At 71.3% G+C, this 57,671-nt stretch carries 48 protein-coding genes and 2 pseudogenes (1 of these 50 cut by a window edge); 17 read left to right on the top strand and 33 right to left on the bottom strand.

The genetic code is table 11. From position 1 onward, the window contains the following. Positions 1-142: 142 nt before the first annotated feature. The 18 genes and pseudogenes from HPT28_RS02390 to HPT28_RS02305 form a co-directional block, all read right to left on the bottom strand. Positions 143-1,378, bottom strand: a complete 1,236-nt coding sequence (locus HPT28_RS02390; RefSeq protein WP_219088703.1) for an MAB_1171c family putative transporter — start codon at positions 1,376-1,378, stop codon at positions 143-145. Between the two features lie 94 nt (positions 1,379-1,472). Then, a complete protein-coding gene (locus HPT28_RS02385; protein WP_257577939.1) occupies positions 1,473-1,916 on the bottom strand; it encodes a hypothetical protein in 444 nt (147 codons plus the stop codon). Positions 1,917-2,362: 446 nt separating this feature from the next. Beyond that, positions 2,363-3,147: pseudogene (locus tag HPT28_RS02380) on the bottom strand (3-deoxy-manno-octulosonate cytidylyltransferase). A 32-nt stretch (positions 3,148-3,179) separates the two neighbouring features. Then, the gene (locus tag HPT28_RS02375; RefSeq protein WP_219088701.1) at positions 3,180-3,740 is read right to left on the bottom strand and encodes an NUDIX hydrolase; all 561 of its coding nucleotides are present in this window, start codon (positions 3,738-3,740) and stop codon (positions 3,180-3,182) included. Continuing rightward, entirely contained in the window at positions 3,737-4,858 is a 1,122-nt protein-coding gene (locus HPT28_RS02370) for an adenosylhomocysteinase (protein WP_219088699.1), read from the bottom strand. Before HPT28_RS02370 ends, HPT28_RS02375 begins: the two co-directional genes overlap by 4 nt. Before the next feature lie 31 nt (positions 4,859-4,889). After that, a pseudogene (locus HPT28_RS02365) lies at positions 4,890-5,837 on the bottom strand (NAD-dependent epimerase/dehydratase family protein). 86 nt (positions 5,838-5,923) lie between these two features. Beyond that, entirely contained in the window at positions 5,924-6,757 is an 834-nt protein-coding gene (locus HPT28_RS02360) for an aminoglycoside phosphotransferase family protein (protein WP_257577937.1), read from the bottom strand. Further along, the gene (locus HPT28_RS02355; protein WP_219088695.1) at positions 6,757-7,413 is read right to left on the bottom strand and encodes a histidine phosphatase family protein; all 657 of its coding nucleotides are present in this window, start codon (positions 7,411-7,413) and stop codon (positions 6,757-6,759) included. Before HPT28_RS02355 ends, HPT28_RS02360 begins: the two co-directional genes overlap by 1 nt. Continuing rightward, positions 7,410-8,171, bottom strand: a complete 762-nt coding sequence (locus HPT28_RS02350) for a phosphotransferase (protein WP_219088693.1) — start codon at positions 8,169-8,171, stop codon at positions 7,410-7,412. The genes HPT28_RS02355 and HPT28_RS02350 overlap by 4 nt, the downstream gene beginning before the upstream one ends. Continuing rightward, on the bottom strand, positions 8,168-9,019 hold the full coding sequence (locus tag HPT28_RS02345) for a class I SAM-dependent methyltransferase (protein ID WP_219088691.1): 852 nt from the start codon (positions 9,017-9,019) through the stop codon (positions 8,168-8,170). Before HPT28_RS02345 ends, HPT28_RS02350 begins: the two co-directional genes overlap by 4 nt. A gap of 31 nt (positions 9,020-9,050) precedes the next feature. Next, positions 9,051-9,560 carry a topology modulation protein gene (locus tag HPT28_RS02340; RefSeq protein ID WP_219088689.1) on the bottom strand — a complete coding sequence of 170 codons (510 nt, stop codon included), beginning with the start codon at positions 9,558-9,560 and terminating at the stop codon, positions 9,051-9,053. A 96-nt stretch (positions 9,561-9,656) separates the two neighbouring features. Next, positions 9,657-10,709, bottom strand: coding sequence for a hypothetical protein (locus HPT28_RS02335; protein ID WP_219088688.1), 1,053 nt, complete (start codon positions 10,707-10,709; stop codon positions 9,657-9,659). Continuing rightward, entirely contained in the window at positions 10,706-12,424 is a 1,719-nt protein-coding gene (locus HPT28_RS02330; RefSeq protein WP_219088686.1) for a carbamoyltransferase C-terminal domain-containing protein, read from the bottom strand. The genes HPT28_RS02335 and HPT28_RS02330 overlap by 4 nt, the downstream gene beginning before the upstream one ends. Positions 12,425-12,432: 8 nt before the next feature. After that, entirely contained in the window at positions 12,433-13,383 is a 951-nt protein-coding gene (locus HPT28_RS02325) for a thymidylate synthase (protein ID WP_219088684.1), read from the bottom strand. Beyond that, complete coding sequence (locus tag HPT28_RS02320) at positions 13,380-15,227, bottom strand: hypothetical protein (RefSeq protein WP_219088682.1); 1,848 nt, start codon at positions 15,225-15,227, stop codon at positions 13,380-13,382. The genes HPT28_RS02325 and HPT28_RS02320 overlap by 4 nt, the downstream gene beginning before the upstream one ends. Then, a complete protein-coding gene (locus HPT28_RS02315) occupies positions 15,224-15,919 on the bottom strand; it encodes an HAD family hydrolase (protein ID WP_219088680.1) in 696 nt (231 codons plus the stop codon). The genes HPT28_RS02320 and HPT28_RS02315 overlap by 4 nt, the downstream gene beginning before the upstream one ends. 466 nt (positions 15,920-16,385) lie before the next feature. Further along, positions 16,386-16,994 carry a hypothetical protein gene (locus tag HPT28_RS02310; protein WP_219088678.1) on the bottom strand — a complete coding sequence of 203 codons (609 nt, stop codon included), beginning with the start codon at positions 16,992-16,994 and terminating at the stop codon, positions 16,386-16,388. Continuing rightward, complete coding sequence (locus HPT28_RS02305) at positions 16,952-17,350, bottom strand: ATP-binding protein (RefSeq protein WP_257577958.1); 399 nt, start codon at positions 17,348-17,350, stop codon at positions 16,952-16,954. The genes HPT28_RS02310 and HPT28_RS02305 overlap by 43 nt, the downstream gene beginning before the upstream one ends. Positions 17,351-17,603: 253 nt before the next feature. Here HPT28_RS02305 and HPT28_RS02300 point away from each other — a divergent pair, with 253 nt between their 5' ends. Beyond that, entirely contained in the window at positions 17,604-18,851 is a 1,248-nt protein-coding gene (locus HPT28_RS02300) for a helix-turn-helix domain-containing protein (RefSeq protein ID WP_219088676.1), read from the top strand. A gap of 51 nt (positions 18,852-18,902) precedes the next feature. On the opposite strand, the gene cutA is transcribed toward HPT28_RS02300, so the two are convergent. Next, positions 18,903-19,229: a divalent-cation tolerance protein CutA gene (cutA, locus tag HPT28_RS02295; RefSeq protein WP_219088674.1), complete on the bottom strand. Its 327-nt coding sequence runs from the start codon at positions 19,227-19,229 to the stop codon at positions 18,903-18,905. Between the two features lie 152 nt (positions 19,230-19,381). Then, positions 19,382-19,912 carry a hypothetical protein gene (locus tag HPT28_RS02290; RefSeq protein ID WP_219088672.1) on the bottom strand — a complete coding sequence of 177 codons (531 nt, stop codon included), beginning with the start codon at positions 19,910-19,912 and terminating at the stop codon, positions 19,382-19,384. Between the two features lie 170 nt (positions 19,913-20,082). Here HPT28_RS02290 and HPT28_RS02285 point away from each other — a divergent pair, with 170 nt between their 5' ends. Next, on the top strand, positions 20,083-21,459 hold the full coding sequence (locus HPT28_RS02285) for an IS1380 family transposase (protein WP_219088670.1): 1,377 nt from the start codon (positions 20,083-20,085) through the stop codon (positions 21,457-21,459). A 99-nt stretch (positions 21,460-21,558) separates the two neighbouring features. Here HPT28_RS02285 and HPT28_RS02280 read toward each other — a convergent pair whose 3' ends face one another. Then, complete coding sequence (locus tag HPT28_RS02280) at positions 21,559-21,912, bottom strand: hypothetical protein (protein WP_219088668.1); 354 nt, start codon at positions 21,910-21,912, stop codon at positions 21,559-21,561. Positions 21,913-22,143: 231 nt separating this feature from the next. Between HPT28_RS02280 and HPT28_RS02275 the strand changes: the two genes are divergently transcribed. After that, a complete protein-coding gene (locus HPT28_RS02275; RefSeq protein WP_219088666.1) occupies positions 22,144-22,410 on the top strand; it encodes an AlpA family transcriptional regulator in 267 nt (88 codons plus the stop codon). Positions 22,411-22,577: 167 nt separating this feature from the next. Further along, positions 22,578-23,966 (top strand): tyrosine-type recombinase/integrase, encoded by a 1,389-nt coding sequence (locus tag HPT28_RS02270; RefSeq protein WP_308119042.1) that lies wholly within the window; start codon positions 22,578-22,580, stop codon positions 23,964-23,966. A 238-nt stretch (positions 23,967-24,204) separates the two neighbouring features. On the opposite strand, the gene HPT28_RS02265 is transcribed toward HPT28_RS02270, so the two are convergent. The 4 genes from HPT28_RS02265 to HPT28_RS02250 all read right to left on the bottom strand — a co-directional run bounded on the left by HPT28_RS02265 (position 24,205) and on the right by HPT28_RS02250 (position 27,608). Then, positions 24,205-24,600 (bottom strand): VOC family protein, encoded by a 396-nt coding sequence (locus HPT28_RS02265; protein ID WP_219088662.1) that lies wholly within the window; start codon positions 24,598-24,600, stop codon positions 24,205-24,207. 3 nt (positions 24,601-24,603) lie between these two features. Further along, on the bottom strand, positions 24,604-25,290 hold the full coding sequence (locus HPT28_RS02260) for an NADPH-dependent FMN reductase (RefSeq protein WP_219088660.1): 687 nt from the start codon (positions 25,288-25,290) through the stop codon (positions 24,604-24,606). Positions 25,291-25,434: 144 nt separating this feature from the next. Beyond that, a complete protein-coding gene (locus tag HPT28_RS02255) occupies positions 25,435-26,967 on the bottom strand; it encodes a glycerol-3-phosphate dehydrogenase/oxidase (protein WP_219088659.1) in 1,533 nt (510 codons plus the stop codon). After that, entirely contained in the window at positions 26,964-27,608 is a 645-nt protein-coding gene (locus HPT28_RS02250; protein ID WP_219088657.1) for a TetR/AcrR family transcriptional regulator, read from the bottom strand. Before HPT28_RS02250 ends, HPT28_RS02255 begins: the two co-directional genes overlap by 4 nt. 17 nt (positions 27,609-27,625) lie before the next feature. On the opposite strand from HPT28_RS02250, the gene HPT28_RS02245 reads away from it, so the two are divergent. The 3 genes from HPT28_RS02245 to HPT28_RS02235 are packed head-to-tail and all read left to right on the top strand — an operon-like array spanning position 27,626 to position 30,533. Beyond that, positions 27,626-29,242 carry an FAD-binding oxidoreductase gene (locus tag HPT28_RS02245; protein WP_257577935.1) on the top strand — a complete coding sequence of 539 codons (1,617 nt, stop codon included), beginning with the start codon at positions 27,626-27,628 and terminating at the stop codon, positions 29,240-29,242. Then, on the top strand, positions 29,239-30,207 hold the full coding sequence (locus HPT28_RS02240; protein ID WP_219088655.1) for a diacylglycerol kinase: 969 nt from the start codon (positions 29,239-29,241) through the stop codon (positions 30,205-30,207). The genes HPT28_RS02245 and HPT28_RS02240 overlap by 4 nt, the downstream gene beginning before the upstream one ends. 11 nt (positions 30,208-30,218) lie before the next feature. Next, positions 30,219-30,533, top strand: a complete 315-nt coding sequence (locus HPT28_RS02235; RefSeq protein WP_219088653.1) for a hypothetical protein — start codon at positions 30,219-30,221, stop codon at positions 30,531-30,533. A 27-nt stretch (positions 30,534-30,560) separates the two neighbouring features. Here HPT28_RS02235 and HPT28_RS02230 read toward each other — a convergent pair whose 3' ends face one another. The 4 genes from HPT28_RS02230 to HPT28_RS02215 all read right to left on the bottom strand — a co-directional run bounded on the left by HPT28_RS02230 (position 30,561) and on the right by HPT28_RS02215 (position 34,530). Beyond that, entirely contained in the window at positions 30,561-31,472 is a 912-nt protein-coding gene (locus HPT28_RS02230) for a glutaminase (protein WP_219088651.1), read from the bottom strand. Positions 31,473-31,518: 46 nt separating this feature from the next. Next, positions 31,519-31,947, bottom strand: coding sequence for an ATP-binding protein (locus tag HPT28_RS02225; RefSeq protein WP_308119041.1), 429 nt, complete (start codon positions 31,945-31,947; stop codon positions 31,519-31,521). Positions 31,948-32,464: 517 nt separating this feature from the next. Beyond that, positions 32,465-33,232 (bottom strand): enoyl-CoA hydratase/isomerase family protein, encoded by a 768-nt coding sequence (locus HPT28_RS02220; protein WP_219088648.1) that lies wholly within the window; start codon positions 33,230-33,232, stop codon positions 32,465-32,467. Between the two features lie 83 nt (positions 33,233-33,315). After that, positions 33,316-34,530, bottom strand: a complete 1,215-nt coding sequence (locus tag HPT28_RS02215; protein ID WP_308119040.1) for an Ig-like domain-containing protein — start codon at positions 34,528-34,530, stop codon at positions 33,316-33,318. 257 nt (positions 34,531-34,787) lie between these two features. Here HPT28_RS02215 and glgX point away from each other — a divergent pair, with 257 nt between their 5' ends. The 3 genes from glgX to HPT28_RS02200 all read left to right on the top strand — a co-directional run bounded on the left by glgX (position 34,788) and on the right by HPT28_RS02200 (position 40,981). After that, a complete protein-coding gene (gene glgX, locus HPT28_RS02210; RefSeq protein ID WP_219088646.1) occupies positions 34,788-37,070 on the top strand; it encodes a glycogen debranching protein GlgX in 2,283 nt (760 codons plus the stop codon). Positions 37,071-37,271: 201 nt separating this feature from the next. After that, positions 37,272-39,095 carry an ABC transporter ATP-binding protein gene (locus HPT28_RS02205; RefSeq protein ID WP_219088644.1) on the top strand — a complete coding sequence of 608 codons (1,824 nt, stop codon included), beginning with the start codon at positions 37,272-37,274 and terminating at the stop codon, positions 39,093-39,095. After that, the gene (locus tag HPT28_RS02200; protein WP_219088642.1) at positions 39,092-40,981 is read left to right on the top strand and encodes an ABC transporter ATP-binding protein; all 1,890 of its coding nucleotides are present in this window, start codon (positions 39,092-39,094) and stop codon (positions 40,979-40,981) included. The genes HPT28_RS02205 and HPT28_RS02200 overlap by 4 nt, the downstream gene beginning before the upstream one ends. Before the next feature lie 45 nt (positions 40,982-41,026). On the opposite strand, the gene glgP is transcribed toward HPT28_RS02200, so the two are convergent. Beyond that, positions 41,027-43,585, bottom strand: coding sequence for an alpha-glucan family phosphorylase (gene glgP, locus HPT28_RS02195; RefSeq protein ID WP_219088640.1), 2,559 nt, complete (start codon positions 43,583-43,585; stop codon positions 41,027-41,029). 364 nt (positions 43,586-43,949) lie between these two features. On the opposite strand from glgP, the gene HPT28_RS02190 reads away from it, so the two are divergent. The 5 genes from HPT28_RS02190 (at position 43,950) to HPT28_RS02170 (ending at position 52,185) form a co-directional block, all read left to right on the top strand. Continuing rightward, a complete protein-coding gene (locus HPT28_RS02190) occupies positions 43,950-45,995 on the top strand; it encodes an alpha-1,4-glucan--maltose-1-phosphate maltosyltransferase (RefSeq protein WP_219088638.1) in 2,046 nt (681 codons plus the stop codon). Further along, positions 45,982-47,805 (top strand): maltose alpha-D-glucosyltransferase, encoded by a 1,824-nt coding sequence (treS, locus tag HPT28_RS02185; protein ID WP_257577934.1) that lies wholly within the window; start codon positions 45,982-45,984, stop codon positions 47,803-47,805. The genes HPT28_RS02190 and treS overlap by 14 nt, the downstream gene beginning before the upstream one ends. A gap of 263 nt (positions 47,806-48,068) precedes the next feature. Continuing rightward, complete coding sequence (locus HPT28_RS02180; protein WP_374226905.1) at positions 48,069-49,514, top strand: phosphotransferase; 1,446 nt, start codon at positions 48,069-48,071, stop codon at positions 49,512-49,514. Continuing rightward, positions 49,511-51,904 carry a 1,4-alpha-glucan branching enzyme gene (glgB, locus tag HPT28_RS02175; protein ID WP_308119039.1) on the top strand — a complete coding sequence of 798 codons (2,394 nt, stop codon included), beginning with the start codon at positions 49,511-49,513 and terminating at the stop codon, positions 51,902-51,904. Before HPT28_RS02180 ends, glgB begins: the two co-directional genes overlap by 4 nt. Positions 51,905-51,972: 68 nt before the next feature. After that, positions 51,973-52,185 (top strand): dodecin, encoded by a 213-nt coding sequence (locus HPT28_RS02170; protein WP_219088636.1) that lies wholly within the window; start codon positions 51,973-51,975, stop codon positions 52,183-52,185. A 99-nt stretch (positions 52,186-52,284) separates the two neighbouring features. Here the strand turns inward: HPT28_RS02170 and HPT28_RS02165 are convergent, their stop codons facing one another. Then, the gene (locus HPT28_RS02165) at positions 52,285-55,473 is read right to left on the bottom strand and encodes an NACHT domain-containing NTPase (protein WP_219088635.1); all 3,189 of its coding nucleotides are present in this window, start codon (positions 55,471-55,473) and stop codon (positions 52,285-52,287) included. 231 nt (positions 55,474-55,704) lie between these two features. On the opposite strand from HPT28_RS02165, the gene HPT28_RS02160 reads away from it, so the two are divergent. Further along, positions 55,705-56,199: a protein phosphatase gene (locus HPT28_RS02160; RefSeq protein ID WP_374226904.1), complete on the top strand. Its 495-nt coding sequence runs from the start codon at positions 55,705-55,707 to the stop codon at positions 56,197-56,199. A gap of 77 nt (positions 56,200-56,276) precedes the next feature. Then, complete coding sequence (gene bla, locus HPT28_RS02155) at positions 56,277-57,143, top strand: class A beta-lactamase (protein WP_374226906.1); 867 nt, start codon at positions 56,277-56,279, stop codon at positions 57,141-57,143. 12 nt (positions 57,144-57,155) lie between these two features. On the opposite strand, the gene HPT28_RS26530 is transcribed toward bla, so the two are convergent. Next, a complete protein-coding gene (locus tag HPT28_RS26530) occupies positions 57,156-57,512 on the bottom strand; it encodes a Uma2 family endonuclease (RefSeq protein ID WP_306824565.1) in 357 nt (118 codons plus the stop codon). Between the two features lie 20 nt (positions 57,513-57,532). After that, on the bottom strand, positions 57,533-57,671 hold the 3' portion of the coding sequence (locus tag HPT28_RS02145) for a putative protein N(5)-glutamine methyltransferase (RefSeq protein ID WP_219088631.1). Its footprint extends 695 nt past the window's final position; 139 of the gene's 834 nt are visible here — the last part of the coding sequence; the start codon falls outside the window, past its right edge; it ends in the stop codon at positions 57,533-57,535.

Here is a 57,671-nt window from a genome sequence, read left to right as displayed (position 1 = left end):
GCCTTGCCCACGGTACCAGTCGCGACCACACGCTCGATGGTGCCGAATCTCACGCAAACCCTACAAGATCGCATCTCTAAGTGACAGGTCGCGTACGCCGCAAACACAGTTGTGGAAACCCGCCGTACGTCGCACTTGAGGGCTATTGCCGAGATTCCGATTCCAAATTCTCCGAGTCATCGAGAACTTTTCTCGCTTGATCACCGGTGATCTGCGTATAAGCCGTGCTGACTCGCACGTACCACGCAGCTTCACTTTCGGTGTCGACGAACGGCTTATCTCTCATGAGAGTGGCCGAGGACGGTTTGACGGATTCCGTGGTAGCGGCGAGAAGGCCAGCCTTTATCCAGTACGCCTCCGCAGCAGGCTCGGGATCGGACTGCAGGGAGGCCATGTCTTCCGCAGCGAACATCAAGTCGCATGGTACGTAGTAGCGCAGCTTCTCGCAGGCGTCGGAGATATCTTGCGTCCATCGGTCCAAGCGGACGTCGATGGGGACGCGAAATTGCAGGAATTCCGTGATGCGCCGACCGGGCGGGTATAGACTTGTTCCGGGAAAAGCCTCGACTAGATCGAACCAAAGCGGATAGATCAGGTTCAGGGTTCGGAATGCCTTCCATCGTGCAGCAGCCGCACGGGTTGTCGGGATGCTTGCCCCTACGGCGACGATAACGAAAAGAAGGTTCATCCAGATCGCAGTGGCCTCGACAAGGAATCGCACCGTCGATTGACTGAGAGGAATTACTACGGCGCTCCACAAGATGGTGACTCTGGCTATCGTGTGAATGAGCCCCATCCACATCGCGAAACCCATCAACCCCAGCCCGACGCGCATGCTCGTGCTCTCGGCTCGGCGCGCGGCCCTCGTCCACTGATAGCCGCATACGGCGGTGGTGACTAGCGGAAAGAAATAGAACACGGTCATGTAGACCGCGACGCCCAATTGTCCAGCATGGTCAATGAGAAAATCCTCGCTCGGCCGATCTCGTTGAACAACGGTAAAGAAAAGGATCGCGAGCAGAACCACGCCTACGGCTCCGGCTTTGTACGACGCTCGGGCGATCCACCGTGAGAACTCTACGTGCCTGGGCACGACCGCCTCAGCGGTCTTCCCGTAGCTGGTGGCGACGTAGGTGAGGGCTGCCATGATCGCCGCCGTGCTGGCAAAGTGCCGGAGCAGAGCACTGAGATCGATTACAGGAATTCGATCGACCGCGTCCATTGCTGCTGGGGTGTAGAGACACAGAGCCACTGCAAATCCGGTGTAGCCTCCCCAGAGCGCCCGGCGGTGCGCATCGCCATATCTGACGGCCGGGAAACGCCAGATGGAGATCAGGGTCATGACTGCCGCAGTGAAGTATTTGAAGAAGTCGAACACGGGATCAGTCGATCTATAGGTGCCACACCCGTCGCCGCTTACGGGCCGAGCAGAGTGCAGACTTGGTCATTGCGAGATTCAGGGCCGGGTAAAGCTACCGCCGACGCTGGGGCGGGGCAACCGGATGCGCCAACGAATACTCCAGCAGGCTGATTACGTCGTCTCCCGTAGCAGACTGGCGACGCGCCAGACGTTTGATCAATGACGCTGAAAGCTCAGCCTGCTTTTCCTCATGGCTGTCGAAATCGACGCGCGCTTGGACCAGGGCAGATGGGTAGCGGCGTAGCACTTCCTGCCGGATGCGCTCTGGCACGTAACGCTCGATTTCGACAGCCGTCAGAGAGGTGCCGTGGTCCATCCACTCATGCGCGATCTCATGGAGGATGATGTGTTCCGTCTGATTTCGACTTGAGCGGCGCCGATAGAGAATTATGGTCACCTCGGGAGTTTTCACCCGTAGTCCGCACGCTGTCCCTAGGCCCCCGTCGGGGTCATCCAGCGGAACCAACTGAATCTGACGCCCCAGCACGCTTTCCATACTGCTCACCAGCGTCTCGACGCTGAAGGGGGTTGGTATAGGGAGATCAGCGAGCTTCCTCTCGCATTCCCTCACAAGGGCGCGACGTGAAGGATCCCTACGCCAACGCATAGCCGCTCCATTCATACTCACTGCAAACCCCACACCTCAACGCACGCACGCGAGGCGCTGGCAGGCTGGAGCCTGTATTCGATGCACACGGCGCTCGACCGGCGCGCACTGTCCGCGCATAAGCGTACAAGGGGGATTAAGTGATCATGAGGAAGGGGCGTGTTGCAAAGGTCACCCGAGTGCGACGGATCGCTAGCACTAGCGAAGATCAAAAAGGCCAGCACGCCTCGTGTATTGATCTTGAAATGCTTCTACAGTGTGCCCTCGAAGTGGCGCTCTGTTTCTGACTAGCGCCTCTGTTCAGTAAGTCCGAGGACTGCCACTAACCCCTCGCGTTATGCACTCAGTTGACGGTCGGGAAATGGAACGAGCCGTCCAGCAGGAACGGTTGTTTTCGTAACGATGCCTCGGTTGCGCTGGTCGAGAAGGTGCTCGGCGCGCGCCAGATCCTCGGGGGTGTCTACTGCCACCCCGTTGTCCAGGACGGGGACCATCCGCACGGCGTGGCCGTGTTCGACGAAGCGCAGCATCTCTACTCCCTCGGCACGCTCCAGCGGCCCCTGCTGGAGCTGACGGAAGTGCCGGAGAGCCTCGCCTGTGAAGCCGTAGAGGCCCAGTTGGCGCAGGTACTTCGGCCGGTCGCCCCTTGGGTACGGGATGGGCTGGCGCGAGAACATGAGGGCCTCGCTGCGGGCTGCGACGACGACCTTGACGACGTTGTGGTCCAGGACGGCGCCGACGTCGACCAGCTCGGTGTAGGCGTTCACCGCGAAGGTGTCCGGCGGCGAGTACTGCAGGGCCTCGGAGACGTCGTTGATGGCGGTCGGGGAGATGAACGGCTCGCGACGCGGTCGGTGCCGGTGAGGTGTTCCCCGGTACGGATGCAGTCGATACCTAGTTCACGGCACGCCGCTTCGATGCGTTCGTCGTCCGTCGCGACGATGGCTCCGTCGAGGCGTTTGGCCTCCAGGCAGCGCTGGTGAACGTGCCAGAGCAGCGGCTTGCCGCCGAGGAGGGCCAGCGGTTTGCCGGGGAAGCGGGAGGCACCCCAGCGGCAGGGTATGACGGCGATGTGCCTGCGCCGTTCGGCGTCGGTCGGTCGGGCTGTGGTGGCGGCCACGGCGTCCTCCTGGTGGTCGGGTTCGGGGGGCTTCAGGTGAGCTGGGCGAGCTTGGCGCGGACGGTGGATGAGGCGGTGGTCGCGAACGGCCGCCACTGGTAGCCGTCGACCTCCTCCTCCTGCAGCGTCACCGCGTGATCGGCTCCGAGGTGGAAGGCCCAGCGGAAGTCCACGTGGTGGTGGAGCGGCTCGTTCTTCGACGGGTTCGCGTCGATCGCGTGCACGTCGATGTCGAGGGGGATGTCCTCGTGGCCGGCGAGGGGGACAACGGCGCTGGGCAGGATGCCGACCTCCTCGTGCAGTTCGCGCAGGGCGGCGTCGCGCAGGTGCTGGTCGGACGGTTCGTTGTGCCCGCCGGGCGCCAGCAGTTTCCCGGACGCCTTGTGCAGGATGTGGAGAACCTGCCGTTCACCGTTGATGAGGATGGCGCTGCACGTCACGTGGGCGGGGAAGGTCTTGCGGCTGGTGGGATCGTCCGCACCGACGAGGGCTGCGAACAGCATCGTCAGGGAGCCACGCTCGTCCGGGTGGCGGGCGAGGTACGCCTCGGTGACGGCGCGGATGTGTTCGGTGGAGGGGGGCAACGAGGTCACCTTTCGAAGTAGCGGAGCCAGGTTCTGGCGATGGTGTCGCGGTCGGCCGCCGGCATCTCGTGCAGTCCGGGTTGGAATCGCGCGTGGCTGAGTGCGGCGGTGGCGGCGAGTATCTCGGCCTGGACTAGGTGGATGTAGGTGCCGACGGCGGCGCCGTGCACGAAGTTGACGGCACCGCCGTCGGCGAGAACGTAGAAGTAGTGACCTGTGACCTCGTACCGGGTCAACTGGGTTTCGACGGGCTGGCGTTCGTAGAGGTCGTCGAGGCTGCCGAGTTCGAGTTCGTCCTCGGAGGAGGTCACCGATCCGAGGTACGCACCATTGCGCAGGGCGGCGAAATCCTCGTGCCGGAGGGCGAGATTGCCGGTGGCGCACAGGACGAGTTCCGCGTCGTGGACGGCCTCGGTGGTGGACGCGCTGGTGCGGAAGCCGAGGGCGTGCGCCTGTACTCGCTTGACTGCGTCGTTGTCGTACACGGTGACGCGCAGGTCCTGGGCGCGAAGGGTCTGCGCAATGGAGCGGCCGATCTTGCCGAAGCCGATGACGCAGGCGCTGCGGCTCGTGAGGATGTCCCCGCGGGCGCGGACGAGGGCGTCGGTGGAGAACACGATGGACCGGCCGACGAGGTGGTCCTCGCAGTCCTTGAGCGGTGAGCGGGCCACGGACACGACCGGGCACGGCAGCGAGCCGAGAGCCGCGTACCGCTGGTGTCCGTTTTCGGTGTCCTCGATGACGCCGAGGATGCGGCCGGAGAACTTGTCCACGAGGGTGTCAAGGCTGGCCGCGAAGTACCCGCCGATGTCGACGAGGACGACGTCTTTGCCGCCTGCCGTGTCCTCCAGGTAGTGCAGGGCCTGGGTCTCGTCGGTGAACCGCTCCCGGCTCAGGTCGTGGACCGGCAGTGTGCGGCGGACGGTGTCGTGGGTCGGTTGGTGGATCGACCGGGGCTTGGGGAGGACGGCGCCGATCGTGGACACCGCGGTCATGGCGCGCAAGAACGCGGGGCGTTCCGGGAGCAGGTGGGTGATGACCAGTGTCGTGATCGCTTGCCCGGCGGGGAACTGTGCGGTGATCCTCCGGAAGAAGGCGTCCAGCCGTGCTCGCTCGGGGGTTTCCATGGGCACTCCTCTCTGGTTCCGAGGCATAGGGCTACGCGGCCCGGCTGTAGTCCGGCAGCGGGGCGGCCAGAGCCTGCATGTGGGCGCGCAGTCCGCTGTGGAGGCCGACGCGCGGCTGCCAGCCGAGGACCTCTCCCGCACGGCTGGGGTCGGCACGCGTGAGGAGGACGTCTCCGTTGCGCACGTGGTCCTGGTGGAGCTGGATCTCGCGACCGATGAGGCTGTTGGCGATGTTGATCACGTCCAGCAGCGATGCGTTCGAGCCGCCGCCGACGTTGATGGGGCCGTGCGCGTTCGGGACGGTGCCGGCGGCGATCGTGGCGGCGACCACGTCGTCGATGTAGGTGAAGTCGCGGCGCTGGTGGCCGTCTCCGTACAGGCGCAGGGGCTGTCCGGTCAGCGCGGCGTACAGCGCGCGGTGGGTGAACATGTCGGCGCGCTGCCGGGGGCCGTAGACGGTGAAGTACCGCAGGGCGACGACGGTGGGGCCGACGGGGCGCTCGGCGTAGGCCAGGCAGAGCTGCTCCTCGGCCAGCTTGGTCACGGCGTACGGGGAGGCGGGGTTGGGGAGGTCGGTCTCGAGGCTCGCGTCCCCGTCGGTCGGGCCGTAGACGCTGGAGGAGGAGGCTACGACCAGTCGGGGGACGCCGATCCGGGTGGAGGCTTAGAGGACGCGGTGGGTGGCCAGCACGTTGGACGCGAGGTAGTCGCCGAACTGCGGTCCCCAGGAGGGCCGTACTCCGGGGATGCCGGCGAGGTGGAAGACGGCGTCGGCGTCGATCAGGAGCGGGTCGATCGCGCAGTGGAGGAGGTCGGCCGTGATGTGGTGGTATCCCGGGCGTCCTCGCAGCGCGGCGAGGTTGGCGGCGGCCGTCGGGTCGGTGGACGGGTCTCGGCGGTCCACGCCGATCACGGTGGTGCCGGCCTGGACGAGGGCGTGGGCGAGATGGGAGCCGATGAATCCGGCGGAGCCGGTCACCACGGCCCGTCGGGGGGCAGTGTTGGTCGGGGGCTGCTCGTGCTGTGGCACGGGGATCTCCAGAGAGGTGTCGTCAAAGGGGTTGGTCAGGTGAGCCGGGACAGGACGGTTCTGCCGTGCGCGCTGAGGGCGGCGTCGTTCTCCTGGTGGCCCTTGACCAGAGCTGTGGCTGCCTCGATGGCGCCGAAGGACTCCAGGAGGCGTCGTTCGGTGTCGTTGGGCGAGCGTCCGTAGCCGTCGAAGAAGGCGGTGCGGAGGTGGGGTGCGGCCTGCCAGCGTCGGAATTCGAGCCGGGCGAAGTCGCGGACCCGGGCGTCACGTCGCATGTGCTCGAAGTCGTAGATGCCGAAGGTGTCGCCGAGCAGCCAGTTGCGCGGCTGGTAGTCGAGGTGGCAGATCGCGCTGTCCATGTGGCTGACGCCCAGGATGACCGCGTGGTGCTTCAGCAGGTTCTCCTCGGCCGCGCCGAGCAGGTCTGCGCGGACGGCCCGGTCGATCCACCGCTGGAACCGCTCCGCGAGCGAGGCGCCGACGGCTCCGCCCTGGGGCATGGCGGTGGCTCGGTGCAGCTTGCCGAGCAAGTGCCCGGCCTCGTGGTGGGCCAGTTCCTCCTCGGGCGAGCCGGGAGCGACGGTGTCCGCGCGGTCGCCTGCAAGTGCGGTGAGCAGCAGGGTGCGGGTGGCGTCGTCCCGGCCGACCAACTCCGGCGTATGGCCGGTCAGATGGGTGACCCACGCCTCGTAGGCGTGGAGTTCTCCGGCGTACCGGTCTCGTTCCGCGTGCTGCTTTGCGATGAACTGACGCCCGTCGCCTGCGACCAGGCGTACGGCGCGGGGCGGGAGCGCGGGATCTACTGCGATGTCGACTGCGCCGAGGAGGTGGTGCGCCAGTTGTACCCGGGGGTCGCGCGAGGCCGCCATCACGGGGTCGGCTCCGGCGTGAGGAGACTGAGGTGCTCGGTGTCGTTGTGCCGGTCGAGCATCCAGCGGGTCTGGCCCAGGCGGTTGCGGTGGTGCTGCCAGCGGGTGATGGAGGCGTGGTTGTGGGTGAATCCGGCGGGCGAGCCGATCGGGATGCCGAGCAGCAGGGTGTGTGCGGTGATCACCGTCTCCCCGTGAGCGGCGAAGACGACGCGTTTGCCGTGGTTCTCCTCGATGAGCTGGCTCAGGTTCCTGCTGGCGCGCTCCAAGAACCCGTTCCAGGTGTCGGAGCCGTTGGCCCAGGGTGTGTCGGGGTGGGCGTGCGGCCCGCCGTCGGCGGCCGTCTTCACCGCGTCCCAGGGCCGGCCGTCGGCGTCGCCGTGGACCGGGCCATCGAGTCGGTCGTCGTGGTGCAAGGGGATCTGGAGCGTCTGGGCGATGATCTCGCCGGTCTGGACGAGGCGGATCCGCGGGCCGGTGTAAACCACGTCGAAGGGCCGCTTCAGGTGCTCGGTGGCCAGGCGGCGTGCGGCCTGTTCGGCTTGGGCGTACCCGAGGTTGGTCAGGCCGGTGCAGGTGCGCGGGCCCCCGACGAGGCCGTCGGCGTTGCACTGGGCCTGGCCGTGCCGGACGAAGACGAGTTCGGTGGTGATCATGAGGCTCCTCGGTGGCTGATACGGAGGGGCAGGCTGTAGTGGTAGCCGTTGCGGCCGACGTACGGGGCGGTGAGCACGGCGTGCAGGCCCAGGAAGCTGTCGAGCTGGCCCCGGTCCGTCGTGCCCAGCCGGGCGTCGTGGCGTCGGGCTGCCGCGTTGTACGCGAGCAGGGCGGTGGTGACGGCTTGGTCCGTGAGCGGCCCGTAGGTCAGGTGAAGCGTCGCGACGAGCTTGGCGAGGTCGTAGCCCAGCGGGGCGAGGGACAGGTCGTCGGTGTCGACGGCGACGATGTCCTGCGTGCTGGTGATGATGAAGTTCCGCGGGTTGCTGTCCTTGTAGAAGGCGCAAGGTCCCTCGGCGGTCGCTTCCAACAGGCCGAGCATCGCGTGCAGCGCCGTCTTGTTCGGCAGGTAGCCCTGCTCGTGGCGTCGCCGCAGAGCGACCTTCCGGGGGCCGAGGTAGTCCTCGAACTGCGTGCCGTCCCGGAAGTGGTGCGGGGTGTCCAGCGACGCGGAGTGCAGGTCGCTGGCCCAGGCGGCACCGTGGGCGTGTCCGAGCAGTTCCGCCACGCGCGGGAGGTCCTCGGGGCGTACGGGGCGGCCCTCGATCCGTTCGAACGTCAGGGACTGCGGTCCGGCGGTGTGGAGGGCCGGCTGCCGCAGCGGCTTGGCGTGCGCGGTGAGCCACCGGTAGTGGCGCACCGCCCCCGCCGCACGCTCCGGTTTCGCGTAGTGCTTGGTGAACGGGTCGGGGCTCATGCCGGCTCTCCTCCTTCCTTCGGCTGGGCGACGACGAAGGTGATCCGGGACCGGGTGGTCAACGGCTGGTCGGGAAGGAACTCGTGCAGGATCGCCGCCAGGGCCCCGGGGTTGCCGTACAGGCCGGGTGCCAGGTCGTACTTGGGGTTGGTGGCCAGGTACTGCGCCGTGTGGTCGTGGCCGTCGAAGGTGAAGACGTGGTCCTCGTCCAGGACGGCGATCACGTCGAGCGAGGAGACGGCCATGTCGGCGAGGTTGCCGCTGTGGGCTGCGGTGTAGAGGCTCTCGTGCTGGGCGGCGAGCGGGTCGAGGCCGGCGGAGGCGACCAGCTGGTCCATCTCTCGGTAGCTGTCGAGGCCCTTGGTGACGAGCACGGCCACACCCCCGGGGGCGAGGACCCTGGCGATCTGCCCGACGACGTCCTCGGGGCGCGGCGAGTGGTAGAGGCAGAACGCCGCGACGACGATGTCGGTCGACCCGTCGGGCAGAGGGAGGTCGTGGAAGTCGCCTTCGACGAAGTCCACCGTGTTGCCGGGCAGGTCCTTGGCACGCGCGCGGGCCTGGGCGAGCAGGGAGGGGGCGGCGTCCAGGCCCACGACGCGCTCGGGCCGAAGCTGCTCGGCGATGACGAGGCTGCTCGTGCCGCGTCCGCAGCCGATGTCGAGCACGACACCGAGCCGGTTGGGCCGGGCATGGTGGGTCTGTACCAGGCTGACGATCGTCTCGGGCACCGGGTGGCCGGCGGTCTTGGCCCGCATCAGGGCGCTGGTGCGCCCGGCCAGCCGCGAGGCGTGTCCGTACAGCTCCGGCTGTCGGGCGGGGTCCAGGAACGGGTTGGGCTCGTTCATGCCGCACCCCCTGACCGGGGGCGCAGACCGGTCAGGACTGCTCGGCGGCGACCTTCCGCAGCCAGCGGCGCGTCTGACGCCGGTTGGCCAGCAGCACCACATCGGCGCGGGAGCCGAACTCCTCGATCTTCGCCATCACGCGGGGTCGCATCTTGCGCCGGTACGTGGCGACGTACTTGATCACGCCCCAGTGGATGCGGTTGTGCACCCCGTTGCCCTTGTGCCCGGCCCCGTGCCGGATCTGCCGGGAGAAGATCCCGTACAGCGCCGCCACGGTCGACACGTCCATCAGGACCACCGTGTCGCAGGCTTCGAGCCGTACCTGCAGCGTCGAGTTGTAGTTGCCATCGATTACCCACCGCGGCTGCGCGACCAGCTCGCGCTGCACGTCGGTGAACTTGTCCATGGGCAACGTGTTCCACTCGTCGTCGTAGAACGCGGCGTCCAGGTGCGTCACCGGCGCGTCGAGGATCCTGCCCAGTTCGCGGGCCACGTGGGATTTGCCGCTGCCTCCGCAGCCGATGATGGCGACCTTCTTCATGATGCTCCAGCGTAGAGAGGTTCGGGTGTCCGGCGGACCCATCCTCCGGGACGCGCCCGGAGGATCCGCGCGCCGTGGTCGATCGAGCGATCTGCATCAGGCAGCTCCCCGCTCGGTCGCGGTGGACTGGAGGAGGCCGTTCAGGACGAACTCCAGGGTGTTGACCTGCTTGCACAGGCCGAACAGGCGCAGGCGGTCCACACACGCGGCGATCAGGGCGGCGTGCTGCTCGCTGCCGACGATCTCGCGCAGGTGGGAGAGGCGTTCGAGCACGTCGCTGCCGGAGCGCACGACCAGCTCCTCCGGGACGAACCGGTCGGCGAAGCGGATGTCCGCCGGGGCCAGCGGCAGGCAGCCGGCGAGCACGGCCTCGAAGATGCGCTGGGTCATCTGCCCGACGGCGGCGTACCGCTCGGGCAACATGAGCACCGTGGCCAGGGACCGGCCGTAGACGCCGGCGGTGGCCTCGAACGGGATCCGGCCCGCGAAGCGGACGTGCGGCCAGCGGCAGGTCTTCGTCCACTTCCCGGCGACCAGGTGCTCGACGCGGGCGGCGGCCGGGGCGAAGAAGCGGTCGAAGGACTCGTCGCGGTCGTACTGGTTGCCCACGTAGCCGAGCGCGAGATCCCGAGGCCGCGTCGCCAGGGTGAGGGGATCGGCCTGGGCGAGGAGGTCCTCGGCGACGGGGAAGAGCAGCGAGTGCGCGCCGGGGGTCGGCGCGAGCGCGGCCTCGCAGACGCGGGTGTGGGCCGTACGGCGCCACACGCTCTCGGCGCGCAGGGTGCGGTCCTTGTCCCAGATGACGGTGGGCGTCTGGGACCGGACCGTGTAGTGGTTGATGAGCTGGGCCTGCCGGTGGAGGTCGCAGGTGTGCCCCTCGCTCCCGCACACGGTGGTGTTGCGGCCGGGGATCGCCCAGCGCCACTCCAGAAACAGGGCGTCGATGCCCGGCAGGCCGTCGTCGAAGGTGTACGCGCCGCCGAGGTCGTCACCGGCTTCGAGGCGGTCGCGGTCGGGCTGGAGGAAGACGATCTCGTGACCGCGGGCAAGGAGGGCGTCGATGAAGGGGCGGCGGTGGCTGCGGCCTCCGTCGGGGGTGTCGGTGACGCCGTTGCCGAGGAAGCCCCAGAAGCTGTATCCGATCTTCATTTGGTGATCCACCGCCCTTCGAGGAGCAGGGCGTCGAGACCGGAGTTGGCCAGGCAGTCCAGGGCCATCTCGGGTGTCCCGCAGATCGGCTTGCCCTTGACGTTGAGGGAGGTGTTGATCAGCACGGGTACGCCGGTCCGGCGGCCGAAGGCGGTCAGCACCGCGTGCGTGAACGGGTTCTGCGACCGGTTGACGGTCTGCAGGCGGGAGGTGCCGTTGGCGTGCACGATGGCCGGCACCCGCTCGCGCGTCAGGTCTGTCACCCCGGAGGCCATCGACATGTAGGGCGTCGGCTGGCCGAGGGTGAAGAACTCGGCGGCGCGCTCGGCGGGGACCATGGGGGCGAAGGGTCGGAACGGTTCGCGGAACTTCACGGTGGCGTTGAGCCGCTCGACGACGCCGGGCTCCAGTGGGGAGGCGAGGATCGAGCGGTTGCCCAGGGCGCGCGGCCCGGCTTCGACCCCTCCCTGGAAGAGTCCGGCGATCACGCCGTGGGCGAGCTGGTCGGCGAGGAACTCGGCGGTCTCGATGCCAAGGGTCTTCTGGTGGAGGCCGGGCCAGGGAGTCAGGTCGAGGGGCTGGTCCTCGTAGGAGGGGCCGAGATAGCAGTGGCGGGCGATGCCGGCGACCGGACGAGGCGTACGCGCGTCGACGTGCACGGCGAGGGCTGCCCCGATCGCGGTTCCGGCGTCCCCCGGTGCCGGCGGGACGAACACCTCGTCGAAGATGCCGGCCTCGATGATCTGACCGATGCTCACGCAGTTCGTGGCGACGCCGCCACCCACGCACAGGCGCCGGGAGCCGGTGAGCACACGGGCGCGGCGGGCGAGGTGGACCATCACCTGCTCGGTCCGCTCCTGGAGGGCAGCCGCCAGGTCTCGGTGGACGTCGGTGAGCGATTCGCTCGGGTGCCGCTCGGGGCAGGTCTCGGCGACGAACCGCCTGGATGTCCTCGGGTATCCCGAGGTGAGGGTGCGCGCCGGGAAGTAGCCGGGGTGGATGCGGAAGCCGGTGGCCGTCGTGCGGACGGCCGTGGTGAACAGGTGGCGGAAGCGGGCGGGGTCACCGAGGGCGGCCAGCGCCATGACGGTGCCCTCCTCGTCGCCCCGGCGCCAGCCCAGGTGCTCGGTGACGGCGCCGTACACGTACCCGAGGGAGGCCGGGTCGTTGATCGCTTCCAGGGTCTGGACGCGGGGGCGCTGAACGCCGTGGCCGTGGGCGATGGTGGTGGTCTGCCGCTCGCCGAGGCTGTCGACCACGAGTACGGCGGCTTCCTCCCAGCCGGAGGCGGCGAAGGCCGTGAGCTGGTGGGCGCGGTGGTGCAGGACCGGTGTGACGCGGGCCGAGGGGAACTGGCTGCCGAGGACGCGCAGCCGCCGCCGGGTCCGCAGGGCGACCTTGGCGAACCCGTGGGCGCGGGCCAGGCTCCGGTCGCGCGTGGTCGGCGAGAGCGCCATGCGCAGGGCGGCGGGCGACTCGGCGAGGTAGCGGGCGGGCTGGAAGTTGTAGGCGACGGCGTCCACGTCGGTGGCGCTCAGCTTGGCCTGGTCGAGGAGCCATCCCACGGCGCGGGCCGGGTAGAGCTTGGTGTGTTTCTGCTCGGAGAGTCGTTCCTCCTCGACGAAGCCGACGAGTTCACCGTCCACGAGAAGGGCGGCCGAGGAGTCGTGGGTGTACGAGCACAGGCCGAGGATCACGGAGGCGGTGCGCTTCATGGCGGCGGTCACCTTGCCCCGGCCGTCGCGGCGCGCTTGGCCGAGCGCCGCTCCAGCTCTCCGTACCAGGCGATGAGGGCCTGGCCGAGGGGCCCGTCGATCGTGTCGGCCGCCCGCCACGCCTGCTCGCGCTTGCCGTCCTTCCACAGCCGGTAGCTGCGCAGCGTCTCGGCCATCGCGTCCCAGCCGGGATGGCCGGTCACGTCGCGGGCCTCGACCTGGTCGAGCAGGCCGGAGAATCCCGTCCAGGGCGTTCGCAGGTCGGGCATGAAGTCGCTCGCCGAGAGCGAGGTCAGCGCGTCGGCCTGCTCGATGTGTTCGTCGTAGATGTGCAGCGAGCCGATGTGCAGGTGGAACTCACCGAGTTCCGCGTCGAGCCATCCGGCGACCAGCTCGTGCAGCACGGTGTAGAAGAACACGTCGTACGGCATGCCGATCCACACATCCTGGCCGCGCATCATGGTCGCCATGTGCAGGCGGCCGGCGCGCAGGTGGAACCGGAACCCGAGGGTGCAGGGCACGTCCTTGTGCCCGGCGGCGTCCTGGGCCGGGTCGTAGAGCTGGATCAGGGCTCGCCGGGAGTCGGGGTCGGCCTGGAGGATCTCCACGACGCGGGCGAGCTGGTCGACCTTGCCGCCCCAGTTCCGCATCCTGGGGCCGTACGCCCCCAGGAGGACGCCGTCGTCGGCGAACTGCCGCAGCCGGTTGTTGTAGTCGAAGATCCACGGCGCGTCGGATCCGGACAGGTGCCAGACCGTCTCGGCGACGGCGAAGGCCGGATTCACGATGCGGGCAGGCGGAGCGTAGAGCAGGCGGGCGCGCGGCTGGGTGAGCAGCAGGTGCACGTCGCGGACTTCGTGGGTGGCCATGCCCCGGGGGCTGATCTTCTCGCCGGATTTGGCCAGCGTGACGGCGCCGGAGAACAGCTCGGCGATGCTGTCGGCCGTGAGGGATGTCATCGGACGGATGCTCCTTCGTCCTGGGGCGACGCAGCGCCGCCCGGGTGGTGGTGGGTGGAGTCCTCGGCCCTCGGGCCGGAGGTGGCGCGGTCGGTGATGAGCCGGGCGATCCGAGCGGCGCTGTCCCCGCGCCACCGGCAGACCGCGTCCAGGGCCGCCCGCGGGATCGGCGCAGGGCCCGTGCGCACGCCGGAGAGCGCTTCGGCGACGTCACCGGTGGCCTCGCACCGGGTCGCCAGTCCGTGACCGGTCAGGCCCAGAGTGCGTTCACCCGGCGGGCCGATTTCGAGGACCGGGATGCCGAGCAGCGCGGCCTCGATCCCGCACGTCGAGTACGCGCTCGCTATGGCGTCAGCGCCGGCGAGGCAGCCTCGTGCTCCGACCCGGGGATCGGCCACCGCGACGGGCGGCCCGCCGTCCCGCTTCACCAGAGCGGTGAAGGCGTCGGCTCCCTGCGCCGGGTGTGGAGCGATGACGAGCCCCCAGTCGCCGTCCGCCTCGGCGAGCCCGTCCAGGAGGAGGTCCGCGTGGGACTTGAGGTGACTGGGGTTGAAGGGCTGGCAGGCCCACACCGCGATCCGGGTCGGTGCGCGGCGGCCACCCGGAGCCAGCAGCTTCTCCAGGTACCGCCGCTGCGCCTGGCGGCTCAGGTCGGCGAGGACGTCGAAGCGGGGCTGCCCGAGTACGTGCACCTCGGCCTCGGGGTGGCGCGCCCAACCTCGGCCCAGGGCGAGGTCCCGCTCGCCCATGACGACGATGTCGCGGCTGTGCAGGGCCGGCCAGGCGACCGATTCCGCCGTCCACGCCCCGTGCTGGACGTGCACCGAGTTCGCCCCGTGCCGCTCGGCGGCATGCGCGGCCAGCACGCCCAGGGGGCTCGTGTCGTTGCTCAGCAGGACGGTGTGCGGCCGGGTGGTCGACAGCATGTCGTCGAGCCACCTCTCCGCCCGCACCACCGTCCGCCACGACGGCTGGGTGCAGCCCCCGCTGGTCTCCAAGAGCACGGACAAGAGCCGTACGAGCGGGGCGAGTTGGACGCCGTGGCCTCCCACCTGGACGACGTGCTCGTCGTCGGGCCGGTGGAGGCCCTCGACGGTGCCGGAGAGGGTGAAGAGGTCGCTCGGAGCCGAGCGCAGCTCGATACCCGTTACCGGTCCCGCGCTGCACCGCTCGGCGGCATCGGTGGCGAGATCGAGCAGGAGACTCTTCTGCCCGTTACGCGCCAGTTCGGCGAGAACCGGGGTCAGCGTGGCAGCGTGCCGGGAGGTCCACGACAGCGCCAGAACGTGCTGCTGTCCGAGGTCCGAGGGGAGCGGACTCGGCTCCGTGTTCGCCGTACGCGTCCTGGCGCGGTTGCGGAGATGGGCGGAGCGGGTCGGGTTGTGCGGTGCCGCAGCACCGAGCAAGTACGCGACGCCGGACCACGTCACGGTGTAGGCCAGGTACTCACGCGAACTGCTCGAACGCAGTCCCACGAGCCCTTCGTACGGGGCCAGGGTCAGGGGCCCTGGGGCTGAGGCGAACGGTGCCCAGGAGTTCAGGGCCAGGAGCTTGCGCACGATTTCGGCGACGAAGCGTCGCACGGGGACGTGCTGGACGTGGAGCCAGCCGGCTCCGCCCGGGGTGGAGGCCAGCGTGGCGCTGTAGCGGTCGAGGGCGGCCATGACATCTTCGATGCCGGAGCGCAGTAACTGCTTGTCCACGGTCGACGCTTCCAGGTCCGTGGTGTGGATGTGGGCGGTTCGCGCGTGCGCCAGGGCGCCGGTTCCGACGAGAGCCCACGTCGGCTTCCCGGCGTTGGAGGAGCGGACCAGGCCGAGGCCGCCAGTCGTGCGGGGACTCACACCGTGCTCCCCTCGACGAGCTGCTTGGCGGGGAGGAGCAGGCTCAGCAGTTCCTTGGGCGAAGCGGCCGTCTCGGGGGCGGGGGCCGTCGGCTGCCCGTAGCCCCATGCAGCGTGCACATAGGGGACGCCAGCGCGTTCGGCCGACTCCTGGTCGACCGCCATGTCTCCGATGTAGACCGCGGCGGCGGGGTCGACTCCCAGGTCGACCAGCGCCAGCAGGAGCGGATCCGGGGCCGGCTTCGTCCGGCCCGCTCCCGCGGGCGTGCGGATGGTCGCGAAGGGACACCCGAGGCGCGTGAGGAGCGGGGCCGCCCGGTCGACGTGCTTGGACGTCACGACGCCCAGCCGCCAGCCGGCGGCCACGAAGGCGTGGAGCGTCTCGACGATGTCGGCGAATTCCTGCGCGAGGTGTGCGGTGGCCATGGACTCCGCCTCGTACGTCCGGCGGACCGCGTCGGCGTCGGTCACGCCCAGTCGCTGCATGATGTCCCCGAACTCGCGGCCCAGGTGGCGCTCGTAGTCGCGGAAGGGGAGCACGACGCCATGGATCTCCTGAACCCTCTGCCACGCCTTCCGCATCACCGGACGCGTGTCGAGCAGAACACCGTCGAGGTCGAGGAGAAGAGCGCGCGACCTGTGGTCGCTCGGCGCGGCCGGAGCCGGTGGCGATTCGTGAACGGGATCGGTCATGATCGTCCTCTCGTCAGGGTGGCGTCGCACCTCAGAGGGCCGAGGCCGGTTCGAGTAACAACTCGGGGCACTGGACCGGGCCAGTCAGGCCGCGTCCGGCGGGCCATCAGCCGAAGGCGAGACCGATCCGTTCGGCGTGGCCGGCAGGCGCGAGAGCCGGTGAAAGCACGAGAGGTCGAAGCCACGCCCCTCAACCTCACCGGCGGGCACGGCGAAGAGGTCGATGCCCTTTGCTGGGCGCCGTCGGGCGGCCTCCCGGATGGCGAGGAGCGCTTCACCCTGCTCGCTGTGCGGCAGGAGGCGGGGCGCACGATCAATGTGTTGCTCAAAAGGCATGGTCAGCCCTCAGTCAGGTGTATTTGAAGAGCAAGGCGAGCGCGACGGTCACAGTGGCGATCAGAACGACTTGGGCGCTGATCTGCCGCCAACCCCAGCCCTTCCTGTCCATCCAGCGCAGTGGACGCCTTCAAGTCGGCGCGACGGGCTCCTCGGAGATCACGAGGTGGAGAAACGCCCTGCAGTGCTCGCCCAGGTGTTTGATCACGGCGTGGTACTCGTCGTCGTCAGAGCTGATGTTGTGCCGGTCGAGGACGATCACGCCGTCGGCCAAGCCCTCTCGGAGCTGCCGCTCGGCTTCCCGCCAACCAGGTCGATCCCATGGCGGCGTGTAGACGCCCTGGCTCGCACTGGATGCTGGGAAGTACGTCGTGGCCACCGGGACGGCCACATCGTGGAGCCGGGCGGCGATCGCGTAACCGAGCTGGTCGGCCTCAGCCTGGAGCGTCCCCCAGTCCTCGTCAGGCCGGGCCCTCGGACTCGGTACCAAGCTGTACGCCAGCACGCGCAGCGGCTGATCGGCCTGCGTGTCGATGACCTGACGGTAGAAGTGCTTACGGACGCCTCGGAGTTGGCCAGCTCGGGACTGGCACTTTACCCGGGGGGAGGTGCAGGGCCATCTCGGGTGTTCATTGCGAGCAATCGGCGCCCCGCCGCCCGTGTGCTTCTCATGCCCCAGGTCGAAGGAAGCGAGGCTCAACACATCGGGTCCGTGCTTGACTGCGTCGTGCGGCGACATAGAGGTGCCTCCGTGAGAGTCGGGATGACCGCGTACGTAGTTCGGCCGCCGTCCGCAACGCCCCACCGAAGCGACAGGCAGGCGACGAGGTGCAGCCCTCGACCACCGAGGCCAGCGGCACTTGCACGTCGTCGCCTCGCCGGTACGGTGCTGTCGTCGGTGACTCGGATTCGAAGCTCGTGATCGTCGTGTCGCAGTCGCAGTCGCAGCCGGACATCCCCGGAACCGTGGATGATCGCGTTGGACACCAACTCCGAGACGACGAGTCGGGCGTCCTCTGCCGGCGCGTTCGGCAACGACCACTGCTTCAGCACGGTGGCCGTGGTTCGTCGTGCTTGAGCAACGTGCACTTCCATCGGCTCCATGGCCATCTCGAAGACGTGGGAGGCCAGCGGACACCGAGCGGTCGCGGCGCCGACGACGTGGGCGCCACCGTCGTAGCCCCCAGGTCGGGGTGGCGTTGCTGTCCGGTGCGTGGTCATGTGCACATCGCACCGTGGCTGCGCGATCCGGAACAGGGGAAACCAGAGGGGGAAATCCTTGTCAAGGGGGGAAAACAGGGGGAGTTGAGGGAGTATTGGCTTTCTCCCACGGATAGGGGTCAGACTCATGGCAGTGGATCCATTTGCCGAGCTGCTCCGTCACCTGCGGCGTAACGCGAATCGGACGCAGGACGAGCAGGCCGGTGCGATCAACGCCGCTTCCGGCCGGGCAACGATGACCCGCCGAGAGGTCAACCGGTACGAGAACGGTGCCAACGTTCCGACGGACCACACCCTGGGGAACATCGCTTTGGCTTGTGGCGTCCCGCTGGAGCCGCTGCTGCGCGAGGCGAGAGCCGCCCGCGCCAGGCGGCGAGAGAAGAACAAGGCCGAGGCGGAGGACCTGGACGACGTGAAACGCCGAACGCTGTTGGGAGGCGCAGCCGTGGGTGCGGCTGCGGCTGCCGAGCCGTGGGGCCGGCTGGCCTACGCACTCAGCAAGGGTTCCAAGATCGACCCTGAGTCAGCGGGGGTGCTTATTGATCACGCGGCCCGCTTGCACGTGGACGAGCTGAACGAGAGCGCGCTCAGCCTGCAGTCTCGGGTCGAGGCGCACGTGGACGCGATCACCGCAGCCCTTCCCCGCGCCGGAACCCACGAGCGAGCGCTGACCATCGCGGCGGGAGAGACCGCAGCTCTTGCCGGATGGGTTGCCTGGGACCTCGGCGAGCACGACAAGGCCGCCTCCTATTACGGAGTGACCTCGGAGTGCGCGAAGAAGGCTGGACACCCCCCTCTGCGCGCCCTGGCTCTGGGCTACGCGAGCTACGGTGCCCCCAGCCCCGCGAAGGCGCTGGAGATGCTTTCGCAGGCAGCTCAGGACGTACGCGGACGTGGCAATGCGACAGCCGCAGCGTGGGCCCTGGGCCGGTATGCCGAGGAGGCCGCCCAGTCAGGCGATGACGCTGGCGCCCTTCGCGCGCTGGACCAAGCCAAGTTCGCCTATGACTTCGCCGACCATACGAGCGAGCAGGCGTGGGTCCGCTTCGTGACGCCGTACCGGATGGACTCCTTAACCCTCTCGGTCTACGGCGAACTCAAGCGTCAGGAGCTGACGGCCACGGCCGACTCCGCAGTCGAGCGCCTCGGCGGTGCACTACCCGAGTCCGGTGTGGTCGTCCTGGGGGACCTGGCGTCCGCCCTTCTGCGCGGCGGCGACGTAGACCGCGGGGCCTACGTCGCGCACCAGTTCGCAGCAGCGGCGGAGTCGAAGCCCAACACCATGGGCCGCCAGCGGGCGCAGGCCATCGCTACCGGGCTCCCCGACACCGAGCATGACCTGGCCAGCCACCTGCTGTCGTTCGCGACGCTGTGAAGCGTCCCAGCGCACAGGCTCGGTGAGGGCGACACGCTGTAGTGGAGACCTTTACCGCGGGCGCGTCTCGTCGACGACCCAGGACAAGTACGCCTCCGACCCTCCGGTCACCGGCAGCGTGATCCACTGGGGGACGTCGTACGGGTGCCTCTCGTGCAGCCATGCCTCCAGCGCGGGGAGGCGATCCGACGACGTCATGTAGGAGATCCGCCACTCCTGAGCCGCTTCGACCTCCCCCTGCCACCAGTAGAAGGCGGTGATGGGCGCATCGATGTGAACGCCCGCCGCCAGTTTGCTCTCAACGGCGCCTCTGGCGAGGGTCTTCGCCTGCTCCTCGTCGTCACTCGTCGTCTGCGCGATTACGATCTCGGGGTCCATGCGGCTACCTCTCCAGCTCGGGTACCGCGACCCTACCCATGTGTTCGATGCAGGCCAGCGAGAGGGGTAGAGGCCCGCGCGGCGCCCAGTCGGTGCCTGCCGAGGGTTGACCTTCACCACGCGAGTGGGCGAGCATCGCGCGCCCAACGCCCTCACTCTTCGTACGGGGCCGCCGAGCGAGAGTCCTCCGAGTCGGCGGCCTCTGCCTCAGCTATCTGTTCGGCGATCTCCCTGCGGATGGCCACCGTGTCCGCAGGAGACCACCCCGAGTCGCTCCCGAAGGGCAGCACACGGTCGTGGGGCTGGTACAGCTCCTCGCTTTCCAGACTGCGGCGACAGGCGCGGCACTTCCACGGACGGCGCAGGGTGATCCACTGTCTGAGCCCGCACCAGGGGCACAACGCGAAGTACGCGCTGGGCCCGTGAGCGGCGGCCCAGCTGGCGTAGCCCGAGCGGCTGCGAGCCACGTTGATGTCGCCGTGGGTGCGTTCCGCGACCCAGCCAAGGAGGACCATCTCGCCACCGGGCCACGCGCAGGTGCAGCGGCCGTCGCAACGGCAGGCACGCGCCGTGCCCAGCTCGACGGCTTTCTCCTTGCGGGGGGTGGCTGGCCCCTTGACCTCAAGCCATGTCCCGATCTCGGGCAGCCAGAAGTCCGGCAGGTAACGCGCCCCTGACGGCAAGGTGATTTGCTCGGGCTCGTACTGCCAGAGGATGCCTTGGGTGTCTAGCCTCGCGCTTTCACGGGGTGGGGTGTCCGAGGCTTGACCAAATAAGCGGAGAGTGCTCCTGACCTGCAACGATGGGACTTGTCTAGGGTCCAAGTCGGCGCAAGGGAAGAAGCACTCTCCAGGTGAAGAAGCGTATCGGGTCCTACCCGCGTGTTCGTATCGAGGGCGGCGGACGGGCGGTGGTCTCGCAGGCCGGGGGCGTGCTGCTGGTCGAGACCGTCCGCAAGGCCGGCCTGGACACCGCGATATCAGCGGCGCTGACGCCGTGGCGGAAGCCTCGGGCGGTGCACGATCCGGGCAAGATCCTGCTGGACGTGGCCCTGGCGGTCGCGCTGGGTGGGGACTGCCTCGCGGAGGTCGGCATGCTGCGGGCCGAGCCGGCCGTGTTCGGGCCGGTCGCCTCCGACCCCACGGTCTCGCGCCTCGTTGACGCCCTCGCCGCCTCCGGCGAGAAGGCTTTGGCAGCGATCCGTTCGGCCCGGGCCGAAGCCCGTCAGCGGGTCTGGGAGCTGGCCGACGGCCACGCGCCTGATGCGGACGGGACGGTGACCGTGGACCTCGACGGTGTGCTGGTGGTCGCCCACTCGGGCAAGGAGGACGCGGCGCCGACCTGGAAGCGGACTTACGGGCATCATCCGTTGATGGGATTCGTCGACCACGGGCCGGGCGGCACCGGGGAGCCGGTCGCGGCTTTGCTCAGGCCGGGCAACGCGGGCTCGAACACGGCCGCCGACCACATCACCGCCGCCCAACTCGCCCTGGCCCAACTGCCGGCCAGGTTCCGTCGGGGCAGGAAGACACTGGTCCGCACGGATTCCGCGGGCGGCACCCACGACTTCGTGGCCTGGCTGTCCCGGCGGGGGCGGTGGCTGTCCTACTCGGTCGGCATGGTGATCACCGAGGCTATCCACCAGCATGTCCTGAAGGTGCCCGCTTCGGCCTGGACGCCGGCCGTCGAAGCGGATGGCGAGGTCCGGGACGGGGCCTGGGTCGCCGAGCTCACCGGCGATGTCCTGGACGGCTGGCCGAAGGGCATGCGGTTGATCGTCCGCAAGGAACGACCACATCCCGGAGCCCAGTTGAGACTCACGGACGCGGACGGCATGAGGCTGACCTGCTTCGCCACCAACACCACCGGCCGGCCGATCGCCGAACTCGAGCTCCGTCACCGACTGCGGGCCAGAGCCGAGGACCGCATCCGGGCCGCCCGGGCCACCGGCCTGCGCAACCTGCCCCTTCACCGCACCACCCAGAACCGGATCTGGCTGGAGATCGTCCAGATCGCTCTCGACCTGCTGGCCTGGATGCCGATGCTCGCGCTGACCGGCAAGGCCCGTCTCTGGGAGCCCCGCCGCCTGCGGCTTCGCCTGTTCACCGCGGCCGGACAGCTCGTGACCACCAGCCGCCGGCGAATCCTCCGCCTGGCCCAGCACTGGCCCTGGACCAGCCACATCACCACCGCACTCGAACGGCTCGCACTCCTACCGAACCCCGGCTGACCAGCCAACTCCCCGACCCAACGACAGCACCTCACCACCCGGGCAAGTGGAACCCGGCGCCACCCCGAGACGACACTCGGGCACTCGCCCTGCCCGCCCTCAGCCCAGAACACGAAAACGGTCCACCGACTTCGTCGACGGCCCGTCACGAAAGATCGAGGCTAGGGTGCTGGCCCAGTCGGCTTCGAGCCGAGAACGGAAGGTGGTGCCGCTGTACACCGTCGATACGGCTTCGATGGGCTGGCCCTCATCGGGGAGGTCCGTCACGGCGTCTCCGTTCTGGGTCAGTTCTGCGCCGCCCCGCAGTTTGACCGCTAAGCTCGCGCTTTCGTGAAGCGAGCTGCCCGACGGGTGGTCACGCAGGCGAGACGTGCCTCTGAACAGCAAGAATAGGGCTTCTCTAGGTCCTTGGCCATCACCGAGCTCGCCTTCACCCACGGCGAAACGCTCCACCGCTCGTAGTCCTAACTCCCCGCGAGGCTCCTGCCGTTCAGCGTTCGGCCCCGCCCTCGTTTACACATCCCATGCCTCAGCCTTGGCGCAGCCGACAACCACCGTCAGCTGCTACGGCATCACAAGTTCCACCTCAGTGCCGCCCCCTCTATCTCAAGAATCCGGTTCGCCCAACTCGCCCTTTCTCTGGAATCTCGTCCTGTCATCGCCACACACGACAGGAGTCGACCCATGCCTGAGCCGAGCGGAGCACAAGAGACTGCCTTCCTGAACCTCCCGAGGGCCGCCGAGTACCTCGGCATCTCCCCCAACACGCTGTACGTCTGGCGACACCGCCGACAGGGTCCGCCCAGCTTCCGCATGGGGCGGCGCGTGATGTACCGGATCACGGCGCTCGACGAGTGGGTCTGCGACCAGGAGCGAGCGGATTCCCGTTCCAACCGTGCCCTCGACCCGCTGAACCGGAAGCCGCAACGGCGCTCGAGGACAGCAAGGTGACACGGCGGCTCCCGCGTCCGCGCTCCCCGAAAGAGATCCTCGAAACGTGGATTGGAACGTGCCGCAGGACGTGTTGGCACTGACCAGTTCATGATCACGTACCACTGGAGGGCCCCGTCATGGCGGGTTACATAGAGGACCGATGGCTGAAGAAGCGCCCCGACAAGGTGACCGGGAAGCGGGAGCGGACAGCGATCTACGGCACCGGCAAGCGCTACCGGGTCAAGGGCATTCCCGGCATCCAGGACCGGTCGTTCGAGACGAGCGAGGACGCCAAACGGTGGCTCGCGAGCGCCAAGACCGACTCCAGCCGTGGCGAATTCGTCGATCCCCGCAAGGGGGAGATCCTTCTCGCCGACTACATCGTCGACCACTGGTGGGCCGGCCGGTCCGACGAGCCCTCGACGGCGGACCCGATGCGCAGCCGCATCTGGAACCACATCATCCCGTTGATGGGCGACTACGCACTGCGCGAGATCGACGCCTCGGCTCTGCGGACCTTCAAGGCCGCGCTCCTCGCGAGGGTGGAGGAGTCGACAGCGGAGGTGATCTGGGGGCATCTGTCGTCGATACTCGGGAGTGCCGTCGACGACCAACGCCTGCTCCGCAACCCGATGAAGGCCAAGAACAGCGTCAAGCCGCCGCGTGCGACCGACAGCAAGGCGAAGGCGTGGTCGAGGGAGGTCGTCGATACCGTCCGCGCGGAGCTGCAGGACCGCTACCAGATCGCGGTGGACCTCGGCATCGGCCTCGGGCTGCGCCAAGGCGAAGCGTTCGGTCTCGCCGAGGAGGATTTCGACTTCGAGGCTGGCGTCGTTCACGTCCGCCGCCAGCTCAGGTGGGACATCAAGGGACGCCCTTACTTCTCGCTCCCCAAGGGGCGCAAGATCCGCGATGTCCCGCTGCCGGCCAACCTGGCGGTGAGGGCGCGCTCTCACTTCCGCCGGTTCCCGTCGACTCCCTGCACGCTCCCGTGGCGGAACCCCGAGGCTCCGTCCACCGCGCTCGAGGAGCGTCAACGGAAGCCGATCACCGTCGACCTGATCCTCACCTCTTCGCACGGCAACCGCATCTACTACCGCACCTGGAACGACCGCAGCTGGAAGCGTGCGCTCGCCGCCGCCGGGCTGATCAAGCCAGTGGGCGAGAAGGTGCGACACGACGGCAACCGGGTTCGTCGGGTACCGCGCTACGCCGCTCCGCGCGAGGACATGTTCCACGTCCTCCGCCACACGTACGCGAGCGTGCAGCTGGAGGCCGGCGAGTCGATCGTCAGCCTCTCCAAGTGGCTCGGGCACTCGACGCCGAAGGTCACGCTCGACCACTACGCTCACTTCATGCCCGGTGCGGGGCAGCGCGGCCTCGCCGCCATGGACGCCTGGCTGCAAGGTCCCTCGCGGCCGAAAGTCCCTGAGAAGTCCCTGCCGGTGCCGAGTACCCCTCGGATACCCTCGAACATGCAGGTCAAAGGCATAGCGCGACAGGGGGCGGACATGTCCGTCAAGTACAAGGAGACCGCCCGCGGCGGCCTCGCGGTGAACATCATCGAGTGTTAGCGGATGGGCCCTGACCAGCGCTTTCGTTCCTTTCAGCGCTGGTCAGGGCCACCTCTGCCCCTGCGAGCGGAAGGTCCCTGGAACCTTCCCCGGGACAGACGTGAAACGCATGGATCCCGCGCGGGAGGACAACAGCTGCTCAGGGTCACGTCCCCGGGGAGCGTGTCCTGCTCGACGTCGCCTGTCGCCGGAGTGGGAAGGGCAGGCCGTCGCGCACCACCGCAGAGGCGACCGTCCCTCAGCGGACCTCGCTCAGCTCCAGCAGGTGCCCGTCCGGATCCCGGAAGAAGCAGCGGACCTCCCCGCCCCTGTCGACGGGGGCGGTCAGGAACTCCGCCCCCCGGGAACGGAGGGTGGCATAGGCGCCCCGGCAGTCCTCGACACGGAAGGTCATCGCGTGGGAGACCCTCGCCGGATCGGACGGCGGGGCGAAGAACACACCCGGCTTGTCCGGCGTCGGCCCGCCGCCGGTGACCAGCAGCAGCCACGTCCCCGCCAGCCGCAGCACGGCACTGGTGCCGCCGTACTCCCGGACGGACTCGGCGCCGACGACGTCCCGGTAGAAGGCGTGGGAACGGTCCAGGTCCCCGACGACCAGGATGTGGGTCAGCTCCACACCGGAGGGGAACGCCATCCCTCAGCCCTCGGCGCGCAGTGTCACGGGGGCGTCGGAGCGGTCGCCGGGGAACTCGTACCAGCGGTGCCGGAGCGCGGGGTAGCGCACGTCGGCCTCGACGAGTTCGAGAAAGCAGTCCACCGTGGACGTGAGCCGCTCCTGCAGCCCCTGGTCGTGGAGGTCGCCGCTCTCCGCGAAGGCCTGATGCGCCTCGGCCAGGCTGAACATGTCCGGGTAGACACGCGCACCGAGATGCTCCAGTGGGACACGCAGCGCCCACAGGCCCCGGTTGCCCCCGACCAGCGAGGGAGAGGCGGAGACCAGCAGGGTCTGCTTGTCCTTGAACGGCTGTGGGCGGAACCGGGAGACCCAGTCCACGGCGTTCTTCACCACGCCGGGCACCGACGCGTTGTACTCGGGGGAGGCGATGACCATCGCGTCCGCCTGCCGGATCCGGTCGCGAAGGACCGCCGCCGGCTCCGGGGGCCCGTGGGCGGCCTCGTCGTCGCCGTCGTAGACCGGCAGGACGGTGTCACGGACGGTCGCGAACTCCGTTTCGACACCCCTCCGGGCGACGAGACGCGCCGTCAGACGGGCAAGGCGGGAGTTCACCGAAGCCTCGCGGGAGGACCCGGACAGCACGAAAACCCGCAGGGGCTCGTCGGACGAGCCGTCCGCGCCGTCGGGCGGAGCGGACGGTGATGTCATGCCGGCCCGCCCCTCCTGCGGGGCAACGGGGGTGTCTGGGCTCTCCACCTGCCGCAGCGTAGTGCTGGGCCGGGCGCCGCGGACACCCGCCACGCCGGACAGTGGCGCGGCTCCAGCAGGCCGTCAACCGCTCACACAAGACGTTCATCCGTCCTCCGTCAGGAGAGCGCGGGCGGCGGCCCGGGCTGCCTCGCGGTCTTCGGGGACCAGGGCCACGCGGGTGCGGCGTTCGAGGAGGTCGGCCTCGTCGAGGGCGCCCTCGTGGCGGACGGCGAAGCGCAGCTCGGCCCCGGTGATCCCGGCGGCGACGGGTTCGAGGAGGTCGGGGCGGCCCGCCGCCTCGGCGAGGACGGCCCGGGCCTCGGTGCCGTAGCGGGCCACCAGGCGGGCGGGCGCGGACGCCTCCGGCCCGGTGGGCGCGCCGGCGCCGACGAGCGGGAGGTTGCGGGTACGGCAGGGCCGCACCGGGAGGGCGGCGTTGGCGGCGGCGGTGTCGACGGCGTCCTCGGCCATGCGCCGGTACGTGGTGAGCTTGCCGCCGACGACGGTGATCACCCCGTCCGCCGAGGTGAGGACGGCATGCTTGCGGGAGAGGTCGGCGGTGTCGCCGCCGCGGGCCCGGAGCAGGGGGCGCAGCCCGGCGAAGGTCCCCAGGACGTCGGCGCGGGTCAGCGGGCGGGCCAGGACGGTGTTGACGGCGTCGAGGAGAAAGGTGACGTCGTCCTCGGGCGCGGTGGGCACGTCGGGCACCGGGCCGTCCTGGGGTTCGTCGGTCAGCCCGGCGTAGACGCGGCCGTCCGGCTGCGGGAGGACGAGGGCGAAGCGGCCCCGGCCGCGGGGGATGGGGATGGTCAGGGCGCTGCGGAGGCCGCCGAAGACCTCCCCGGGCAGGACGAGGTGGCTGCCCCGGCTGGGGCTCAGCCGCACGTCGGGCACGAGCTGCCCGGCCCAGACACCGGTGGCGTTGACGACGGCGCGGGCCCGGATCTCCAGCCGCTCTCCGGTCAGCTCGTCGCGCAGGACGGCGCTGTCGCCGCGCAGTTCCTCGGCGCCGCAGCGGGTGAGGACGCGGGCGCCGTGCCCGGCGGCGGTGCGGGCGAGGGCGACGACGAGCCGGGCGTCGTCGACGAGCTGGCCGTCGTGGGCGAGGTGGCCGCCGCGCAGCCCCTCGGGGCGCAGCCCGGGGGCGAGGTCCAGGGCGCGGCGGCGGGAGACGCGGCGGGCGGCGGGGAGGGTGCGCCCGGGGGTGCCCGCGCTCAGCCGCAGTGCGTCGCCGAGGAGGAAGCCCGCGCGCAGGACGGCCGAGTCGAGGCGGCCGACGGCGTCGTGGAGCGGCAGCAGCATCGGCAGCGCGCGGACGAGGTGGGGCGCGGTGCGGGTGATGAGGAGGTGCCGTTCACGGGCGCTCTCGTGGGCGATGCCGAGCTGGCCGGTGGCGAGGTAGCGCAGACCGCCGTGGACCAGCTTGGAGCTCCAGCGGCTGGTGCCGAAGGCCAGGTCGTGCTTCTCGGCGAGGACGACGCTCAGGCCGCGGGACGCGGCGTCGAGGGCGATGCCGGTGCCGGTGACGCCGCCGCCGACGACGAGGAGGTCGACGTGCGGGTGCTCGCCGAGTTCGCGGAGTTCGCGGGTGCGCCGGGCGGCGTTGAGGGAGGTGCGGGGGTCGGGGGTGCTCACGGGGTCCCCTCCTCGGGGCGGAGGTAGGCGTCGAGCATGTGGCGCAGTTCGGCGGCGAGCCGGTCCTCCGGCAGGACGTCGTCGACGAGCCGCCAGGACTGGACGGTGGTCTGGACGACGAGCATGACCATGCGGGCCAGGGCGGCCGGTTCCCCGGCGCGGATCGAGCCGTCCGCCTGCCCGGCGCGCACCTGCTCCCCGACGAACTCCAGGGCGTTGCGCTGGCTGGAGCCGAGGCGCTGGAAGGTGTAGGTGACCAGCAGCTCCGGCTCGGTGTCGAGGATGCGGGCGAGCAGGGCGTGGTGGCGCAGCGCGCGAACGATGCGGGCGGCTCCGGCGACGAGCCGGGTGCGGCCGTCGTGCCCCTCGGCGGTGGCGTGCGGAACGGCGGCGAGCAGGACGGTGCGCATCTCCCGGGTCAGCAGGTCGCCGACGAGGGTGTCGACGTCCCGCCAGCGGCGGTAGATGGTCGGACGGCTCACTCCGGCACGCCGGGCGATGTCGGTGAGGGTGAGGCGGCGCAGCCCGAACGTGGCGATGGACTCGCGCGCCGCGTCCAGCAGCGTGTCCGCCAGCGGGTCGGCCGCCGACTCGCCGTTCTGCTCGTCCGCCCCGTCAGCCGAGTTACTGATTGACATCATGTGCAACACTGTAACGCATGACGGAACCCACTCACCGCGTCGGCGCGAACACCGACATGTCATGGAACGCCTGGGGCGATCCCGCGCAGGCCACCTCCCTGCCCGAGTCCGTGCGCGGACTCGTCGGCGAGGTGCTCGGCGCCCCCCTGCGCCCGAGCCCGGGCGTCGAGGCGGAGGAGCTCGTCCTCCCGCCCTGCGCACTGCCCGACGCCGCCCGCACCGCGCTGGAGTCCGTGCTCGGCGCCGAGCACGTCCGCACCGACGACGGCGCCCGCGTGCTGCACACCGGCGGCAAGAGCACGCCCGACCTGCTGCGCCGCCGGGCCGGTGACGTCGAGGCCGCGCCCGACGCCGTCCTGCTCCCCGCCGACCACGCCGAGGTCGAGGCCGTACTGCGGGCCTGCGCCGAGCACGCCGTCGCCGTCGTGCCCTTCGGCGGCGGCACCAGCGTCGTCGGCGGCGTGGAGCCCCTGCGCGGGCGGTTCGGCGCACTCGTCGCGCTCGACCTGCGCCGCCTGGACCGGCTCGTGGACGTGGACGACGTCGCCCGCACCGCGACCCTCCAGGCGGGCCTGCGCACCCCGCGGGCCGAGGAGCTGCTCGCCGCGCACGGCCTGACCCTCGGCCACCAGCCGCAGAGCTACGAGTACGCCACCATCGGCGGCTACGCCGCCACGCGCTCCTCCGGCCAGTCCTCGGCCGGGTACGGCCGCTTCGAGGCCATGGTGCTCAGCCTGCGGGTGGCCACCCCCAGCGGCACCCTCGACCTGGGCCGCTCCCCCGGCAGCGCCGCGGGCCCCGACCTGCGCCAGCTCCTCCTCGGTTCGGAGGGCACCCTCGGCGTCATCACCGAGGTGACGCTCCGCGTGCGCCCCCGCCCCGCGGAACAGCTCGACGAGGCCTGGTCCTTCCCCGACTTCGCCACCGGCACCGCGGCCCTGCGGGCCGTGGCCCAGAGCGGCGTGCGGCCCACGCTCGTGCGGCTGTCCGACGAGACGGAGACGTTCGTCAACTCCGCGCTCTCCGGCGAGGAGGCCGTGCCCGGCTGTCTCGCCGTGATCGCCCACGAGGGGGAGGCCGGTCAGGTGGCCGCCCTGCGGGAGCTGACCGCCGCCACCCTGCGGGCCGCAGGCGGCACCGAGCTGGGCACCGAGCCCGTCGCGCACTGGCGGCACAGCCGCTACTCGGGCCCCTACCTGCGCGACGCCCTGCTGGGGGCGGGCGTCCTGGCCGAGACCCTGGAGACAGCCACCACCTGGTCCAACCTGCCGAAGCTGCGGCAGGCCGTCACCGAGGCCCTCACCGGCACGCTCACCACCGACGGCAAGCCGCCCGTCGTCAACTGCCACATCTCGCACGTCTACCCCGAGGGCGCCTCGCTGTACTTCACCGTCGTCGCGGCGGCCGGAGACGACCCGCTGGCCCGGTGGCTGCGGGCCAAGCGCTCGGCGGGGGACGCGATCGCCGCCTGCGGCGCTACCATCAGCCACCACCATGCCGTCGGCGCCGACCACCTGCCGTGGATGGAGGCCGAGATCGGCGGACTCGGACTGGAGGTGCTGCGAGCCGTGAAGGGCGTCCTGGACCCGACGGGCATCCTCAACCCCGGCAAGCTGATCCCGGAGCGGCCGTGAGCGCCCCCGGGCCCGGCGGGCGCGTCCCGCGACGGGTCACGGTCCTGGTCAACCCGGCCTCCGGCGGGCGCACGGGCGAGCAGATCGCCGCGGCGGCGGGCCGCCGGGTCCTGAGCGCCGGGGTCGAGGTCGACGTCGTCGCCGGACGGAACGCCAAGGAGGCCCGGGCCAAGGCCAGAGCGTGCGTCGAGGCCGGGGACGACGTGCTGGCCGTCGCCGGCGGGGACGGCATGGTCCACCTCGCCCTCCAGGAGGTGGCGGGCACGCGCACCGCCCTGGCCGTGCTGCCCGCCGGCACCGGCAACGACTTCGCCCGCGTCCTCGGCATACCCCGGGGGGACCCGCTCGCCGCGGCCGAGGCCCTGCTCGGCGGTGTCCGCCGCACGATCGACCTGGGCCGCGTCACCGGGCCCGGCGGCGCGGAGGGCCCGGGCCACTGGTTCGGCACCGTGATGACCAGCGGCTTCGACTCGCTGGTGCTGGAGCGCGCCAACCGCATGCGCTGGCCGCGCGGCCAGGCCCGCTACCGGCTGGCCATCCTCGCCGAACTGGGCGTCCTGCGGCCCCGCCCCTTCGTCCTGGAGCTGGACGGCCGGCGCGAGGAGGTGGAGGCCACGCTGATCGCCGTGGGCAACACGACGACGTACGGCGGGGGCATGCCGATCTGCCCGCACGCCGTACCGGACGACGGACGGCTGTCCGTCACGGTCGTCCCCGCCCTGAGCCGCGCCAAGCTCGTGCGCTACTTCCCGCTGATGCAGAGCGGCGGCCACGTCGAGCGGCCGGACGTGCGCACCTTCCACACCCGCGGTCTCACGCTGGAGACGGCCGACATGCTCGCCACGGCCGACGGCGAGCCGCTCGCGCGGCTGCCGGTGCGCGTGGAGGCGGTACCCGGCGCCGTCGACGTCATCGTGCCCGCGTCCGCCACGGGCGCGGGACGGGATGTCGGTGCGGGCCGCTAGCCTCCACTGATATGAGCCACTCAGAGGTACGGGAGCTGCAGAACGCGCTGAGCACCGCGGGCGACATCGTGTTCAACCTGGAAGCGCAGCCGCCCGCCGACCAGCTCGACGAGGTGGCGGACGCCCTGCAGCGCGCGCTCGGCGCCGTGCGCGCGCTGCAGGGCGCCCACGGCGGCACGACGGGCTGCCGGGAGCACCCGATGGGCGCGGTCGACCCGCTGTACGGGGACAAGGAGGATCCGCTTCCGCCGGGCTGGGGCAAGTGCCTGCTGTGCAACGACCGGCGCCGCCGCGCCATGACCGACCGCCGCCGCTACCACCGCTGAGCGGTGGGGCGCCCAGGAGAGGCCGTTTCAGAAGACCGACCAGTCGGAACGGGTGGTGAAGTCCTCCAGGGCGGCCATCGCCCCCACCGAGTTCCCCACCGCGTCCAGCCCCGGGCTCCACGCGCACACCGCTCCACGTCCGGGTACGACGGCGAGGATGCCGCCGCCCACGCCGCTCTTGCCCGGCAGCCCGACGCGGTAGGCGAAGTCCCCGGCGGCGTCATAGGTGCCACAGGTCAGCAGGACGGCGTTGATCCGCTTCGCGTCGCTCCGGCTGAGCAGCCGGGTGCCGTCGGCCCGCACCCCGTGGCGGGCCAGGAAGCCGCCCGCCAGGGCCAGGTCCCGGCAGTCCGCGGCGATCGAGCAGTGTGCGAAGTAGTGCGAGAGCACCTCGTCCACCGGGTTGTGCAGATTGCCGAACGAGGCCATGAAGTGCGCCAGGGCGGCGTTGCGGCTCCCGTGCGCGGCCTCGGAGGCGGCCACCGACGGGTCCACCGCGAGGTCCGGGTTGCCGGACTCGGCCCGCAGCAGGTCGACCACCGCCCCGCCGGCGTCCCCGGTCAGACTCAGCAGCGCGTCGGTGACGACGAGGGCGCCCGCGTTGATGAACGGGTTGCGCGGCACGCCGTGCTCGCTCTCCAGCTGGATGAGCGAGTTGAACGGGTTCCCCGACGGCTCGCGCCCCACCCGCCGCCACAGCGCGGTGCCGCCGTGGGCGAGGGCGAGGGCGAGGACGAACAGCTTGGACACGCTCTGCACCGAGAACGGCTTGCGCCACTCCCCCACGCCGTGGACCTCACCGTCCACCGTGGCCAGGGCCATGCCGAAGTCGCGCGGGTCGGCGCAGGCGAGTGCGGGAATGTAGTCGGCCGGGGCACCCTGCCCCAGCACCGGCAGCGCGGCGTCCCGGGCCCGGGCGAGCAACTCGTCGTAGATCACCGGCCCATTGTCACCGCCGAACGGCGCGGCGGGCGGCAGGGGTGCGTCAACGGTCGGCGGTGCGGATCTCGAACCAGGTGGTCTTGCCACGCGGCAGCAGGTCCACCCCCCAGCGCTGGGAGCGGCGCTGCACGTGGGTCAGCCCGCGCCCGCTGATGTCCAGGTCGCGCACCGGCAGCAGACAGGGCAGCCCGCGCGAGGGATCGCGGACCTCCACCCGGATCCAGCCGCGCCGACGGTACATCCGCAGGGTGAAGTGCTCCGCCCCGGTGTGCCGCACGGCGTTCCCGACCAGCTCGGACACGAGCAGCACCGCGTCGTCGGTCACGGACGCGGAGAGCCGCCACCGGCCCTGCAGCACGGAGGCCGCCAGTCGGCGGGCCAGCCAGGCCGACTCCGGCCGGTTACGGAAGGCCACCTCGTCCTCGGTCGGATCACCCAGCAGTTCCAGCGCGTTGGCCTGATCCGCACTCACGACGGCAGGCTCCACACACGGGGCCGCCCTCTCCTCCAGTCCCGCCATGGCCCCATCATGACGGCGATCGGCGCTCCGCGTGGCCGACTCGGTGGAATCCGCAACCACCCGAGGCGCAGGAGTCGCTGCCGGCGCACGTCGTCGACGACCGACGCGTCCAGCGCGGCGCGCACGAGAGCCGCCGCGAAGCGTGCGACGTCCTCGTCGGCCACCAGGCCCGCCAGCCTGCGCGGGTCCTGGGAGAGTCCGAGGCGTTCCGCGCCCCGGCGTACCTTGGTGCCCGGAGTCGCGCGGGAGTTCGACGCCGTCCCCGAGCTGGGTCACCGTGCGCTCGTCGTAGCGCCGGTAGCCTCGGCCGTCTCCCGCTGCCCGCCGCTCACCGCTCCGCCCTCCGGGGGCGGCGGGGGCCCGGCCCCCCGCGGCGTGCGGGGAGCCGGGCTCTGGCGGACGCACCGGCGTCCGGCGGACATGGGCGAGCGACGCCCGGCGCAGACGCGGACGGGCGACGCCCGGCGGCTCAGCGGAACTTGGCCTTGCCCGGGCCGTCCTCGACGAAGCTGCGCATCCCGGTCTCGCGGTCCTCCGTGGCGAACAGCCCGGCGAACCAGTTGCGTTCGATGGCCAGACCGGTGTCGATGTCGGCCTCCAGACCGAAGTCCACGGACTCCTTGGCGGCCCGGAGGGCGATCGCCGGGCCCTGGGCGAGCTTCGCGGCCCAGGCGTGCGCCTCCTGGTAGACCTCGGCGGCCGGGACCACCCGGTCGACGAGCCCCATGGCGAGCGCCTCGTCGGCCCTGACCTGACGGCCGGTGAAGATGAGGTCCTTGGCCTTGGACGGGCCGACCAGCCGGGACAGCCGCTGGGTGCCGCCCGCGCCGGGGATGAGGCCGAGCAGGATCTCCGGCTGGCCCAGCTTGGCGTTGTCGCCGGCGATCCGGATGTCGGCGCACAGCGCCAGCTCGCAGCCACCGCCCAGGGCGTAGCCGGTGACGGCGGCGACGACGGGCTTGGGGATGCGGGCGACGGCGGTGAAGGCGTCCTGGAGGCCACGGGATCGCGCGATCATGGCCGCGTGGTCCATGTCGCGCATCTCCTTGATGTCCGCGCCGGCCGCGAACACCTTCTCGCCGCCGTAGAGCACCACGGCGCGCACGTCGTCGCGCCGCGTGGCCTCCGCGGCCAGCTCACCCAGCCGGTCCTGGGTGGCGATGTCGAGGGCGTTCATCGGCGGCCGGTCGAGGCGGATGGTGCCGACGCCGTCGGCGACTTCGAGATTCACAGTCATGGCGGCAGGGTAACGCCCGTTAACCCGGGTGTCCCCCGCCGCCCGCTGTGAGCCCGCCTACGCCCGCCACCGGACGACGGGGACTACCGGCCCCACGTGCTCCAGTCCAGGTTCCAGCCGTTGAGGCCGTTGTCCGGGGCGATCGTCTTCTCCTTGCTGTTCTTCACGACCACGACGTCCCCGACGATGGAGTTCTTGTAGAACCAGGAGCCGGCCGTGGAGGTGTCGGCGCCGCCGCGGCGGTCGAAGAGGCCCACGCAGCCGTGGCTGGTGTTGACGGAGCCGAACGTGGGCTCGCCCGCCCAGTAGTTGCCGTGGATGAACGTGCCCGAGGTGGACAGCCGCATGGCGTGCGGCACGTCCTTGATGTCGTACTCACCCTCGAAGTCGACGGTGTCGCCGTTCATCCGGGTCACCTTGTGCTTCTCGCTGATGACCATCTGCCCGTTCCAGGTGGGCGTGGCCGGCTCGCCCGCGGTGATCGGGATCGTCCTGACGACCTTGCCGTCCCGCTTCACGGTCATCGTCTTCTTCTCCGCGTCCACCGTGGAGACCATGGAGCGGCCGATCGTGAACTTCACGTCCTTGTGCTGCACGCCGTAGACGCCGTCGGCGGCCTCGACGCCGTTCAGCCTGAGGCTCAACGTCACCTCCGTGCCGGGCTTCCAGTACTCCTTCGGCCGGAAGTCCAGCCGCTGGTTGCCGAACCAGTGGCCGCGGACCTCCACGCCCGGGTCCGCGGTGACCTCGACGCCTCCCTGGACGGCCTCCTTGTCCTCGATGGGACGGCTGAACCGCAGCGACACGGGCATGCCGACGCCGACGGTGGTGCCGTCCTCGGGGGTGAAGTAGCCGACGAAGGTGTCCCCCGCGACGACGGTGGTGAACGTGGCGTTCTTCGCCGCCTTGCGGCCGTGCTGGTCCTCGGCCACCGCCTCGACGTGGTATTCCGTGCCGGTCGCGAGCGCGTGGTCGGGCCGCCAGCCGGAGCCGTCCTCGGTGATCTCCCCCTCGACCGCGCTGCCCTCGGAGTTCTGGACGGTGACGTCGACGAGCCGTCCGCCCTTCGCCGTCACCTTCAGCGCGCCCGTCGTCGCGACGCCGTCGGCGCCGTGCTCGGGCGCGATGGCCACCGTCGCCGTCGAGGGGCCGTCCGGCACCTCGGTCGACTTGCCCGGCTTCTCCGGGCCGCTCTTCGGCTCGTCCTCGCCGCAGCCGGTCGCCAGCAGCGTCAGCCCCAGCAGGACGGCGACCAGCCCGCGCCCCCCACGGCTTCTGCGTATCCCTATGCCCCGCACCTAGACCCTCCGGTGTGCATTCGCTCCCCGACCGCCCCTCACGGCCTGCCGCGCTTCACCGCGCGAGCACGTCACCGAGTGAATCTCACGAAGATCACGGCGACCCCACGCGGTCTGTCACCGTTCCGTCGCAGAATCCCCGCAGTCCTGTAAACCTCGCGATCCGTTCGGCGCAATCGCACGCCGCCCGGGGTGAGCGAAGTCCTCCGGGCGGGAAGAATCGCCCGGAGACCACCCGCCGCGGGGGAGGCGAGCCGATGACGCAGGAGCCGGGCAGCACGGCGATCGGAGAACGCGACCGCGAGCCGGAGCGCCGCCGCGGCCCCGCCGCCGACGGGCGCCCCGTCCGGCCCGGGCCGCCGCCGGAGGTCTGGCCCGGCAGCCCGCAGCCGCTCGGCGCCCGCTACCGCAACGGCCCCGGTGGCGTCCCCGGCACCAACTTCGCCCTGTGGGCCGGTGGCGCCGAACGCGTCGAGCTGTGCCTCTTCGACGACACCGGGCGCGAGACCCGCCACGGGCTGACCGAGCTCACCCACGAGATCTGGCACGGCTTCCTCCCGGGCGTCCACCCCGGCCAGCGCTACGGCTACCGGGTGCACGGCCGCTGGGACCCGTGGTCCGGCGCACGGTGGAATCCGGCCAAGCTGCTCCTCGACCCCTACGCCCGGGCGGTCGACGGCGAGTTCACCCTGCCCCCCGAGGTCTACGGCCACGTCCGGGACTGGCCGCACCAGCACCTCGCCGACACCGTGCGCGACGAACGCGACTCCGCGGCCTTCGTCCCCAAGGGCGTCGTCGTGCACGACGGCGCGCCCGCAGGGCCGCCCGGCAGCCCGCCCGACGACGACTGGCGCGACGACCGCCGCCCGAAGACGCCTTGGGCCGACACCGTCCTGTACGAGCTGCACGTGCGCGGCTTCACCATGCGCCACCCCGAGGTCCCCGAGCACCTGCGCGGCACCTACGCGGGCCTCGCCCACCCGGCCGCCGTCGGCCACCTCGAACGGCTCGGCGTCACCGCCGTCGAGCTCCTGCCCGTCCACCAGTTCGCCCACGAGGACCACCTGTTGCGCCGCGGCCTGCGCAACTACTGGGGCTACAACTCGATCGGCTACTTCGCCCCGCACGCCGCCTACGCCGCCTCGGGCACCCGCGGCCAGCAGGTCGGCGAGTTCAAGCGCATGGTGCGCGCCCTGCACGCAGCGGGCATCGAGGTCATCCTCGACGTCGTCTACAACCACACCGCCGAGGCCGGCGAGCTGGGCCCCATGCTCAGCCTGCGGGGCATCGACAACCGCGGCTACTACCGCCTCGCCGGCGACCCCCGCCGCTACGCCGACTACACCGGCTGCGGCAACACCCTCCACGTCGTCCAGCCCCAGGTGCTGCGCCTCATCACCGACTCCCTGCGGTACTGGGTGCAGGAGATGGGCGTCGACGGCTTCCGCTTCGACCTCGCCGCCGCGCTGGCCCGCTCCATGCACGACGTCGACATGCTCTCCCCGTTCCTCGCCGTCATCGCGCAGGACCCGGTGCTGCGCCGCGTCAAGCTCATCGCCGAGCCCTGGGACGTGGGCAACGGCGGCTACCAGGTCGGCGCCTTCCCGCCGCTGTGGACGGAGTGGAACGACCGCTACCGCGACGCCGCCCGCGACTTCTGGCGCGGCGCCCTCCCCGACGTCCGCGACCTCGGCTACCGGCTCTCCGGCTCCAGCGACCTCTACGCGTGGGGCGGGCGGCGTCCCTACGCCTCCGTCAACTTCATCACCGCACACGACGGTTTCACCCTGCGGGACCTCGTCAGCTACCACCAAAAGCGCAACCTGGCCAACGGCGAGGACAACCGCGACGGCACCGACGACAACCGCTCCTGGAACTGCGGCGCCGAGGGCGAGACGGACGACCCGGACGTGACCGCGCTGCGCCGCCGCCAGCTGCGCAACCTCATCACCACGCTGCTGCTGTCCACCGGCGTGCCCATGCTCGTCGCCGGAGACGAGATGGGCCGCACCCAGGGCGGCAACAACAACGCCTACTGCCAGGACAACGAGACGAGCTGGGTCGACTGGACCCTGCTGGACGACCCCGGCTGGCGCTCCCTGTACGAGCTCACCGCCCGCCTCATCCGGCTCCGCCGCGCCCACCCCGTCCTGCGCCGCCGCGCCTTCTTCTCAGGCCGCCCGCACGGCCCCGACGGCCTGCGCGACCTCGCCTGGTTCACCCCGCGCGGCACCGAGATGGCCGAGTCCGACTGGTACGCCCCCGGCTCCACGCTCGCCATGTACCTCTCCGGCAACGACATCCCCAGCCGGGACGAGCGGGGGCGCCCCGTCACCGACGCCAGTTTCCTCGCCGTCCTGCACGCCTCCTTCGAGCCGCTCACCTTCCCCCTGCCGGGACGGCCGTGGGCCACGTCCTACGAGCTGCTCGTGGACACCGCCCACGAGACCCAGGCCCGGCCGCCGGGCACCGTCCGCCCCGCCGGGACGGCCGTCCCCGTGAGCCCCCGCTCGATACACCTCTACCGTGCCCTGCCCTGAGGATTCACCTCACCGCCGCGCAGCGCAGCGGGAGAGCGGCCCCGTCCATCCGTCCGGTACATGACCGGCGTTCGTCGCCACGGCACCGGGCTGCTCCCGGGAGGCAGGGCCCCGCCATCCCGGGACTAGGGCGCCAGGAGGGCTCCACGTGGGCGAAAATGCCGATGCGCCTGTCATGACTCATCCGTACGCTCGGTCCTTATGACTGCCGTGGGAGACGTTTCGGGGGCCGACGCGGGCAAGCGGTCGGTGGTGCGGTCGCTGCTACGACTGTGGCCGTACGTCCGGCCGGTGAGAGCGCGGCTGGGGACGGCGGCCGTCGTGGCGATCGTCGCGTCGTGCACCGGGCTCCTCATCCCCCTCGTCCTGAAGTGGATCATCGACGGCCCGGTGGCCGACCGGGACACCGCCGGGGTGTGGCTGGGCGGCGCGCTGCTGCTCGGCGTCGGGGTGGCGGAGGCCGCGCTCTTCGGGCTCCGGCGCTGGCTGGTGGCCCGGCCGCTGGCCGGGGTCGAGGCCGCGATGCGCGCCGACCTGTACGGCCACCTCCAGCGGCTGCCGGTGTCGTTCCACGACCGCTGGGCGAGCGGACAGCTGCTCTCCCGGGGGACGACCGACCTGAACCTGCTGCGGCTGTTCCTCGCCTTCCCGCTGACCTTCCTGCTGGTCAACAGCGTCACGATCCTGGTCGGCTGCGGGATTCTGCTGGCCCAGGAGTGGACGCTGGGGCTGATCCTGCTGGCCCCCGTGCCGCCGCTGATCTGGCTGTGCTGGCTGTTCGAGCAGAAGTACTCGCGCGCGTCCCGGCAGGCCCAGGACCAGGTCGGCGACCTGACCACCGTCGTCGAGGAGGCGGTGCTCGGCATCCGGATCATCAAGGGGTTCGGACGGCATCGCAGCCAGGCGCGGGCGTTCCGCGCCCTGTCGGACCAACTGCTGGGCACGGAGATGTACAAAGCCCGCCTGCTGGCACAGGTGTGGGCGCTGATCCTCATCCTGCCGGAGCTGGCCCTCGGCCTCGCACTGGTACTCGGCACCGTGCAGGTGGCGGACGGCGGGCTGTCGGCGGGCACGCTGGTGGCGTTCCTGTCGACGGCGCTGGCGCTGCGCTGGCCGGTGGAGGCGATGGGCTTCCTGCTGGCCATGAGCAATGAGTCGGCGACGGCGGCCGACCGGTTCTTCGAGGTCATGGACGAGCCGGTCCCGGCCGAGCCCGCCGGGAAGCGGGAGCCCGAGCACGGCGACGGCATGCGGTTCGCGGGCGTGCGGTTCCGCTACCCCGACGCCGACCCGGCCACACCCCCCGTCCTGGACGGCGTGGATCTGCACGTCCGCTCGGGCGAGACGGTGGCGCTGGTGGGGGCGACCGGCTGCGGGAAGACGACGCTGACGGCGCTCGTGCCCCGGCTGCACGAGGTCACCGAGGGCCGGATCACGCTGGACGGCGTCGACGTCGGCACCCTGCCGCGCCACCGGGTGCGGGAGCTGGTCGCTGTCGCCTTCGAGGAGCCGACGCTCTTCTCGGCCTCGGTCAAGGAGAACGTGGCGATGGGTGCGCCGGACGCGGACGACGAGGAGCTGTGGCGGGCACTGCACGTGGCCCAGGCCGCCGAGTTCGTCGACGCGCTGCCCGAGGGGGCGGACACCCAGGTGGGCGAGCAGGGGCTGAGCCTCTCGGGCGGCCAGCGGCAGCGGCTCGCCCTGGCCAGGGCCGTGGCCGGGCGGCCCCGGTTCCTGGTGCTGGACGACCCGCTCTCCGCGCTGGACGTGCACACGGAGGCGAAGGTGGAGGCGGCGCTGCGCGAGGTGCTGGCGACGACGACGGCGCTGGTGGTCGCGCACCGGCCCTCCACCGTGCTGCTGGCGGACCGGGTGGCGCTGCTCTCCGGGGGCCGTGTCACCGAGGTGGGCACGCATGACGAACTGTTCGCGCGCAGCGTGGAGTACCGCCGTCTGATGTCCGGGTCCGCAGCCCGCGAAGCCGACCGCGAACCCGGCCACGAAATTCGGGAAGGGGCACTGTGACCACCGTTTCGACGACGAGCCCGGCCGGCTCCGGCTCCGCGGAGCCGGAGCCGGGGGCGGGGCCCCGGGAGGACTCCGGGGGCGGGGCGCGAGAGCCCGATCCGTTCGACCGGGACGTACTGCCCGCGCCGAAGGACGCGCCCCGCGCTCTGCTGCGCTCGCTGCTGGGCCCGCACCGCGCCCGGGTCGCCTGGGCCTTCCTCCTGCTGCTGGCCCAGCAGGCGGCGGTGCAGGGCAGCCCGCTGCTCGTGGCGTTCGCGATCGACGACGCGGTACCGGCGCTGCGGGACGGGAACAACGGCCCCCTGTTCGCGCTGGCGGCGGCCTACGCGCTGTGTGCCCTCGCCTCGGGCGGTCTGCAGCACGCGTTCGTCCACGCGGCGGCCCGGATCAACCAGAGCGTGCTGCTGGAACTGCGTGGCCGGATCTACCGGCACGCGCAGGCGCTCAGCGTGGACTTCCACGACCGCTACACCTCGGGGCGGCTCATCTCCCGCGCGACGACGGATGTCGAGGCGCTGCGCGAGCTGCTCGACGAGGGGCTCCAGGAGCTGCTGGGCGTCGCGGTGTCCGTGGCCTACATCGCACTGCTCCTGCTCTACCTGGACCTGGGCCTCGGCGGGGCGGCGCTGGCCTCCTTCGTCCCGCTGTACCTGCTGGTGCGCAGCTTCCAGAAGCGGTCGATGCGGGTGTTCCGCAAGCGGTCGACGGCCATGGCAGCCGTCATCGTGAAGTTCGCGGAGACGCTCAACGGCATCCGTCCGGTGCAGTCCTTCCGACGGGAGCGGGCGAACGACGAGGCGTTCGCCCGGCTCAACCACGCGCACCTGCGGAGCAACGGGGACGCGATCCTGGAGATGGCCCGTTACGTCGTCTCCTCCCGGCTGACGGCGAACATCGTGGTCGCCGCGATCGTGCTCTGGGGCGCCTACCGGGTGGCCGACGGGACGCTGGCGCTCGGCGCGCTGGCCGCGGCGGCACTGTACGTGCGGCGGCTGTACGACCCGATCGACCGGCTGGCGATGTTCCTGAACTCCTACCAGTCGGCCGCGGCCTCGCTGGAGAAGATCGCCGGGCTGCTGGCCCAGGCACCCGGGATCCCCGAGCCCGCCCGGCCGCGGGAACTGCCCGCCGCCCGGGGCACGGGCCCGGGCCGCCCGGTGGTCTTCGAGCGGGTCAGCTTCGGCTACCGCACGGGCGGCGAGGTGCTGCCGCCCTTCGACCTGACGATCCCGGCCGGGCAGACGGTGGCCGTCGTCGGTGCCACGGGCGCGGGCAAGTCCACGCTGGCGAAGCTGCTGGCCCGGTTCTACGACCCGACGGCCGGCCGCGTCCTGCTGGACGGCACGGACCTGCGGGACCTGTCGGCCCCGGAGCTGCGGCGCGGCGTCGTCATGGTGACGCAGGAGTCGTTCCTGTTCTCCGGCACGGTGGCGGAGAACATCGCGCTGGGCCGCCCGGAGGCGACCCGCGCGGAGATCGAGCAGGCCGCGAAGGCGATCGGGGCGCACGACTTCATCGCCGCCCTGCCCGACGGCTACGACACGGACGTGCGCAAGCGCGGCAGCCGCATCTCCGCGGGCCAGCGGCAGCTCGTGTCCTTCGCCCGGGCGCTGCTGGCCGACCCGGCGGTGCTGATCCTGGACGAGGCGACCTCGTCGCTGGACGTGCCGGGGGAACAGGCCGTGCAGCGGGCCATGCACACGGTGCTGGGGGACCGCACCGCCGTCGTCATCGCGCACCGGCTGTCGACGGTGGAGGTCGCGGACCGGGTGCTCGTGATGGCGGACGGCCGCATCGTGGAGGACGGCACCCCGGCCGAGCTGATCGCGGGCGAGGGCCGGTTCGCCCAGCTCCACCACGCCTGGCGGGAGAGCCTCGCGTAGGGGCCGCCGCCCGCGGCAGGCACGTGCCTGCCGCGGGCGGTGCCGTCAGCGCATCAGGACGCCGGACTCGGTGACGGCGGCGCCGTCCGTCGGCATGGCCGCGAGGCCCAGCTCGGCCGGCCCGGCGAGCAGCCGGTGCGTGGGCAGGACGCGCACGGTGTAGCCGAAGGGCCCGGTGCGGTCGAGGGCGAGCTCACCCTCGTAGAGTCGGCGGCCGTCGAGGTCGGGGCGGCCGGCGGGCTTGAGGACGACGGTCTCCGGATCGGTGATGGTGTCGTTGTGGTCCACCCGCCCGGTGACGGCCTGGACCTCCACCTCGGCCGGTTCCAGCTCGCCGAGGGTGACCCGGACGCGGAGGGTGAGGCAGCCGCCGAGTTCGAGCGAGTCGGAGGCGGGGCCCGCGGCCTCCACGTGGTCGACGCGGACCCGGGGCCACGCGGAGCGCACCCGGGCCTTCCAGGCGGCGAGCTCGCCGGGAGCCTTGGGGGCGACGGCGGGGTCGAGCACGCGGTGCGCCTGCGCGGCCGGCGCGTAGAGCCCCTGCACGTAGTCGCGGACCATCCGGTCGGCCAGCACCTTCGGGCCGAGCCGCGTGAGCGTCTGACGGACCATCTCCAGCCAGCGTTCCGGCCGGTCGTAGAAGCAGGGGGCGACCTGCTCCTCCAGGGCCGAGTACAGGGCCGCGGCCTCGATGGCGTCCCGCCGCTCGGCGTCGGGCCCGTCGTCGCTCGGTCCGTCGGCGGTGGGGATGGCCCAGCCGAAGTCGCTCTCGTACCACTCGTCCCACCAGCCGTCGAGCACCGAGAGGTTGAGCCCGCCGTTGAGGGCGGACTTCATGCCGCTGGTGCCGCAGGCCTCCAGGGGGCGCAGCGGGTTGTTCAGCCAGACGTCGCAGCCGGGGTAGAGCTTCTGCGCCATGGCCATGCCGTAGTCGGGGAGGAAGACGATGCGGTGCCGCACCCGGGGGTCGTCGGCGAAGTGGACGAGGTCCTGGATGAGGCGCTTGCCGCCGTCGTCCGCCGGGTGCGCCTTGCCCGCGACGACGAGCTGGACGGGCCGCTCGGGGTGGAGCAGCAGCCGCCGCAGCCGGTCGGGGTCGCGCAGCATGAGGGTGAGCCGCTTGTAGGAGGGGACGCGGCGGGCGAAGCCGACGGTCAGCACGTCGGGGTCGAGGACGTGGTCGATCCAGCCCAGCTCCGCGTCGGCGGCGCCGCGTTCCCGCCAGGCGTCGCGCAGCCGTCGCCGCACCTCCTCGACGAGCTGTTCGCGCAGGTCGCGGCGGAGGTCCCAGAGCTCGCCGTCAGCGAGTCGGGGCGTGCGGTCGGTGATCTCGGGGGCGACCCAGGTGGGGGCGTGGACGCCGTTGGTGATGGAGGTGATGGGCACCTCGGCGGCGTCGAACCCCGGCCACAGCCCGGCGAACATCCGGCGGCTGACGGCGCCGTGCAGGGTGGATACCCCGTTGGCGCGCTGGGCCAGACGCAGCCCCATGACGGCCATGTTGAACAGGGCCGGGTCCCCCTCGGGCGCGGTCTCGACACCGAGGGCCAGGATGTCGGCGGCGGCCACGCCCGCCAGCTCGCCGTCGTCGCCGAAGTAGCGGCTGATCAGGGAGCGGTCGAAGCGGTCGATCCCGGCCGGGACGGGCGTGTGGGTGGTGAAGACGGTGCCCGCGCGCACGGCCTCCAGGGCCGCGTCGAAGGGCAGGCCGTCGGCGCGCAGCTCGCGGATGCGTTCGAGGCCGAGGAAGCCGGCGTGGCCCTCGTTGGTGTGGAACACCTCGGGGGCCCGGTGGCCGGAGAGACGGCAGTAGGCGCGGACGGCGCGCACCCCGCCGATGCCGAGGAGCATCTCCTGCAGGAGGCGCTGCTCGCGACCCCCGCCGTAGAGCCGGTCGGTGACGCCGCGTTCGCCGGGGGCGTTCTCCTCGACGTCGGAGTCGAGCAGGAGCAGCGGGACGCGGCCGACCCGGGCGAGCCAGACGTGGGCGTGCAGCGTACGCCCGCCGGGGAGGGTCAGGGCGATGTCGACGGGTGTGCCGTCCGGCTCGCGGACGAGTTCGAGCGGCAGCTCGTCCGGGTCCAGCACGGGGTAGCTCTCCTGCTGCCAGCCGTCCCGGGAGAGGGACTGGCGGAAGTAGCCGTGGCGGTAGAGGAGTCCGACGCCGATGAGCGGGACGCCGAGGTCGCTGGCGGCCTTGAGGTGGTCGCCGGCGAGGATGCCGAGACCGCCGGAGTACTGGGGCAGGGCGGAGGTGATGCCGAATTCGGGCGAGAAGTAGGCGATGGCGGCCGGGAGGTCGGCGGCGGCGTTCTGGTACCAGCGCGGCTCGGTCAGGTAGTCGCCCAGGTCGCCGGCGCCCAGTTTGAGGCGCCGGAGGAAGCGGCGGTCGTGGGCGAGTTCGGCGAGCCGCCCGGCCGAGACGGAGCCGAGCAGCCGCAGCGGGTCACCGCCGGTCGCGTGCCAGCCGTCCGGGTCGGCGTAGCGGAACAGCTCACGGGTTTCGTGGTGCCAGGACCAGCGCAGGTTGCGCGCGAGGTCGCTGAGGGGTCGGAGGGGCTCGGGAAGAACGGGACGTACGGAGAAGCGACGGATGGCCTTCACCTTTCGAAGGTATCCGGGCACGGGTGGGCGTCGCGCGGCATTACGGCGCTTTCCTTCCGTTTTTCTCCTGAATCCACCCGGATCACGCCTCTCTGCGCCGGGTGCGCGCCCCCGCGTACCGGGCCGCCGGAGGGCCGCGAAGGGCCCGGCGTCCGGCATGATCACTCTGGGTTTCGGACTACCTACGAGTAGTTCACACGTCCGTGGCATCCGCACGGCACGGCATGGGCAGGTAATCCACCTGCGCGACGAGACGCCCGGCCGAGTGAACGCGGGCAGGAGCGGCCATGGGCGCACACCCTCCGGCCGCCGTAAAGCGGATACAAAGTACAAAATCCCTTCCCTCGACCATAGGTGAGAGCCCATGATCGGTCGCATTCCCGTCCTGGATGTCCAGCCACTCGTCGAGTGCGGACGCCGCCCCGCCAAGGCGGTGGTGGGCGAGACGTTCCAGGTGTCCGCCACCGTCTTCCGGGAAGGGCATGACGCGGTGGCCGCCAACGTCGTCCTGCGCGATCCGAGCGGACGCGGTGGCCCGTGGACCCCGATGCGCGAACTGGCCCCCGGCACCGACCGCTGGGGCGCGGAGGTGACGCCGGACGCCGAGGGCCGCTGGACGTTCGTGGTGGAGGCGTGGAGCGACCCGGTGGGCACCTGGCTGCACAAGGCGGGCCTCAAGGTGCCGGCGAACGTCGACGTCGAGCTGGTGTTCGCCGAGGGGGCGCAGCTGCTGGAGAAGGCGGCGGGCGAGGTGCCCAAGAGCGAGGGCCGCGCCGTCGTCCTGGACGTCGTCGACGCCCTGCGCAACACCGCGATGCCCGACGCCGACCGACTGGCCGCCGCCCAGGACGGGGAGCTGGCCGAGGTGCTGCGGCGGCATCCGCTGCGCGAGCTGGTCACGGCCTCCCGGGCGATGCCGGTGCAGGTGGAACGGCGGCGGGCACTGGTCGGCTCCTGGTACGAGATGTTCCCGCGCTCGGAGGGCGCCGTCGTCGCGAAGGACGGCGAGCCACGGCGCTCGGGCACGCTGCGGACGGCGGCCGAGCGACTGCCCGCCATCGCGGCGATGGGCTTCGACGTTGTCTACCTGCCGCCCGTTCACCCGATCGGATCGGCCTACCGCAAGGGCCGGAACAACGCCCTGACGGCCGGGCCGAAGGACGTCGGCTCGCCGTGGGCGATCGGCTCCGCCGACGGCGGACACGACGCCATCCACCCGGACCTGGGCACCTTCGCCGACTTCGCGCACTTCGTCGACACCGCCCGCGACCTGCGCATGGAGGTGGCGCTGGACTTCGCCCTCCAGGCCTCCCCCGACCATCCGTGGGTCACCGAGCACCCGGAGTGGTTCCGCAAGCAGGCCGACGGCACGATCGCCTTCGCCGAGAACCCGCCGAAGAAGTACCAGGACATCTACCCGATCCACTTCGACAACGGCCTCAAGGCCTACCGCGGCCTGGTCGCCGAGACCCTGCGGGTGCTGCGCTTCTGGATGGAGCAGGGCGTGCGCATCTTCCGCGTCGACAACCCGCACACCAAGCCCGTGCGGTTCTGGGAGAAGGTGATCACCGAGATCAACCGCACCGACCCGGACGTCATCTTCCTGGCCGAGGCCTTCACCCGGCCCGCGATGATGCGAGCGCTCGCCCAGATCGGGTTCCAGCAGTCGTACACCTACTTCACCTGGCGCAACGACAAACGCGAGCTGACGGAGTATCTGACCGAGCTCTCCCAGGAGACGGCCGCCTACATGCGGCCGAACCTGTTCGTCAACACGCCCGACATCCTGCACGCCTACCTCCAGCACGGCGGACGGGCGGCCTTCGAGGTGCGGGCCGTGCTGGCGGCCACGCTCTCCCCCACCTGGGGCGTCTACTCCGGCTACGAGCTGTGCGAGAGCACGGCCGTGCGGGCGGGCAGCGAGGAGTACCTGAACTCGGAGAAGTACGAGCTGCGCCCGCGCGACTGGGCGGCGGCCGAGCGCGAGGGACGCTCGATCGCCCCGCTGCTCACGACGCTGAACCGGCTGCGCCGCCGGCACCCCGCGCTACAGCAGCTGCGGTCGCTGCACTTCCACCACACGAACAACGACCAGATCATCGCGTACTCCAAGCGCAGCATCGAACCCTACGCCGACTCAGTGCTGGTCGTGGTGAACCTCGATCCGTACCACACCCACGAGGCCACGGTGTCGTTGGATATGGGACAGCTCGGGCTGACCGCGGCGCAAGAGAGCGGCGCCGAGCTGTTCCCGGTGCGCGACGAGCTCACCGGCGAGACCTACCACTGGGGCAGGGACAACTATGTGCGACTGGAACCCGGACGAGACGGTTCCCCGGCTCCGGCCCACATTCTGACCCTGCGACCGTCCTCACCGACCGGAGGGTCACCCAACGATGAGCGTCAATGAGCCCGTCCTCGACACGTTCGAGGACACTCCTGCCAAGGACCGCGACCCCGAGTGGTTCAAACGTGCCGTCTTCTACGAGGTCCTGGTCCGCTCCTTCCAGGACAGCAACGGCGACGGCATCGGCGATCTGAAGGGCCTCACCGCCAAGCTCGACTACCTGCAATGGCTGGGGGTCGACTGCCTGTGGCTGCCACCGTTCTTCAAATCGCCGCTGCGCGACGGGGGCTACGACGTCTCGGACTACACCTCCGTCCTTCCGGAGTTCGGTGACCTGGCCGACTTCGTGGAGTTCGTCGACGCCGCCCACCAGCGCGGCATCCGCGTCATCATCGACATGGTGATGAACCACACCAGCGACCAGCACGAGTGGTTCCAGCAGTCCCGCACGGACCCCGAGGGGCCCTACGGCGACTACTACGTCTGGGCGGACGACGACAAGCGGTACGCCGACGCGCGGATCATCTTCGTCGACACCGAGGCGTCCAACTGGACCTTCGACCCGGTGCGCAAGCAGTACTACTTCCACCGGTTCTTCTCCCATCAGCCGGACCTCAACTACGAGAACCCGATCGTGCAGGAGGAGATGATCTCCGCCCTGCGGTTCTGGCTGGACCTCGGCATCGACGGGTTCCGGCTGGACGCCGTGCCGTACCTGTACGCCGAGGAGGGCACCAACTGCGAGAACCTCCCCGCCTCGCACAACTTCCTCAAGCGGGTGCGGGCCGAGATCGACGCCCACTACCCCGACACGGTGCTGCTGGCCGAGGCCAACCAGTGGCCGGAGGACGTGGTCGACTACTTCGGCGACTACGCCAAGGGCGGCGACGAGTGCCACATGGCGTTCCACTTCCCCGTCATGCCGCGCATCTTCATGGCGGTGCGGCGCGAGTCCCGCTACCCGGTCTCGGAGATCCTGGCCAAGACGCCCGCGATCCCCTCCGGCTGCCAGTGGGGCATCTTCCTGCGCAACCACGACGAGCTCACGCTCGAAATGGTGACGGACGAGGAACGCGACTACATGTACGCCGAGTACGCCAAGGACCCGCGCATGCGGGCCAACATCGGCATCCGGCGCCGCCTCGCCCCGCTGCTGGACAACGACCGCAACCAGATCGAGCTGTTCACCGCCCTGCTGCTGTCCCTGCCCGGCTCGCCGATCCTGTACTACGGCGACGAGATCGGCATGGGCGACAACATCTGGCTCGGTGACCGGGACGCGGTCCGCACTCCGATGCAGTGGACGCCCGACCGCAACGCGGGGTTCTCCTCCAGCGACCCGGGACGGCTGTACCTGCCCGCGATCATGGACCCGGTCTACGGGTACCAGGTCACCAACGTCGAGGCGTCGATGAGCTCCCCGTCGTCGCTGCTGCACTGGACGCGCCGCATGGTGGAGATCCGCAAGCAGAACCCGGCGTTCGGCCTCGGCGAGTACACCGAGCTGCCCTCCAGCAACCCGGCCGTCCTCGCGTTCCTGCGCCAGGTGCGGCTGGAGAGCGGCGAGGAGGACGTCGTCATGTGCGTCAACAACTTCTCCCGCTTCCCCCAGCCCACCGAGCTGGACCTGGCGCCGTGGCGCGGCATGCACCCGGTGGAACTCATCGGCGGCGTGCGCTTCCCGGCGATCGGTGACCTGCCGTACCTGCTCACCCTCGGCGGGCACGGCTTCTACTGGTTCCGGCTGCGCCGCCGGCCCACCCACGCGACGGCGCCCGAGCTGACCCGGTCCGCCGAGTCGGTGCCGCCCGCCGCGCCGGTGGGCCCCGACACCCCCGGCGTCCCCGTCCGGCCCACCTCGCCGATGCGCTGACGCCCCTCGGGTACGTCCCTCCCGGCCGGGGAGGGACGTACCCACCCCCCGGCGAAGGCCCCGGACCGGGGCGAATCCGCAATACCATGACCGGGCCGGTTACGTCCCCGTCGCCGTGGGCACATGTAGAGACACCCGTGCGGCCCAGTGAGCGCATCCTCCGCACGGTCGATCTCCCGCAACACGTCCCGCACAGCCGGACAGCCGATGCCGCATTCCGGGACACTCTGCCTACGTTTCGTGTGCCCGGGGGAAGGAATCCATTGACCGCGACGCCGGACGGCGCCTCGCTCCGCACCACCCCGCTCACCGGCAGCGGTGCGGGCCCCGAGCTGCTGCGCTCCCTCAGCCCCATGCTGACCCACTGGCTGCCCCGGCAGCGCTGGTTCGCCGGAAAGGGACGGGCACTGGACGGCCTGACCCTCACCGCCGCCACCGAGCTGCTCCCCTGTCCGGGCACCGGCAGCGGCACCGGGCGGACGCCGGGGCTGCTGCACCTGCTGCTCACCGCGCACCAGGGCGAGAGCGCCGACTGCTACCAACTGCTGCTCGGCGTCCGCGACGTGCTGCCGCCGACGCTCTCCCCCGCCCTCATCGGACGGCCCGCCTCCGGCCCGCTCGCCGGACGGGCCGTCTACGACGCCGTCCCCGACGCCCGGCTCACGGCCGTCCTGCTGGAACGGCTGCGCACCCCCGGCAGGCTCGGCTCCCTGCGCTTCGTCCGCGAGGAGGGCGCCGTCATCCCCGGGCAGCTGCCCGCCCGTCCGCTGCGCGCCGAGCAGTCCAACTCCTCGCTCGTCTACGGCGACCGGCTCATCCTCAAGCTGTTCCGCCGAGTCAGCCCCGGGCTCAACCCCGACCTGGAACTGCCCCTCGCCCTCGCCCGCACCGGCTGCGCCCGCGTGCCCGCCCCGGTGGCCTGGATCGAGGCCGAGGCGGACGACCCCGTCACCCTCGCCGTCCTCCAGCCCTACCTGCCCGGCTCCAGCGACGGCTGGCGGCTCGCCCTGCACGCCCTGCACCGGCGCGCCGACTTCACCGGCGCCGCCCGCACCCTGGGGCGGGCCACCGCCGAGGTCCACACCGCCCTGGCCACCGCGCTGCCCACCACCGAGCTGCGGGGCGCCCCGCTGGCCTCGCTGGCCGGGGACATGACGGCCCGGCTCAAGGCCGCCTGCGACGCCGTGCCGCAGCTCCGCCCCTACCGGGCCGGGCTGCGGGAGGCGTTCGCCGCCGTGGACGACCTCGCGCACTCCGGCCGCGGCTGCCCGGTCCAGCGCATCCACGGCGACCTGCACCTCGGCCAGGTGCTGCGCAGCGCCGACGACACCAAGGGCCGGTGGTCCCTGATCGACTTCGAGGGCGAGCCCGCCAAGCGGCTCTCCGAGCGCCGCCGTCCGCAGCCCGTCCTCCAGGACGTCGCGGGGATGCTGCGCTCCTTCGACTACGCCGCCTGCCAGCGCGGTGCCACCCCCTTCGCCCGCCGCTGGGCGGAGGCCAACCGGGACGCCTTCTGCGTCGGCTACGCCGAGGGCAGCGGCACCGACCCCCGTGAGCACACCGCCCTGCTACGCGCCTACGAGACGGACAAGGCCGTCTACGAGGTGCTCTACGAAGCCCACCACCGCCCCGACTGGCTCCCCATCCCGCTCGCCGCGGTCCGTCGCCTCGCACAGACCCCGCGCTCCCCCAGGAGGACACTCTCGTGACCCCCCGCCCCGAGGTTCCCGACACCTTCCGCTCCGCGCCCCCCTCGGCGTCGTCGGCGTCCAGGACGGCGAAGGCCCCCCGGACCGGCACGGACGGCAAGCCCGCCACGGACGGCAAACCGGCCACGGACGGCCAGGCCGCACCCCGGCCCCGCACCCCGGCGGCCGAGGAGGTGCCGGCCACGCCGCTGGCCGTACGCGTCGCCCCCGCGCTGGACGAGGGCGAGCGCGCCCGGCTCCTCGCCGGAGCCCACCACGACCCGCACGGCTTGCTGGGCCTCCACCCCGTCGCCGACGGCCACGTCGTGCGCGTGCTGCGCCCCTTCGCCCGCAGCGTGACGGTGGTGACGCCGGACGGCTCGGCCCAGCTCCCACACGAGGCGGACGGGCTCTTCGCCGGCCTGCTGCCCGGCGCGCGGCCCTCTAGCTACCGGCTGCGGGTCGCCTACGAGGGCGGCACCGTGGTGGAGACCGAGGACGCCTACCGCTTCCTGCCCACCCTCGGCGAGCTGGATCTGCACCTCATCTCCGAGGGCCGCCACGAACAGCTCTGGCAGGCGCTCGGCGCCCACCCGATGACGGTCGACGGCGTCGCCGGCACCCGCTTCACCGTCTGGGCACCCAACGCGCTCGGCGTGCGGCTCGCCAGCGACTTCAACTACTGGGACGGCACCGGCTGCCCCATGCGCTCCCTGGGCTCCAGCGGGGTGTGGGAGCTGTTCCTCCCCGGCGTCGGCGAGGGCACGCGCTACAAGTTCGACGTCCACGGCCCCGACGGCGTCCGCAGCCTGCGGGCCGACCCCATGGCCCGGCGCACCGAGTGCCCGCCGGACACGGCCTCCGTCGTCACGTCCTCGACGTACGCCTGGCAGGACGCCGAGTGGCTCGCCGGCCGCGCCGCCCGCCCCGTCCACGCGTCCCCGTTCTCGGTCTACGAGGTGCACCTGCCCTCCTGGCGCCCCGGGCTCGGCTACCGTGAGCTGGCGGAACAGCTCCCGCGCTACGTCAAGGACCTCGGCTTCACCCATGTGGAGCTCATGCCGGTGTGCGAGCACCCGTTCGGCGGATCCTGGGGCTACCAGGTCACCGGCTACTACGCCCCCACCGCACGGCTGGGCGGCCCCGACGACTTCCGGTACCTCGTCGACGCCCTGCACCGCGAGGGCATCGGCGTCCTCATGGACTGGGTGCCCGCCCACTTCCCCAAGGACGACTGGGCCCTCGCCCGCTTCGACGGCACCCCCCTCTACGAGCACCCCGACCCCCGGCGCGCCGAACACCCCGACTGGGGCACCCTGGAGTTCGACTACGGCCGCACCGAGGTCCGCAACTTCCTCGTCGCCAACGCCGTGTACTGGTGCGAGGAGTTCCACATCGACGGGCTCCGCGTCGACGCCGTCGCCTCCATGCTCTACCTCGACTACTCGCGCGAGTACGGCGACTGGGCGCCCAACGAGCACGGCGGCCGGGAGAACCTGGACGCCGTCCGGTTCCTCCAGGAGATGAACGCGACCGTCTACCGGCGCTGCCCCGGCGTCGTCACCGTCGCCGAGGAGTCCACCGCCTGGGACGGGGTCACCCGCCCCACCCACGAGACCGGCCCGCACGGCGTCGGCGGCCTCGGCTTCGGCCTGAAGTGGAACATGGGCTGGATGCACGACTCCCTCGTCTACGCCTCCAAGGAGCCCGTCCACCGCAAGTACCACCACAACGAGATGACGTTCTCCATGGTGTACGCCTACAGCGAGAACTACGTGCTGCCCATCTCGCACGACGAGGTCGTGCACGGCAAGGGCGCGCTCGTCGCCAAGATGCCCGGAGACTGGTGGCAGCAGCGCGCCAACCACCGCGCCTACCTCGGCTACATGTGGGCCCACCCCGGCAAGCAGCTCCTCTTCATGGGGCAGGAATTCGCCCAGGGCGGCGAGTGGCGCGAGGACCAGGGCCCCGACTGGTGGCTCCTCGACCCCGCCTACTCCGCCCGCGGCGACCACGCCGGCGTCCAGAACCTCGTCCGCGACCTCAACACCGTCTACACGGCCACCCCCGCCCTGTGGGAGCGCGACACCCAGCCCTCCGGCTTCGCCTGGATCGAGGCCGACGCCGCCGACGACAACGTCTTCGCGTTCCTCCGGTACGCCGCCGACGGCAGCCCGCTGCTGGCCGTCAGCAACTTCTCCCCCGTCGTCCGCCACGCCTACCGGCTCGGCGTGCCCGACGGCGTCCCCGCCTGGCGGGAGGCCCTCAACACCGACGCCGCCCGCTACGGCGGCTCCGGCGTGGAGGTGCCCGAGCTGGTCAAGAGCGAGCCCGTGACGTCCCAGGGCCGCCCCTCCAGCATCGCCCTCACCCTCCCGCCGCTGGCCACCGTCTGGCTCCGCCCCGCCTGAGCTCCGCTCGCGGGTCGTCCTCCCCTGGGGCACCGTGGATGGGAGCCACGGAATACGGAGGACGACCCATGAGCGAGCACACCTACCGGGTGACGGAGATCGTCGGCACCTCGCACGAAGGCGTCGACGCGGCCATCCGCAACGGCGTCGACCGCGCCGCCCAGACCCTCCACGGCCTCGACTGGTTCGAGGTCACCGAGGTGCGCGGCAACATCGCGGACGGCCGCGTGGAGCACTTCCAGGTCGGCCTCAAGGTCGGCTTCCGCCTCGACCAGTCCTGACCCCGCGGCCCCGTAGCAGGACGCTCCCGTGCGAACCGGGACGACCGCGGAACGTGGACCGGGAGTGTCCCGGCGCACCCAGCAGGGCCCTGACAACGCTCAGGGCGGGGACGGTGCCCCGGGGCGCTCCGGAGGCAGCCGGACGAACGCGACGTGCTCGGGGAGCGCTTCCCTGTTGGCGACGGAGTCCAGCCCTCGGACCTGGACGTGCTGGAGGCGAGGGAGTCCTGCCAGCATGGCCAGGTCCACCGACCGGACATTGAAGATCATGCACTGTTCCAGTCGTGGGAACAGATGCTGGAGCAAGGCGAGGTCACCGGCTTCTTCCGGTCCGTAGAGGTAGAGCCTCGTCACCTGAGGCATCTCTGAGAGGCTCCCGACCGGCCCCGTGAGCTGCCCGGGGCGGACGGCCAGCTGCACGAGGTGGGAAAGCACCGCGAGGGACCGCCAGTCCTCGACCGCCATCGTCGGGTGGTAATGGTACAGACTGACCCAGTCCAGCTGCCGCCACGCTTCTATGCCGTCGAGAGAGCCGAGCGTGGGCGGTACCAGCAGACTGTTGAGTGGTGCTTCACTCGGCAACCGGGACAAGTCGTCGCACGGAACCCCGGTGCCGACGATCAGGCGGGTCAGCCCTTGCAGCGTGTCCGCTCCCCGCATCCCGGAGAGGCCCGGTAGTTCCCACAGATACAGGTCGGTGAGGGGCAGCAGTGACAGCGGAGACAGGTCCCTGATCTCCGGACAGTTGCTGAGCTGAAGGCTGCGCAAGCGGGGGAAGGCCGTAAGGAAGTCCAGCGTGGGGACCGTTGGGTTCCCGACGAGCGCCAGGTCCTCCAGCTCGGGGGACAGTCGCGTCACGATGTCGTCGGGGCTGAAGTCACCGTACAGGGATACCCTGCCAGCTCCCCCAAGGTGCTGGAGCAGCTCGAGCTCCCGGTGGGACCGGACCGCGATCCTGGCGCCGGTGGGGGCGAGGCGGCTGATGATGTGTTCCGCGTAGATGTCGGTGTCGAACCTGTCCCAATAGTCGCCCAGCTGGAACCGCACTCCCACGTCGTCCACGTCCCGGAGGCCGACCATTGTGCGCAGCGCCGACTCGCCGCCGATCTGGCCGGCGGTGTGGGCGACGGCGACGGCTTCCTCCCCCGTCAGATCCTCCGGGCCTGGAAGCAGGTCCAGCACGACGGGGCCGACCTGGGCGAGAGTCCTCGCCTCCTCGAAGCTCCGGGGCGGGATGAGCTGGGCCGCGCGCTGTTCCACCTCCTCCCGCACGGCGGGATCGAGTTGGGTGGCATGTCCCAGGCACGCGGTCGCGAGCAGGTGCAGCCGGGCGCGAGGCTCCTCCTGGGCGTCCCCGCGGGCGATGAGCTTGCGGAGGATCCTGCCCCGTTCGTCCGGACGGGCGTGGGCGACCGCCATCTGCACCACGTCCTCCCACTGGTCCAGGTGGGCGTGGTCGGCCAGGACGTCGAAGTCGCGCTCGGCCACCGCCTCGCGGGCTCCCAGGTAGTCCTGGAACGTGCGGTGGACGAAGTCCACCGCCTGCGGGGCCGGTTCGCGCAGCAGACCGGAGCGCAGCAGGAGGTGGCGGAAGATGTCTTCGGCGGAACCCTGGTCGGCGACGTGAGGCATGGACGGCAGCATGCGGTCGAGCAGGTCGACCGCGTCCGCCAGCTCCATCTCCGACCGCCCGTTGCGGATGAGCCAGTACGCCAGCTTCTGCAGCAGCTCGGTCTGCGACTCCGCGTCGAGCTCGATGTCTCCCGGGCGGTACATGTCGCGTTCCCGGTCGCGGCGTTCGAGGAGCATGCTGAGGGCCGCGTCGTACAGGGCCTTGCGTCCCCGGGGCAGGAAGCCGCGCCGCTCCCGGTGCAGGGCACAGATCAGCCCGCACATCAGGGGGTTGGTTGCCAGGCGGGCCAGGTCCTGATTCCGCTGGAGGGCGGCCGTCAGCGACTCCTCCAGCGCGGATTCGGCCTCGGCTGCCCGGTGCCAGCGCTGGACGAAGGCGGCGACCTGCGCACGTCCCATCGGGGAAAGGGCAAGGTCGGTGAAGCCCTCACCGCTCAGCCAGCCCTCCCGCACCGCGGACGGGCGGCAGGTGATCAGCCACAGGTTGCCGGGGTAGGCCAGGAGCAGGTCGCGCAGCCAGCGGCGGGTCCGCTCCCGTTCCTGCTCGGGCACCTCGTCGAGACCGTCGACCAGCAACAGCCCCCGCCCGGACGTCAACACCCGATCGGCCCATCCGGCCGGCTGAGACCCGACGAGGGGGCAGCCGGCGGCTTCGAGGAAGCGCTCGGGCGGTGGCAGATCGGCGCCGCCGCGAGTGAGCGACCGGAGCGGCAGCACGAAGGGCACCCGGCCCAGCAGGTGCGTCATGCCCTCGGGCAGGGATGCCACGTCCTGACGTGCCGTGACGACGGCCAGCCACTGCACGAGCGTGGTCTTCCCGGACCCGGCGACCCCGCGCAGCAGAATCCGTTCGTGGCCCGCCAAGGCATGGTCGGCGGGCTGGGCCGCCGTATGGGGGGCCAGCTTGATGCCCGTGGATTCCGGCTCCTCCTCCGCGTGGTGCTCGCTCACCGCCTCCAGACTCAGATACGCGGTGTCCAGCGGCCACTCGCGGCAGTGACGCAGATCGAGTCCGTAGATGGTGAGGGTGCCGTACTTCCGAGCGACGAAGTCGGCATAGCGACGCTCGAACCGCGCGTCTTCCAGGGACTGGTCCCTCACCCGCGATGCGAGGAGATCGAGTCGTTGGACGACGGTGTCCAGCTGACGGCTGTGCTCGACGAGGGAGCGCGCGGCGAAGGTGGACCGCTGCGTGAAGAAGTGCAGGATGTGCAGGCAGGCGGTGTCGAGCAAGGCCACGTAGAGGTGTTCGGCGTCCGCTGAGAGACCGCGGGCCGCCTCCGGCGCCCTCTCGCGGAGGACCTGTGCGAACGCGCGGTGTCCCAGCCGTACGGCTTGGACGTCGTCCATACCGATCTCGCCCAGCACGAGCAGCGTCCGCACCAGGGCGTCGGCGGTGGCCAGCTCCTCGTCCGGCGAGACCGGCCGTTCGCCGGGTGCGCAGCCCCGCACCGCCGCGGCTACAAGCTGCTCGACGAGCTTGCGCACCTCACGGTCGCCGAGGGTCCGCTTCTCGCCGCGGAACGCGACCAGGCCGGAGATCCGCACCGGCTTCCGAACCAGGCCGGCCCCCGGGCCGTCCGGCACGAACAGCCTCTTCACCAGGGGAGCCACCGCCGCAGAAGCCAGCCGTGCCCCGATCGCCGTGGCGTCCATGAAGCCCCCTGCCACCGCATCGCCAACCAGGCTCACTCTAAACGGCCTTGACGTCGCGTCACACACGCCTGGCACTTCCTGCCGGGAGTTCTCGGGGCACGGGTCGGCGTTTCCGCACGGGCGCCGGTGAGCAGACTGAGCGCACCGGTTCACGGGCGGGAGAGGGGCGGGCAGCGTGCGCAGGGTCAGGCCGAGCCACGGCACCGTGTTCCCGGCGTCGGTCACAGGACGGTGAGCGGGGCAGGGCGGCCGGGGGCCGCGGACGGTCCGGGGACGGGGCCGGGGACGGAGACCTGGGAGCCCGGCGCCGCCGGGGTGTTCCGGCTGCCCTCGGGGCTGCTCGTCCGCGGGCGCGGGCTGTGCAGGCCCGCGCCGCCGGGCCCCCAGCCCCGGTTCGGCGTGTACCTGCTCGGCAGGGAGCCGCCGCCCACCGCGTGGGAGGCCCGCTGGGTGCCGTGGCCGGACTTCCGGCTGCCGAGGGACCTGTTGCAGGCCCGCGTCCTCTTCGAGGAGGTGTGGGCGCGGGCGGCCACCGAGCGGGTGGAGGTAGCCTGCGGGGGCGGCCTCGGGCGGACCGGCACGGCACTGGCCTGTGTGGCCGTCCTCGACGGCGTCCCGCCCGGTGAGGCGGTCGGCTACGTCCGCCGCCTCTACCACCCCCGTGCGGTGGAGACCCCATGGCAGCGCCGGTTCGTGCGCCGCTTCGGACAGGAGGAGGAGCGTTGACGGAGAGGGATGCGGCGGTCCGGCCGTCGCGCCGCAGGGTGCTGGCGCTCGGCACGGGGACGGCGGTCGCCGCCGCGCTGGCCCCGGCCCCGGCGGGAGCCGCCGAGAGGCCAACACCGCGCACCGGGTCCGAAGGGGCCGCCCTCGGCAGGCGGCTGCGAGAGCTGGAGCGGAAGCACTCCGCCCGGCTCGGCGTCTTCGCCCGCGACCTGGCCACCGGACGGACCGTCGTCCATCGGGCGGACGAGCGCTTCCCGATGTGCTCGGTGTTCAAGACGCTCGCCGCGGCGGCCGTCCTGCGCGACCTCGACCGTGACGGCGAGTTCCTCGCCCGGCGCGTCCGGTACACCCGGGAGTGCGTCGAGCGGGCGGGCTACGCGCCCGTCACCGGCGAGGAGGAGAACCTCGCCCACGGCATGACGGTCGCCGAGCTGTGCGCCGCCGCCGTCAGCGAGAGCGACAACGCCGCCGCGAACCTCCTGTTGCGCGAGCTCGGCGGGCCCACGGCCGTCACCCGGTTCGCCCGCTCCATCGGGGACCGCCGGACACGGCTCGACCGCTGGGAGCCGGAGCTGAACTCCGCCGAGCCGTGGCGGGTCACCGACACGACCACGCCGAGGGCCATCGGCGGCTCGTACGCGCGCCTCGTCCTCGGTGACGCCCTCCGGCGCCCGGACCGGGAGCTGCTCACCGGGTGGCTGAAGGCCAACACGACGAACCGTCAGCGCTTTCGCGCGGGGCTCCCCGCCGACTGGGTCCTGGCCGACAAGACGGGCGGCGGCTCCGACTACGGGGTGGCCAACGACGTCGGCGTCGTCTGGCCTCCGGGCGCGCCGCCGGTCGTCATGGCCGTGCTGACGACCAGGCCCACCCTGCCCGAGGGCCCCAACGACAGCGAGCTGGTCGCCGCGACGGCCGCGCTCCTGGCCGACGCCCTCGCCTGAGCCTCCCCCGGCTCAGTCCCGGGGGAAGCGGTCCGTTTGGAGGACCAGGCCCAAGACCGTGTCCGTGAGGTCGAGCGGCTCGCCGAAGTCGGCGGTGATCTGCGTGCCGTACCCGCCGTCCTTGGGGTGGACGTACACGTGGCAGCGGCCCACGTACGGGTCCGCGATGAGGTGTACCGGCACCTTCGCGGCGGCGTAGACCCGGAGCTTCTGGCCGTAGTCGTGGGCACCCGTGCCCTTGGAGATGACCTCCAGCACGAACTCGAGGTCGTCCGGGGAGAAGCGGCCCTTGACGTCGGGCTCCGCCCCGGCCTTCACCGGTGCCGCTCCCGCCCCGCTGCGACGACGCAGCACAGCCGCGTGCTTCAACGATACGCACCGGGGCAAGGTCACGCCGCGCCCTCGGGAGCCGTGCCGGTCACGACGGTGGCGTCGAGGTCGGGGCAGGTGTGGACGCGGGGCGTCAGGCCGTGCCCGGTGAGGAGGGCGACGGCGGCCGGGGTCTGGGGGTCCGTGGTCTCGGCCAGG

It is taken from the genome of Streptomyces sp. JJ38 (genome assembly GCF_019303475.1).
Taxonomy (GTDB): Bacteria; Actinomycetota; Actinomycetes; order Streptomycetales; family Streptomycetaceae; genus Streptomyces.
This window is presented reverse-complemented; position numbering and strand designations above follow the sequence as displayed.

Coding starts and splice junctions, on each gene's coding strand:
- HPT28_RS02385 (WP_257577939.1), bottom strand. CDS start 1,916: ATGGAAAGCGTGCTGGGGCGTCAGATTCAGTTGGTTCCGCTGGATGAC.
- HPT28_RS02370 (WP_219088699.1), bottom strand. CDS start 4,858: ATGGAAACCCCCGAGCGAGCACGGCTGGACGCCTTCTTCCGGAGGATC.
- HPT28_RS02360 (WP_257577937.1), bottom strand. CDS start 6,757: ATGGCGGCCTCGCGCGACCCCCGGGTACAACTGGCGCACCACCTCCTC.
- HPT28_RS02355 (WP_219088695.1), bottom strand. CDS start 7,413: ATGATCACCACCGAACTCGTCTTCGTCCGGCACGGCCAGGCCCAGTGC.
- HPT28_RS02350 (WP_219088693.1), bottom strand. CDS start 8,171: ATGAGCCCCGACCCGTTCACCAAGCACTACGCGAAACCGGAGCGTGCG.
- HPT28_RS02345 (WP_219088691.1), bottom strand. CDS start 9,019: ATGAACGAGCCCAACCCGTTCCTGGACCCCGCCCGACAGCCGGAGCTG.
- HPT28_RS02340 (WP_219088689.1), bottom strand. CDS start 9,560: ATGAAGAAGGTCGCCATCATCGGCTGCGGAGGCAGCGGCAAATCCCAC.
- HPT28_RS02335 (WP_219088688.1), bottom strand. CDS start 10,709: ATGAAGATCGGATACAGCTTCTGGGGCTTCCTCGGCAACGGCGTCACC.
- HPT28_RS02330 (WP_219088686.1), bottom strand. CDS start 12,424: ATGAAGCGCACCGCCTCCGTGATCCTCGGCCTGTGCTCGTACACCCAC.
- HPT28_RS02325 (WP_219088684.1), bottom strand. CDS start 13,383: ATGACATCCCTCACGGCCGACAGCATCGCCGAGCTGTTCTCCGGCGCC.
- HPT28_RS02315 (WP_219088680.1), bottom strand. CDS start 15,919: ATGACCGATCCCGTTCACGAATCGCCACCGGCTCCGGCCGCGCCGAGC.
- HPT28_RS02310 (WP_219088678.1), bottom strand. CDS start 16,994: ATGTCGCCGCACGACGCAGTCAAGCACGGACCCGATGTGTTGAGCCTC.
- HPT28_RS02305 (WP_257577958.1), bottom strand. CDS start 17,350: ATGGAAGTGCACGTTGCTCAAGCACGACGAACCACGGCCACCGTGCTG.
- HPT28_RS02300 (WP_219088676.1), top strand. CDS start 17,604: ATGGCAGTGGATCCATTTGCCGAGCTGCTCCGTCACCTGCGGCGTAAC.
- cutA (WP_219088674.1), bottom strand. CDS start 19,229: ATGGACCCCGAGATCGTAATCGCGCAGACGACGAGTGACGACGAGGAG.
- HPT28_RS02275 (WP_219088666.1), top strand. CDS start 22,144: ATGCCTGAGCCGAGCGGAGCACAAGAGACTGCCTTCCTGAACCTCCCG.
- HPT28_RS02265 (WP_219088662.1), bottom strand. CDS start 24,600: ATGGCGTTCCCCTCCGGTGTGGAGCTGACCCACATCCTGGTCGTCGGG.
- HPT28_RS02260 (WP_219088660.1), bottom strand. CDS start 25,290: ATGACATCACCGTCCGCTCCGCCCGACGGCGCGGACGGCTCGTCCGAC.
- HPT28_RS02250 (WP_219088657.1), bottom strand. CDS start 27,608: ATGATGTCAATCAGTAACTCGGCTGACGGGGCGGACGAGCAGAACGGC.
- HPT28_RS02245 (WP_257577935.1), top strand. CDS start 27,626: ATGACGGAACCCACTCACCGCGTCGGCGCGAACACCGACATGTCATGG.
- HPT28_RS02235 (WP_219088653.1), top strand. CDS start 30,219: ATGAGCCACTCAGAGGTACGGGAGCTGCAGAACGCGCTGAGCACCGCG.
- HPT28_RS02220 (WP_219088648.1), bottom strand. CDS start 33,232: ATGACTGTGAATCTCGAAGTCGCCGACGGCGTCGGCACCATCCGCCTC.
- glgX (WP_219088646.1), top strand. CDS start 34,788: ATGACGCAGGAGCCGGGCAGCACGGCGATCGGAGAACGCGACCGCGAG.
- HPT28_RS02205 (WP_219088644.1), top strand. CDS start 37,272: ATGACTGCCGTGGGAGACGTTTCGGGGGCCGACGCGGGCAAGCGGTCG.
- HPT28_RS02190 (WP_219088638.1), top strand. CDS start 43,950: ATGATCGGTCGCATTCCCGTCCTGGATGTCCAGCCACTCGTCGAGTGC.
- treS (WP_257577934.1), top strand. CDS start 45,982: ATGAGCGTCAATGAGCCCGTCCTCGACACGTTCGAGGACACTCCTGCC.
- HPT28_RS02170 (WP_219088636.1), top strand. CDS start 51,973: ATGAGCGAGCACACCTACCGGGTGACGGAGATCGTCGGCACCTCGCAC.
- HPT28_RS02165 (WP_219088635.1), bottom strand. CDS start 55,473: ATGGACGCCACGGCGATCGGGGCACGGCTGGCTTCTGCGGCGGTGGCT.